The 55,734-nt window shown below is 66.6% G+C and carries 59 protein-coding genes and 1 other RNA gene (2 of these 60 cut by a window edge); 24 read left to right on the top strand and 36 right to left on the bottom strand.

What is annotated here, in order from left to right; translation table 11 throughout:
• From G3I17_RS05450 to G3I17_RS05440, 3 genes are all read left to right on the top strand, one after another.
• Nucleotides 1-100 carry the 3' portion of a helix-turn-helix domain-containing protein gene (locus G3I17_RS05450; RefSeq protein ID WP_164594693.1) on the top strand. It extends 503 nt beyond the left edge of the window, so 100 of the gene's 603 nt are visible here — the last part of the coding sequence; its start codon lies beyond the left edge, outside the window; its stop codon occupies nt 98-100.
• Nucleotides 97-819, top strand: coding sequence for an SRPBCC domain-containing protein (locus G3I17_RS05445; RefSeq protein ID WP_164594691.1), 723 nt, complete (start codon nt 97-99; stop codon nt 817-819). Before G3I17_RS05450 ends, G3I17_RS05445 begins: the two co-directional genes overlap by 4 nt.
• 145 nt (nt 820-964) lie before the next feature.
• Nucleotides 965-2,188 (top strand): hypothetical protein, encoded by a 1,224-nt coding sequence (locus tag G3I17_RS05440; RefSeq protein WP_203589773.1) that lies wholly within the window; start codon nt 965-967, stop codon nt 2,186-2,188.
• Nucleotides 2,189-2,702: 514 nt separating this feature from the next.
• Here G3I17_RS05440 and G3I17_RS05435 read toward each other — a convergent pair.
• Nucleotides 2,703-3,353, bottom strand: a complete 651-nt coding sequence (locus tag G3I17_RS05435) for a class I SAM-dependent methyltransferase (protein ID WP_164594689.1) — start codon at nt 3,351-3,353, stop codon at nt 2,703-2,705.
• 55 nt (nt 3,354-3,408) lie between these two features.
• On the opposite strand from G3I17_RS05435, the gene G3I17_RS05430 reads away from it, so the two are divergent.
• A complete protein-coding gene (locus G3I17_RS05430) occupies nt 3,409-4,008 on the top strand; it encodes a TetR/AcrR family transcriptional regulator (protein WP_164594687.1) in 600 nt (199 codons plus the stop codon).
• On the opposite strand, the gene G3I17_RS05425 is transcribed toward G3I17_RS05430, so the two are convergent.
• The 5 genes from G3I17_RS05425 to G3I17_RS05405 all read right to left on the bottom strand — a co-directional run bounded on the left by G3I17_RS05425 (nt 3,968) and on the right by G3I17_RS05405 (nt 11,276).
• Nucleotides 3,968-4,594 (bottom strand): response regulator transcription factor, encoded by a 627-nt coding sequence (locus G3I17_RS05425; RefSeq protein ID WP_164594685.1) that lies wholly within the window; start codon nt 4,592-4,594, stop codon nt 3,968-3,970. The genes G3I17_RS05430 and G3I17_RS05425 overlap by 41 nt on opposite strands.
• Nucleotides 4,591-5,751 (bottom strand): sensor histidine kinase, encoded by a 1,161-nt coding sequence (locus G3I17_RS05420; protein WP_164594683.1) that lies wholly within the window; start codon nt 5,749-5,751, stop codon nt 4,591-4,593. The genes G3I17_RS05425 and G3I17_RS05420 overlap by 4 nt, the downstream gene beginning before the upstream one ends.
• Nucleotides 5,752-5,817: 66 nt before the next feature.
• Nucleotides 5,818-6,927, bottom strand: coding sequence for an ABC transporter substrate-binding protein (locus tag G3I17_RS05415; RefSeq protein ID WP_164594680.1), 1,110 nt, complete (start codon nt 6,925-6,927; stop codon nt 5,818-5,820).
• A gap of 208 nt (nt 6,928-7,135) precedes the next feature.
• Nucleotides 7,136-9,439 carry a M4 family metallopeptidase gene (locus G3I17_RS05410; RefSeq protein WP_164594678.1) on the bottom strand — a complete coding sequence of 768 codons (2,304 nt, stop codon included), beginning with the start codon at nt 9,437-9,439 and terminating at the stop codon, nt 7,136-7,138.
• A 334-nt stretch (nt 9,440-9,773) separates the two neighbouring features.
• Complete coding sequence (locus tag G3I17_RS05405; RefSeq protein WP_164594676.1) at nt 9,774-11,276, bottom strand: FAD-dependent monooxygenase; 1,503 nt, start codon at nt 11,274-11,276, stop codon at nt 9,774-9,776.
• Between the two features lie 63 nt (nt 11,277-11,339).
• Between G3I17_RS05405 and G3I17_RS05400 the strand changes: the two genes are divergently transcribed.
• A complete protein-coding gene (locus G3I17_RS05400) occupies nt 11,340-11,993 on the top strand; it encodes a TetR/AcrR family transcriptional regulator (protein WP_164594674.1) in 654 nt (217 codons plus the stop codon).
• Here G3I17_RS05400 and G3I17_RS05395 read toward each other — a convergent pair.
• From G3I17_RS05395 to G3I17_RS05365, 7 genes are all read right to left on the bottom strand, one after another.
• On the bottom strand, nt 11,986-12,657 hold the full coding sequence (locus G3I17_RS05395; RefSeq protein WP_164594672.1) for a YoaK family protein: 672 nt from the start codon (nt 12,655-12,657) through the stop codon (nt 11,986-11,988). The genes G3I17_RS05400 and G3I17_RS05395 overlap by 8 nt on opposite strands.
• 10 nt (nt 12,658-12,667) lie before the next feature.
• Entirely contained in the window at nt 12,668-12,874 is a 207-nt protein-coding gene (locus G3I17_RS05390) for a hypothetical protein (RefSeq protein ID WP_164594670.1), read from the bottom strand.
• 29 nt (nt 12,875-12,903) lie between these two features.
• Complete coding sequence (locus G3I17_RS05385) at nt 12,904-13,338, bottom strand: MarR family winged helix-turn-helix transcriptional regulator (protein ID WP_164594668.1); 435 nt, start codon at nt 13,336-13,338, stop codon at nt 12,904-12,906.
• Between the two features lie 98 nt (nt 13,339-13,436).
• Nucleotides 13,437-14,027 carry a TetR/AcrR family transcriptional regulator gene (locus G3I17_RS05380; protein WP_164594666.1) on the bottom strand — a complete coding sequence of 197 codons (591 nt, stop codon included), beginning with the start codon at nt 14,025-14,027 and terminating at the stop codon, nt 13,437-13,439.
• Between the two features lie 124 nt (nt 14,028-14,151).
• A complete protein-coding gene (locus G3I17_RS05375; RefSeq protein WP_164594664.1) occupies nt 14,152-15,114 on the bottom strand; it encodes a hypothetical protein in 963 nt (320 codons plus the stop codon).
• Between the two features lie 14 nt (nt 15,115-15,128).
• A complete protein-coding gene (locus G3I17_RS05370; RefSeq protein ID WP_164594662.1) occupies nt 15,129-15,983 on the bottom strand; it encodes an alpha/beta hydrolase in 855 nt (284 codons plus the stop codon).
• Between the two features lie 76 nt (nt 15,984-16,059).
• Nucleotides 16,060-16,779: an SDR family oxidoreductase gene (locus tag G3I17_RS05365; RefSeq protein ID WP_164594660.1), complete on the bottom strand. Its 720-nt coding sequence runs from the start codon at nt 16,777-16,779 to the stop codon at nt 16,060-16,062.
• A 193-nt stretch (nt 16,780-16,972) separates the two neighbouring features.
• Here G3I17_RS05365 and G3I17_RS05360 point away from each other — a divergent pair, with 193 nt between their 5' ends.
• From G3I17_RS05360 to G3I17_RS05350, 3 genes are read left to right on the top strand one after another with little or no spacing between them, the layout of a single operon-like run.
• A complete protein-coding gene (locus tag G3I17_RS05360) occupies nt 16,973-17,326 on the top strand; it encodes a VOC family protein (protein ID WP_164594658.1) in 354 nt (117 codons plus the stop codon).
• Between the two features lie 57 nt (nt 17,327-17,383).
• Nucleotides 17,384-18,634 (top strand): MFS transporter, encoded by a 1,251-nt coding sequence (locus tag G3I17_RS05355; protein ID WP_343238211.1) that lies wholly within the window; start codon nt 17,384-17,386, stop codon nt 18,632-18,634.
• Nucleotides 18,635-18,682: 48 nt separating this feature from the next.
• Nucleotides 18,683-19,909 (top strand): MFS transporter, encoded by a 1,227-nt coding sequence (locus G3I17_RS05350; protein ID WP_164594656.1) that lies wholly within the window; start codon nt 18,683-18,685, stop codon nt 19,907-19,909.
• Between the two features lie 126 nt (nt 19,910-20,035).
• Here G3I17_RS05350 and ssrA read toward each other — a convergent pair.
• The 8 genes from ssrA to G3I17_RS05310 form a co-directional block, all read right to left on the bottom strand.
• Nucleotides 20,036-20,415, bottom strand: a transfer-messenger RNA (tmRNA) gene (gene ssrA / locus G3I17_RS05345).
• Between the two features lie 113 nt (nt 20,416-20,528).
• Nucleotides 20,529-21,086, bottom strand: a complete 558-nt coding sequence (locus G3I17_RS05340; protein WP_164594654.1) for a DUF1707 and DUF4870 domain-containing protein — start codon at nt 21,084-21,086, stop codon at nt 20,529-20,531.
• Between the two features lie 97 nt (nt 21,087-21,183).
• Complete coding sequence (gene smpB / locus G3I17_RS05335; RefSeq protein ID WP_164594652.1) at nt 21,184-21,654, bottom strand: SsrA-binding protein SmpB; 471 nt, start codon at nt 21,652-21,654, stop codon at nt 21,184-21,186.
• Between the two features lie 21 nt (nt 21,655-21,675).
• Nucleotides 21,676-23,121: a M23 family metallopeptidase gene (locus tag G3I17_RS41995; protein WP_164594650.1), complete on the bottom strand. Its 1,446-nt coding sequence runs from the start codon at nt 23,119-23,121 to the stop codon at nt 21,676-21,678.
• A 57-nt stretch (nt 23,122-23,178) separates the two neighbouring features.
• On the bottom strand, nt 23,179-24,090 hold the full coding sequence (gene ftsX / locus G3I17_RS05325; protein WP_164594648.1) for a permease-like cell division protein FtsX: 912 nt from the start codon (nt 24,088-24,090) through the stop codon (nt 23,179-23,181).
• A 55-nt stretch (nt 24,091-24,145) separates the two neighbouring features.
• Complete coding sequence (gene ftsE, locus G3I17_RS05320) at nt 24,146-24,835, bottom strand: cell division ATP-binding protein FtsE (RefSeq protein WP_164594646.1); 690 nt, start codon at nt 24,833-24,835, stop codon at nt 24,146-24,148.
• Between the two features lie 193 nt (nt 24,836-25,028).
• Nucleotides 25,029-25,190 (bottom strand): hypothetical protein, encoded by a 162-nt coding sequence (locus G3I17_RS05315; protein ID WP_164594644.1) that lies wholly within the window; start codon nt 25,188-25,190, stop codon nt 25,029-25,031.
• Nucleotides 25,183-25,563, bottom strand: a complete 381-nt coding sequence (locus G3I17_RS05310; RefSeq protein ID WP_203589771.1) for a hypothetical protein — start codon at nt 25,561-25,563, stop codon at nt 25,183-25,185. The genes G3I17_RS05315 and G3I17_RS05310 overlap by 8 nt, the downstream gene beginning before the upstream one ends.
• A gap of 132 nt (nt 25,564-25,695) precedes the next feature.
• Here G3I17_RS05310 and G3I17_RS05305 point away from each other — a divergent pair, with 132 nt between their 5' ends.
• Entirely contained in the window at nt 25,696-26,745 is a 1,050-nt protein-coding gene (locus G3I17_RS05305; protein ID WP_164594641.1) for a PfkB family carbohydrate kinase, read from the top strand.
• Nucleotides 26,746-26,758: 13 nt separating this feature from the next.
• Here the strand turns inward: G3I17_RS05305 and G3I17_RS05300 are convergent, their stop codons facing one another.
• The 3 genes from G3I17_RS05300 to G3I17_RS05290 form a co-directional block, all read right to left on the bottom strand.
• Entirely contained in the window at nt 26,759-27,187 is a 429-nt protein-coding gene (locus G3I17_RS05300) for a PIN domain-containing protein (RefSeq protein WP_164595114.1), read from the bottom strand.
• A gap of 5 nt (nt 27,188-27,192) precedes the next feature.
• On the bottom strand, nt 27,193-27,402 hold the full coding sequence (locus G3I17_RS05295) for a type II toxin-antitoxin system VapB family antitoxin (RefSeq protein WP_164594639.1): 210 nt from the start codon (nt 27,400-27,402) through the stop codon (nt 27,193-27,195).
• 258 nt (nt 27,403-27,660) lie between these two features.
• Nucleotides 27,661-28,329 carry an MFS transporter gene (locus tag G3I17_RS05290; RefSeq protein WP_203589769.1) on the bottom strand — a complete coding sequence of 223 codons (669 nt, stop codon included), beginning with the start codon at nt 28,327-28,329 and terminating at the stop codon, nt 27,661-27,663.
• A 240-nt stretch (nt 28,330-28,569) separates the two neighbouring features.
• On the opposite strand from G3I17_RS05290, the gene G3I17_RS05285 reads away from it, so the two are divergent.
• The 5 genes from G3I17_RS05285 to G3I17_RS05265 all read left to right on the top strand — a co-directional run bounded on the left by G3I17_RS05285 (nt 28,570) and on the right by G3I17_RS05265 (nt 34,536).
• A complete protein-coding gene (locus G3I17_RS05285; RefSeq protein ID WP_164594637.1) occupies nt 28,570-29,856 on the top strand; it encodes a sugar ABC transporter substrate-binding protein in 1,287 nt (428 codons plus the stop codon).
• A complete protein-coding gene (locus G3I17_RS05280; protein WP_164594634.1) occupies nt 29,856-30,776 on the top strand; it encodes a sugar ABC transporter permease in 921 nt (306 codons plus the stop codon). Before G3I17_RS05285 ends, G3I17_RS05280 begins: the two co-directional genes overlap by 1 nt.
• Nucleotide 30,777: 1 nt before the next feature.
• Nucleotides 30,778-31,626, top strand: coding sequence for a carbohydrate ABC transporter permease (locus tag G3I17_RS05275; protein WP_164594632.1), 849 nt, complete (start codon nt 30,778-30,780; stop codon nt 31,624-31,626).
• 19 nt (nt 31,627-31,645) lie between these two features.
• Nucleotides 31,646-32,998, top strand: a complete 1,353-nt coding sequence (locus tag G3I17_RS05270; protein WP_164594630.1) for an FAD-binding oxidoreductase — start codon at nt 31,646-31,648, stop codon at nt 32,996-32,998.
• Nucleotides 32,999-33,174: 176 nt separating this feature from the next.
• The gene (locus tag G3I17_RS05265; RefSeq protein WP_164594628.1) at nt 33,175-34,536 is read left to right on the top strand and encodes a polysaccharide deacetylase family protein; all 1,362 of its coding nucleotides are present in this window, start codon (nt 33,175-33,177) and stop codon (nt 34,534-34,536) included.
• Here G3I17_RS05265 and G3I17_RS05260 read toward each other — a convergent pair.
• From G3I17_RS05260 to G3I17_RS05245, 4 genes are all read right to left on the bottom strand, one after another.
• Nucleotides 34,526-35,524: a TIGR03842 family LLM class F420-dependent oxidoreductase gene (locus tag G3I17_RS05260; RefSeq protein ID WP_164594626.1), complete on the bottom strand. Its 999-nt coding sequence runs from the start codon at nt 35,522-35,524 to the stop codon at nt 34,526-34,528. The two genes, G3I17_RS05265 and G3I17_RS05260, sit on opposite strands and share 11 nt — an antisense overlap.
• 11 nt (nt 35,525-35,535) lie before the next feature.
• Nucleotides 35,536-36,939: a dihydropyrimidinase gene (gene hydA, locus G3I17_RS05255; protein ID WP_164594624.1), complete on the bottom strand. Its 1,404-nt coding sequence runs from the start codon at nt 36,937-36,939 to the stop codon at nt 35,536-35,538.
• Nucleotides 36,940-36,951: 12 nt separating this feature from the next.
• Nucleotides 36,952-37,794 carry a nitrilase-related carbon-nitrogen hydrolase gene (locus G3I17_RS05250; protein ID WP_164594622.1) on the bottom strand — a complete coding sequence of 281 codons (843 nt, stop codon included), beginning with the start codon at nt 37,792-37,794 and terminating at the stop codon, nt 36,952-36,954.
• A gap of 281 nt (nt 37,795-38,075) precedes the next feature.
• Nucleotides 38,076-38,456: a hypothetical protein gene (locus tag G3I17_RS05245; RefSeq protein WP_164594620.1), complete on the bottom strand. Its 381-nt coding sequence runs from the start codon at nt 38,454-38,456 to the stop codon at nt 38,076-38,078.
• A 427-nt stretch (nt 38,457-38,883) separates the two neighbouring features.
• Between G3I17_RS05245 and G3I17_RS05240 the strand changes: the two genes are divergently transcribed.
• Entirely contained in the window at nt 38,884-39,084 is a 201-nt protein-coding gene (locus G3I17_RS05240) for a hypothetical protein (RefSeq protein WP_164594619.1), read from the top strand.
• A gap of 513 nt (nt 39,085-39,597) precedes the next feature.
• On the opposite strand, the gene G3I17_RS05235 is transcribed toward G3I17_RS05240, so the two are convergent.
• The 3 genes from G3I17_RS05235 to G3I17_RS05225 form a co-directional block, all read right to left on the bottom strand.
• Nucleotides 39,598-41,604: an RHS repeat-associated core domain-containing protein gene (locus tag G3I17_RS05235; RefSeq protein ID WP_164594617.1), complete on the bottom strand. Its 2,007-nt coding sequence runs from the start codon at nt 41,602-41,604 to the stop codon at nt 39,598-39,600.
• Between the two features lie 500 nt (nt 41,605-42,104).
• Nucleotides 42,105-42,902, bottom strand: a complete 798-nt coding sequence (locus G3I17_RS41990; RefSeq protein WP_164594614.1) for a PhzF family phenazine biosynthesis protein — start codon at nt 42,900-42,902, stop codon at nt 42,105-42,107.
• Between the two features lie 15 nt (nt 42,903-42,917).
• Nucleotides 42,918-43,103, bottom strand: coding sequence for a hypothetical protein (locus tag G3I17_RS05225; protein WP_164594612.1), 186 nt, complete (start codon nt 43,101-43,103; stop codon nt 42,918-42,920).
• A 140-nt stretch (nt 43,104-43,243) separates the two neighbouring features.
• Between G3I17_RS05225 and G3I17_RS05220 the strand changes: the two genes are divergently transcribed.
• Both G3I17_RS05220 and G3I17_RS05215 read left to right on the top strand, forming a co-directional pair.
• Nucleotides 43,244-43,663 carry an SRPBCC family protein gene (locus G3I17_RS05220; RefSeq protein WP_164594610.1) on the top strand — a complete coding sequence of 140 codons (420 nt, stop codon included), beginning with the start codon at nt 43,244-43,246 and terminating at the stop codon, nt 43,661-43,663.
• Nucleotides 43,660-44,199 (top strand): TetR family transcriptional regulator, encoded by a 540-nt coding sequence (locus tag G3I17_RS05215; RefSeq protein WP_164594608.1) that lies wholly within the window; start codon nt 43,660-43,662, stop codon nt 44,197-44,199. Before G3I17_RS05220 ends, G3I17_RS05215 begins: the two co-directional genes overlap by 4 nt.
• On the opposite strand, the gene G3I17_RS05210 is transcribed toward G3I17_RS05215, so the two are convergent.
• Nucleotides 44,196-45,371: a serpin family protein gene (locus G3I17_RS05210; RefSeq protein ID WP_164594606.1), complete on the bottom strand. Its 1,176-nt coding sequence runs from the start codon at nt 45,369-45,371 to the stop codon at nt 44,196-44,198. The genes G3I17_RS05215 and G3I17_RS05210 overlap by 4 nt on opposite strands.
• Nucleotides 45,372-45,557: 186 nt before the next feature.
• On the opposite strand from G3I17_RS05210, the gene G3I17_RS05205 reads away from it, so the two are divergent.
• The 6 genes from G3I17_RS05205 (at nt 45,558) to G3I17_RS05180 (ending at nt 50,689) form a co-directional block, all read left to right on the top strand.
• Nucleotides 45,558-46,637 (top strand): permease, encoded by a 1,080-nt coding sequence (locus G3I17_RS05205; RefSeq protein ID WP_203589768.1) that lies wholly within the window; start codon nt 45,558-45,560, stop codon nt 46,635-46,637.
• Complete coding sequence (locus tag G3I17_RS05200; protein WP_164594604.1) at nt 46,634-47,350, top strand: TIGR03943 family protein; 717 nt, start codon at nt 46,634-46,636, stop codon at nt 47,348-47,350. Before G3I17_RS05205 ends, G3I17_RS05200 begins: the two co-directional genes overlap by 4 nt.
• A complete protein-coding gene (locus G3I17_RS05195; RefSeq protein WP_164594602.1) occupies nt 47,347-47,913 on the top strand; it encodes an NADAR family protein in 567 nt (188 codons plus the stop codon). Before G3I17_RS05200 ends, G3I17_RS05195 begins: the two co-directional genes overlap by 4 nt.
• 88 nt (nt 47,914-48,001) lie before the next feature.
• The gene (locus G3I17_RS05190; RefSeq protein WP_203589767.1) at nt 48,002-48,139 is read left to right on the top strand and encodes a hypothetical protein; all 138 of its coding nucleotides are present in this window, start codon (nt 48,002-48,004) and stop codon (nt 48,137-48,139) included.
• A gap of 163 nt (nt 48,140-48,302) precedes the next feature.
• Nucleotides 48,303-49,742: a cellulase family glycosylhydrolase gene (locus G3I17_RS05185; protein ID WP_164594600.1), complete on the top strand. Its 1,440-nt coding sequence runs from the start codon at nt 48,303-48,305 to the stop codon at nt 49,740-49,742.
• Nucleotides 49,739-50,689 (top strand): right-handed parallel beta-helix repeat-containing protein, encoded by a 951-nt coding sequence (locus G3I17_RS05180; RefSeq protein WP_164594598.1) that lies wholly within the window; start codon nt 49,739-49,741, stop codon nt 50,687-50,689. Before G3I17_RS05185 ends, G3I17_RS05180 begins: the two co-directional genes overlap by 4 nt.
• Nucleotides 50,690-50,732: 43 nt before the next feature.
• Here G3I17_RS05180 and G3I17_RS05175 read toward each other — a convergent pair whose 3' ends face one another.
• A complete protein-coding gene (locus G3I17_RS05175) occupies nt 50,733-51,662 on the bottom strand; it encodes a helix-turn-helix transcriptional regulator (protein WP_343238210.1) in 930 nt (309 codons plus the stop codon).
• A 113-nt stretch (nt 51,663-51,775) separates the two neighbouring features.
• Between G3I17_RS05175 and G3I17_RS05170 the strand changes: the two genes are divergently transcribed.
• The gene (locus G3I17_RS05170) at nt 51,776-53,203 is read left to right on the top strand and encodes an MFS transporter (protein WP_164594597.1); all 1,428 of its coding nucleotides are present in this window, start codon (nt 51,776-51,778) and stop codon (nt 53,201-53,203) included.
• Here G3I17_RS05170 and G3I17_RS05165 read toward each other — a convergent pair.
• The 3 genes from G3I17_RS05165 to G3I17_RS05155 form a co-directional block, all read right to left on the bottom strand.
• A complete protein-coding gene (locus G3I17_RS05165; protein ID WP_164594595.1) occupies nt 53,200-53,982 on the bottom strand; it encodes a pentapeptide repeat-containing protein in 783 nt (260 codons plus the stop codon). The two genes, G3I17_RS05170 and G3I17_RS05165, sit on opposite strands and share 4 nt — an antisense overlap.
• Nucleotides 53,983-53,997: 15 nt before the next feature.
• Nucleotides 53,998-55,119 (bottom strand): peptide chain release factor 2, encoded by a 1,122-nt coding sequence (prfB, locus tag G3I17_RS05160; protein ID WP_164594593.1) that lies wholly within the window; start codon nt 55,117-55,119, stop codon nt 53,998-54,000.
• Between the two features lie 63 nt (nt 55,120-55,182).
• On the bottom strand, nt 55,183-55,734 hold the 3' portion of the coding sequence (locus G3I17_RS05155) for a TetR/AcrR family transcriptional regulator (protein ID WP_203589765.1). Its footprint extends 105 nt past the window's final position; the window shows 552 of its 657 coding nt (coding positions 106-657); the start codon falls outside the window, past its right edge; its stop codon occupies nt 55,183-55,185.

Raw genomic sequence — 55,734 nt, 5'->3', positions numbered from 1 at the left:
CGGCCGGCCCTATCGGCTGATCGCCGGCGGCCACCCCGCGCCCCGTAGTACCGGATCCGGCAGTACAGAAGCCGCCAGCCCACGAGGAGAGAAGTCATGAGCGAGGAGACGCCGCGGATCGTGGTGACCGTGGCCGCGCCGGTCGAGGCGGTCTGGGACGCCCTGCGGGACAAGAAGAAGATCCAGCACTGGCACGGCTGGGAGTACGAGGGGCTGGACGCCGAGATCGACCTGATCTTCTTCACCGGGTTCACCGCGGACGGCGAGACGCACACGCTGGAGCTGCACGGCGGCGACCGGTTCGTGGTCGAACCGCAGGAGGGCGGCTCGAAGATCACCCTGACCCGGGCGCCGCATGGCGACGACCCGGCGTGGGACGCGTACTACGACGACATCACGGAAGGCTGGATCACGTTCGTCCAGCAACTCCGCTTCGCGCTCGAGCGACACCCGGGCGATGCGCGCAGGACGCTCTTCTACTCGGGCGCCGGCGATCGCAGTACGGGACCGGCCGATCAGTTGGGACTCGACGCAGCGGTCGGTGCGGTCTACGCCGCTGACCTGATCGGTGAGGCGGTGACCGGGCAGGTGTGGTTCCGGTCCGAGCATCAGGTCGGGCTGACGGTGGATCAGTGGGGTGACGGGCTGCTTGTGCTCAGCCATGTCGGCGCCTCCGACAAGAAGGCGAACGGCGCCGCGATGGCCGTACTGACCTTCTACGAGCTCAGCGACAACGAGCGTGCGGCGATCGGCAAGCGCTGGCAGGACTGGTGGCCGCAGCGCTACCCCGCCACCGAGGAGCTGCCTCCGTCCAGCTGACCCAGCGGTGACAGAGCAGTGACAGGGCGCAAACGTGCCAGCACTCTCGGTCTACCCTTGGCTGTTACCCGGGAGTACATTCTCGCTGCACGGTGACCACCACGGGGTCCAAGTGGTCGCCGACCTTTGGCGAGGAGGCCTTGCTGTGCTCAGTCCGCGCTCGGCAAAACTCAACTGGCGTCGTTTGTCCTTGACCATCACCGCTCTCACCCTGACGGCCGGCAGCCTGGTCGTCACCACTCCCGCAGCCCACGCGGACGGCCCCGGCTCCGGTACGCCGTATGTCGTGACCGTCGGCGACTCCTACATCTCCGGCGAAGCGGGTCGCTGGGCCGGCAGCTCCAACAACTCCGAGGCACCGGCCGACGCGCTCGGCAGCCACGCGTACCACGACAACGCCGCCGGGACCGCGGAGACGATCCCCAGGTGCCACCGCAGCAAGTCGGCCGAGGCGTACGTCGGCGGTGGTGTCGGCGGGCTCAACCTGGCCTGCTCCGGCGCTCGTACCGGCACGTCCACCGGCGACGACTTCAAACCCGGGCTCGACTTCTACGACGACGGCGCCGGCCACCTCGGCCAGGCGAAACTCCTGCAGCAGTTCGCGGCCGGCCACAACGTCAAGCAGGTGGTCGTCTCGATCGGCGGCAACGACTTCAACTTCGCCTCGGTCGTGCAGTCCTGCGTGACCGACTTCCTGCTGTCGCCGTCATGGAACCCCGACTATTGTCGCGACGACTCGTCGGTGGTCGCCAACTTCACCACCGCCAACGTCACCGCAGTACGAGGCCGGATCGCGACGGCCTTCCAGAACATCCGTACTGCGATGCGCAACGCCGGCTACGGCGACAACGCGTGGACGCTGCTCGTCCAGACGTACCCGTCGCCCATCCCGGCGGGGAGCGGCTTCCGCTACGGCCAGTCTGGTTTCACCCGGCAGAGCACCGGCGGCTGCGGCTTCTGGAACGCCGACGCAGACTGGGCCAACTCGAGCGCACTGCCGACTATCAACAGCACCGTCCGGGCTGCGATGGGTCAGTCCGGTCTGACGAACACCCGCCTGCTCGAGCTCCAATCCACCTTCAACGGCCGCCGCCTCTGCGAGAAGACAGTAGGCCTGTACGAGGAGGTCGGCCTCACCTCCTGGACCCAGCCCACCGCCGTCGACAAGACCGAATGGATCAACCAGATCCGCACGGTCACCACGGTCGGCTCGAACTACTACATCCAGGAATCCATCCACCCCAACTACTGGGGCCAGCTAGCCCTCCGCTCCTGCATCCGCCAGACCTACACCCAAAACCGAGGCGGTACCTGCACGATCGCCGGCACCGGCTTGCTCAACGGCGAACCACGGATGACGCTGAACTGATCCCTCACCCCAGGAAACTCCCACGCCCACTCCTAACGTCGCGGTCCAGGTTCACCAGCTCCCACCCACCCTTGAACGCGGGCTCATCCGTCGCCCGCTCAGTGAAAGCGATGGGTGGGAGCCCGGCACCGCGCGGTTGCAGTGGTTGGGCAAACCCGACGCCTACTCCGCCGGCCAGCCCTGCGTCGCGTCCGCGTTCGCTAGCTCCCGCCCACCCAGTACGCGGGCTCTCCGTCGCCCACTCGGCGACAGCGAGTCGCCGGCCCCGCCCCGCGTGGTTGGCGATCCAGCCACCGCGGCTGGCGCAGCTAGCGACTAATGGCCGGCCCGCCGCCGCAAGGCTGGGCAACCGGCATGTGACTCAGCAGTCAGAGCCCCCGAGGCGGTTGGCCCCCTGTGCGTCCCGAGCGACAGGACATAGTGCGGATTGCCGACGGTCAGGCCGTGTGCTCAGGCGGGAGGCGTGGGGCGGGGCGTCACTATGTCCTGTCGTTAGGGACAGAGGTGGGCCCGCTCACGCGCGGCAGCTGATCTCCATGCCGTCTTCGACGGGGAACTCGGTGGTGACGTAGCCGTTGGCTGGGTTGCGGACGTAGGTCAGGTAGTCCGACATGCTGGGGGATTTGATGTCGTCGGCAACGACCAGGGCGCCGGGGGCGAGACGATCCTCCAACAGGCGTAGCACCGGGAGGCAGAGGTCTTTCCAGCCGTCCAGGAGGAGCAATCCGATCGGGCCTGGGATGTCGGCGAGGGTGGTCAGCGCATCGCCGGCCAGGATCGTCACGGGGGCGGCTACGCCGGCTTCCTCGAGGTTGGATTGGGCTGCGGCGATCTTGGTTGTGCTCAGCTCGGTGGTGAGTACCTCGCCGATGCCGTTGTCGACGAGCGCGGCGGCCAGGTAGATGGTCGAGATCGCGTACGACGTACCGAACTCGACCACCGTCGCCGGGCGGGCAGCTCGCACCAATGAGTAGAGCAGTTGGCCGCCGGCGGCGGAGATCGGCATGTAGATGTCGGCCAGCGCATCGGCGCGCTCCTGCGTGGTAGCCGACTCATAGGAACGACCGCCGACCCAAGGTGACGGCGCAGCATCATCGCGCTCCGCTCCGGCGAAGAGGCGATCGAGGACCTTCTGGACAGCTGGACTATCGAGTGTGTTGGTCATGACGGCTAGACTAGACGCAACGTATAGTCTAGACAAGAACACGAGGAGGCCGGCGATGCATCACGGGAACAGGCATGGACGGAGCGAAGAGGCGCGCCAGGCCGTTCTCGAAGCGGCCGACGATCTCATGGTGGAGAAGGGGTTCGCCGGCCTGACGGTCGAAGGAATCGCGAACCGGGCCGGGGTCGCCAAGCAGACGATCTATCGCTGGTGGCCGTCCAAGACGGAGATTCTGATCGAGGCGTTCGTCGACGACGCCGCTGACTATCTGACGCCACCGGACACCGGTGATCTCGCCACGGACCTACGCCGCCACCTCGCCAAGGTCGCCGACTTCCTCACCCAGACAGACGCAGGCGCCGTTTTCCGCGCCCTCGCAGGCCAAGCCCAACACGACCCAGCGGTAGCCGAACGCCTCCGCGCCGACCACCTCACCCACCAACGCGAACGAGACAGCCAACCGCTCCTCCGAGCGATCGCCCGCGGCGACCACCCCGCCGACACCGACGTCGACTTCGCGGTCGAGCAACTGGTCAGCCCGATCTACTACCGCGTCCTCGTCACCGGCGAGCCGGTCCCCCGCAAGTACACCAACCGCCTCGTCACGCAGTACCTCAGCCTAGGTGGACCAGGCCGCGCCGAAGGGCTTCGGTGATGGCGCCTGCGCGGTTGGTCGCGCCGAGTTTGCGGTAGGTGCGGACCAGGTGGGTCTTCACCGTTGCCTCGCTGAGGTAGAGGGTTGCGGCGATCTCACGATTGCTGAGGCCGTCGGCGAGTAGGCGGATCACCTCCACCTCCCGATCGCTCAAAGCACCGCCGGGTGTGGTCACCTCCTCGACCAGCAACCCCACCGCTTCTTGCGCAAGGCCGGTACCACCGGCGTCAGCAGTCCTGAGCGCGCGGAACAATTCCTCGGGCTGCCCTGCCTTCAGCACATAGCCCCGAGCACCGGCAGCCAGTGCCAAGGCCACGTCGGTGCGCGTCCCGTGGCTGGTCAGCACGACCACCCGGATCCCCGGTGCCGCTCCGGCCAGCCGCCGAGTCGCCTCGATGCCGTCGATCGCGCCCTTCTCCAAGCGCAGGTCCATCAGGACGAGCTCGGGCTGCAACTCGAGAGCCAGCCGGATCGCCTCCTCGCCGTCACCGGTCTCCCCGACCACCTCGAACCCGGGCTCGCCTTCCAGTAACGCCCGCAGCCCGGCCCGGACCACCACGTGATCGTCGACCAGCAGCACCCTCATCCCGCGGCCGCCGCGGTCGGGATCGAGACCGTCAGCGCCGTGCCACGACCAGGCGCACTGTCCAGCGTCAAGGTGCCACCAAGGTTGCGGAGCCGCTCCCGCAGCGCGGGCAGGCCGAATCCCCTGTCCTGACTGGGCTTCCCCGGCACTACACCAGTGCCGTTGTCGCTGATCCTGAGATGCACGGCTTCGGCCTGCCAGTCGAGCACGACCTCGATCCGATCCGCCCCGGCATGATCCCTGACATTCGCCAAGGCCCCTTGCACAGTTCGCAACAGCGTCGTCTCCGCCTCCGGGCTCATCGACCTGGCCGACCCTGTCGTCGTCAGTACAACGGTCGGCCCGTACTGCTGCTCCCGCCGGCACAACTCCTCCAAGGCAACGGCAAGCCCACCCTCTTCGAGCTCCGCCGGAGTCAGATCAGCGATGATCCGCCTAGCCTGTACTACGTTCTGCCCCAATCCTTCGGTGACATCGCGGACCCGTTGTCGCGCCTTCTCCGGCGCGACATCCCAGTCCCGGTCGGCCGCTTGCAGGAGCATCCGGCTGCCCGCCAGGTCCTGAGTCAGCGTGTCGTGGATCTCGCGGGCGAGCCGGGCCCGTTCTGCCACGACACCCGCCTCATGCTGATGATGAGCCAGCTCGTCGCGAGTACTGCGGAGTTGCTCTAGCAGGTGCTGCCGGATCGCGGTGTCCCGCTGCTGTCCGGCGTACAGGGCGACGGTGGCCCAGATCGCGGCCGCGGGTGGCAACAGTAGGTCGAAGTCGCCCGGCTGCCGGTAGAGCGCCGCGACGAGGAAGATGGTGGTGATGCCCACGGCAACCAGAGCTGCTCGCGTCGGCAGAGCTCGCAACAGCAGACAGGCCAGGGGAATCGCCAGCCAGCTGTAGACCGTCGCGTACGGCGCCGGCACGGTGCTGACCAGCAGCATCCAGACGCCCGTCGCCGCCGCCACCAGCGGAATCTGCCAGCGGCCAAGGCGGCCTCCCGCCCAGACCGTCGTCGCATAGCCACCGCACAGCAGGATGCTCAAGCTCAGCACGTAGACGCAGAGCGCGGTGTTCAGCGAGAGGAACCGGGCGAACGAGCCGATCACGATGAGGAAGAACACCGCGTGCACGGCGAACTCGAGGCGGGACACGGTATTCCTGGACACTTCCGCTCCCTTCGCGAGCCTTGGCCATCGTCGAGTGTAGCCAGCTGTCACCAGACCATCCGGGCCTCAGCGTCCAGGATGTAGTCCCAGCCAGCCCGGAGTGGGCGCGCCCGCCACCTCACCGAAGTACAGGGCGAACGTCTGCCGCCAGCGCTCGACCTCGGCCCGGTCGCCCATGAAGGCGGGGAATCCGTCCAGGCCGGCGTTCGCGTAGGTCCAGATCGGCCGCAGCCCGGCGGGCGCCGCCATGTCGGTGCGCACAGACCACCCGTTGAACGAGGTCTCCTGGCGTGCCATCGTCAACTGCCAGTTGAGATAGAGCTTGGCAGCGGTCTGGTTCGGCGCGTCCGCGAGAATCGCGGCACGCTGCCCCCATGCCATGAAGGGATCCTTTGCCGGCACCACCCACCTGGTCGGCGACGTCGCGCGCGGATTGCCGGAGCCACCTAACCCGAGTGCCTTCTGCCCCGAGTTCAGGGCCAGGGCCGGAGTATGGCTGCCACGAGCGAACGAAACCTGCTGCTGGGCCAGCTCGGCGATCCACGACCACCCGTAGGCCTCCGCGTAGCGCTTGTAGAGGTAGAGCGTCGCATCGTCGTCATTCGGATAGGCCGACGCAATCTGCCCGCGCCACCGCGGATTCGTCAGGTCTCGTGGCGACGTGGGTACATTGCCGCCGACGCCGGCGACGTTGTAGCTGTAGCTGAAGGCGTACACGCCCACCGCGACCCACGCACCGTCGGCATCCTTGAATCGGTCGTAGACCTTGTCGAACCCGGCCGGCTTGTACCGGAGTAGGCGCCCCTGCTGCTTCCACCTGGGGAAGTTCTGCACGGTCTGAAACTGCACGACATCCGGCACCAAGGTCCCGGTCGCGAACTGGTTGTCCACCCGGACATCGTGAAACTTGCTGTAGTCCACTACCAGCGTCAACGCGATCTTCGGGAACCGCGCCCGGAACGCCGCCGCCATCGCATCCTGCTGGGTGGCCGTGTCTCCACCCGCGTAGATCACCAGTTTGCCGGACTCCCGAACCGCCGCCTCGTACAACTCATCCAGCGACCGCCCCTCCTCGCGAGCCGCAGTACGAGCCGACGCCGGCACCCCCACAGCCAGAGCGGCCCCAACCCCGGCCCCTGCTCCCAACAACCTCCGACGACTGATCCCACTGACCACGACGACTCCTTCGATCGATGCTCCGACCTGACGATCGTCGCGTCCGGGCGCCGGTCCGCGCGTCGTCCATCGGGATCGATCGGCAGCGATCCGGTGGAATCCGGATTCATCCTTTCGGTTGAACGCGACTTTCGGTTGAACGCGACTTACGGTTGAACGCGACGAGGCCCCCGGCAACCAGTTGGTTGCCGGGGGCCACTTAGTCAGGTCAGCTCAGGTTGAGACTCGTGTCGTCGACGACGAACGAGGTCTGCAGGGAGCTGTCTTCGGTACCGGTGAAGGTGATGGTGGACGTCGTGCCCGCGAGGGACGAGACGTCGAAGGACCGCAGCGTGTAGCCCGCGGCCTTGTTGAGGTTGGAGTAGGTGGCCAGCGTGGTCGCGCCGGCCTTGACGGTCAGCTTGTCGTACTGGATCGACGTGGTGGTCTCAGCCGTGTCGATGTGCAGCCAGAAGGACAGCGTCCCGTGGCAGCCGGCCGGGATGGTGACGGACTGGCTCAGCGAGTCGGTGTGAGTCGAGCCGTAGCCGTCGAGCCACGCCTTCTTCGCACCGCCGTGGCTTGGCTGACCGGATGAGCTGTCGATCACTCCGGCTGTGGCCGTCCAAGGCGCCGCAGTAGCGGATTCGAAGCCCGGGTTGCCGAGCACCTGGCCGGAGCAACCCCCGCCACCACCAGTGATGGTGAAGGTGAACGAGGTACTACCGGAGCCGCCCGCAGTCGCTGCGGCCGTTGCGGTGACGTTGAACGTGCCCGCCGCGGTCGGAGTACCGGAGATGGTGCCGGTGGAGGCGCCGATGGTGATGCCGCCCGGCAGGCCCGTGGCCGACCAGGTGTACGGCGCGGTGCCGCCGGTGGCGGTCAGCGTGAATGACGCGATCGCGGTACCGACTACGCCGCTCTTGTTGCCCGGGTTGCCGACGGTGACGCCGCCCGTCGCACAGGTCGGGTCAGCAGCCTGTGCCGGAACGCTTACCGCGTCCCACGCCGCCTTGACGGTGTTGAACTCGGCGCAGCTGCCCGGGTACAGGTTCTTGGCCGCGGTCAGCGTCCAGGTGCGGTACTTCAGGTACGAGCTGCTGCTCGTCTTCATCAGCATCGCGTTGTACATGATCTTCATGGCCTTCTGGATGCCCAGACCGGTCACCGTCGAGCTGTTGCAGGTCGGGCTCGCCGGCGAGCCGTTGCTGCCCTGCGACAGCAGGTAGAACCAGTGGTTGCCGGGTCCGGCCGCCGCGTGCACCTCGGTGCCCGGGATCGAGCTCGAGTAGCAGTTCGGGTCGCCGAGCGCCGACGGGTTGTACATGTTCCGGATCGGCCCGCTGCCGACCAGGTTGACCTCTTCGCCGACCAGGAAGTCCGGCGGGTCGTACGCCGCCGCCTGGTTGCTGTAGTACTCCGTCGCCGCACCGAAGGTGTCAGCGACGAACTCCTGCGTTCCCGCTCCCGAGATACCGCCCGGGGTGTGGTCGTCGATGCCGTGACCCATCTCGTGCGCCACGACGTCGACCGAACCGATCCAGCCACCGGCGGTGTTCTTGCCGATCTGGATCTGGGTGCCGTCGTAGTACGCGTTCTGGTCGTTCAGACCGACGCGGATCGGCCAGGCGCCACCGGAACCGTCCATGCCGTTGCGGCCGAGCCAGTCGGTGAGCATCTTCTTCTCGGTCTGCGCGGCGTAGAGCGCGTCGACGCAACCGGTTTCCTTGCTGGTACCGACCCCGTTGCCCCAGTTGTCGTCCGGACCGGAGAACGTCTGGTTGTTCGCCGAGTCCTGGCAGGACAGGTTGGTGGTACCGGGGTCCTTCATCGAGTAGGTGCTGCCGGTCAGCGTGGTGGCCAGGGTCAGCGGGCTGGGCCCACTGAAGGCGGCCGTACCGTTGCCGGCCAGCACGTGCTCCTTGGTACCGAGCACCTTGCCGCTCGCCGCGTCGACGTACACGGACAGGCTCGACGGCTCCTCGCCGTTACTACCGGTGACACGGGACTGCCAGGCCAGCCGCGGAATACTGCCAAGTGCGTACACAGCCAGCGTCGGCGTGGTGCTGGACGTAACGGTCTTGAGCTGCTTGGTCGCGGTCGCCTTGGCGGTCGCGGCGCTGATTCCGGACTTCGTCGCGAGCTCGGGAATCGCGGTGGTCTGCGCGACCGAGGTGGCCTTGACGGCGCCGCTCGCGTCGGTGACGACGACGAAGTCACCGCCGATGACGGGCAGGCCCTTGAACGTGCGCTCGTACGGGACGTACTGCAGCCCGGACGGTTCGGAGATGACTGGCTTGGCGATGAAGCTGTCGCCCTTGCCGGCATGCAGTCCGGCTGGACGGTCCGCCACCAACGACGACGCGGACTGGGCCGCGAACGCCTTCGACTGGGCCTGTGTCGGCCTCGGCGGTGGTGCCGCACTCGGCACGGCGCTGGAGGCCGTGGTACCCAGTCCGGCAGCGGTGGCTACCGTGAGACTGGCGATCGCGAGAACGGTGGCGGGCTTACGGGAACGCTGGAACAAGACCATCGGTGTGGTCCCTTCGCGAAAATAGTGCTGGGCGGGTCGCGCGCCGCCGGGCTGGCAGGCAGCCGCACCACTTCCGCCTGGAACGCTCCGGCTCCCCACCTGGCGCCCTGCGATCCCTCCCCTTCGTCCACCGCCGGTGGAGCGCGCGGACGGACACTATGCCCGCGCAATTTCCCCGGCAAGGCGCGGAAATGCCGCTGACACCAACACGCCAAGTGATCACGTTGTCACCGTCCGGACATCGCTTTCCGTGTCACTTCCGGGCCATTTCAAGGCCACTTGGACCTGACATAGGCCTGGGTCCGCCGCCAGCCTGGCTCCAACTCGAACCCGCCTAGGGCGCCAATCCTTTGGCTGTGGCAGCGAAGCCGGCCGACCAGTCCGACCCGATGATGTTTCCGATGTATCCGTCCGGCCGGATCAGGATCAGTACGTCGCCTGTTATCCCATAGATTCTGGCGACCTGGCCGGTGGTGTCAGCGAGGCTGCTCTGATCCCCATCACCCTCTGAGCGCACCGCATAGCAACGAAGTTCGGCGCCACCATCCGGCCAGGCCAGCTCCGGCAGCGTCCCGATGGCTGTGGGGCCGAAGGCCAGCAGGGTGAAATGCGGTCCCCGGTAGGCGTCGAACAACCTGCTGACGCCAGGCCCGGTACACGGCGCGTCCGGCGCGCGATCGCCTACCTGCAGGGTCTTGGTAGCCAGTCCGTCGGCGGGAGCGAGTGGACCACCTCGATAGGAGAGCCCGATCTGCCGTTCCTCGTCTCCGCGCTTGAGGCTCGCGAGCTTGCGCTGGTCGAGACCGGCGTAAAGCTCGGTGGACCGGCCGAGAACTCGCGCGGCGACCGGCCGCCGTTCGGCCTCGTAGCTGTCGAGCAGGGAGTCCGGTGCGCCGGCGATGACCTGGCCGAGTTTCCACCCCAGGTTGTAGGCATCCTGTACTCCGGTATTGAGCCCCTGCGCGCCGGCCGGAGTGTGCACGTGCGCGGCGTCGCCCGCCACGAACACCCGGCCGGCGCGGTAGTGCTCGACGATCCGGATGTTCGGCCGGAACACCGAGGTCCAGGTGACATCGCGAAGCCTGAGGCCGGTGAGCGAGTGGAACCGCGCCGCCAGCGCAGCCTCGTCGACCTCCGGCGCCTCCTCCGGCTTCAGACGGAACATCAACTGGAACTGCTCGGAGTGGGGCAGCGGGCATGCTCCGACGAACCGGCCGCCCGGACGCGGCCAGACGTGCCACCGCTTGCGAGACAGCCCGTCGATCGTGGCGTCCACGATCAGCGTCCGGTCGGACTGGTCGGTCTCCCCCGCGAACTGCAGGCCGGCGGACTTCCGTACTGCGCTCCCGCCGCCGTCGGCGCCGACCAGGTACTTGCTGCGCACCCGCTCCCCCGAGGACAGCGTCGCGGTCACACCGTCGCCGTCCTGCTCGAAGCCTTCCAGCGCAACGCCGAACTCGATCCGCAGGCCGAGCCGGTCGAGCAGCCGGTGCAGGATGGCGTCGGTGCGAGATTGCGGTAGCAGCAGGATGTTCGGGTGCGGCACCTCCGGCGTCGGCTCGTACCGGCGCTGCATCCGCCACGGCACGGTGATCGGTCCGAGATGGATACCCAGCAACGGGTATGTGCCGCCCTCCGCATGCGCCTCGGCCAGCACGCCGAGATCTTCGAAGACCTCCTGGGTCCGCGGCTGCACTCCCTTGGCGCGAGACCCTTCGAACGCGTGCGGCGCCTTGTCGATCAGGCGAACACGCAGGTCTCGCCGCAGCATGTCGGCCGCCAGCGCGGACCCGACCGGGCCGGCTCCGACCACCAGTACGTCGATGTCATGGGTCACGGCACTTCTCCCCGAATAGTGGCTACACCGTAGTCGATACGTTTCGGCTACAGTGTAGCCACAATGCCGCACAAAAGGTCCCGCCCGGGGCGCCCCTCGATCTCGGTCGACCGCGTCATCGACGCCGCCGTCGAACTCGTCGACGAACTGGGACCGGCCGACTTCAGCATGAGAGTGCTGGCGCAACGGCTGGAGTCGAGCACAGCCACCCTGTACCGCCACTTCGCCGGCAAGGACGCGATCCTCATCCACGTTGTGGATCGTGTACTCGGCGAGGCACCTCGGCATGTTGTCGACCTGCCGGACGACTCGACCTGGCAGGAGCGGCTCATCGCCGGCGCCGAGGCCTTGTTCCGGACCCTGCAGCAACATCCGAACGTAGTACCGCTCTTCGACAACCACGTTCCGCTCGGTCCGCACGGACTGGCCGGCCGAGAAGCCGCGATCGGCATCCTGCTCGCCAGTGGATTCCCTCCCGATATCGCCGCCAGGGCCTACACCGCCATCGGCCACTACGTCATCGGCTTCGCCGGCCAGCTACGCGGCGGTGACAGCACAGATACACATCAAGACCTCAGCGATTTCTATCGCTCCCTCGACCCCGCCCACTACCCCGCCACCGTGACCTCAGCGTCTTTCCTACCCAACTCCCTGGACGAGGAGTTCCGCTTCGGCCTCCAACTCCTGGTCGACGGCCTCGCCAGGCATCTTAGCTAGCTGCCGGCCCGAAGAGGAAGATCGACGCGGCGATGGCGACGGCCACGGCGGCGAGGCCGAGGACACCGGCCATGGTTGCCTGCAGCAACAAGGCGCCCACGCCGGCACCGGCGAACATCGCGGCGACCGAGCCGAGCCGGCGGTGTGGTTTGGCATCCTTGCCGCCTCCCAGGACACCGTCCGCAGCCAGCCCGGTCAGCGTCAGGGTGAGCACCGTGGTGGTCAGGTCCTTCGGCGCGGCATAACGCACGATCGCATTCTGCCAACCGAAACAGGTGGCCAGCATCAAGATCAACACGTGTGACGTACCGCCCGTCCGGTGCAGTACGTCCGTCCCCACCAGCAGCGCGGCAACGGCGATCACCGAAGCCTGCGCCACGAACACGAACCCGAGCCACCGATGCACCCTGTTCTCCAGAGCCCTCGCGGCCCGTGCCCCGATCAACGAGCCGAGCAGGAACCCGGCCAACGAGACCAGCGGCGCCACCACCGTGAACCCCGATTCCGGCGACAGCGCGAACCCCAGAAACACCACGTTGCCGGTCATGTTCGCCACAAAGGTATGCCCGAGCGCCAGATAACTGACCGCGTCGACCAAACCCGTCGCCACGGTCAGCGCCAAGAACGCGGCCACTTCCCATCGCCGCCCGACCGGCACCGCCATGTCCGTCAGCCTAGTCGCCGGCCAGCCGGGGATGGTCGCGCCAGGCCGGCATCGTCGCCATGTAGGCAAGGGTGTCGGCCTCGATCTTCTCCCGCGGGTCGGCCGGATTGCGGCGCGCCTGCCAGGACACCATCGACGCGAACCGGGTCTCGAAGTCCTGAAGCTTGCCGTCGGCATCGACACAGTGGGCGCAGTACCTGCCGCTCTCGATCGGCATGCTGCAACTCTCGCAGGTGGTGGTCATAGTCATTGCCGGGCTCCGTTCGAACGTACGAGGTCGGACAAGGTCGTGAGCAGTACGGCTCGCTCGCCGGGTGGCACAGCGGCGAACGCCTCGGTCAGCGCGGAAACGCTGAGCACGTCGCGATCAGCCCGCAGTACGGCGAAACCCTTCGGCGACAGCCACACCAGCGTGCGGCGCCGGTCCTCCGGATCGCGCTCACGCTCCAGCACGCCTTTGGACTCGAGCTGGGTCACGATGTCGCTGACGACCGACTGCGCGCGCTCCAGGTGCAGCCCGATGTCGCCGACGGTCATCGGTCCGGTTTGCGAAAGGCGCTGCAGGACAGCCCGGCTGGCGCCGGACAACTCGTTCCGCTTGCCGTCCCGGCGGTGAAACCGCAGGTACGCCTCGCGGTACAGATCAGCGAACGCCTGAGCGTTCTGTTCAGCCGTGCTCACACAGAGAATGTCCACCGCACCAGATCCATCGTCAACCCCGATGCATCCGCCACCAACCGGAGACGGCAGCCGTCCGGACAGACGAGCTCAGAGCAGCTTCAGGAGTTCGGCGCCTTGACCGCGGTGTCGAACAGCATGGCCGCGGCCTCTCGAGCGGTGGTCGCCGCCGAGGGGTCTCGGTCCATCCGTGCCGATACCCCGGCGCCGTCGTACAGGAGGTGCAGTTGCCTGGCCAGTCCTTCGGCGTCGGCGACGCCCGCTTCCCGCGCGAGGTCCGTGAACATCGTCCTGACCCAGGACCGGTAGCGGTCCGCGGCGCACTCGACGGGGCTTCCGGGCAGCGCCTCGGCGCTGGCCGTGATGTGGGCGCAGCCGTTGAAGTCGGGGTCGGTGAAGATCTGGCCCTGGGCGTCGAAGACTCCCAGGAGACGCTCGCGCGGGGTCCGGAACCGGGTCAGAGTGCGTTCGACGTGTTCGCGGGTGCTGGCGTGGCGGGCGTCGAGATAGGCCTTGACCAGTTCTTCTTTGCTGCCGAACAGGTTGTAGAGCGATGCCTTGGCGACACCGGCCTGTTGCACGATCCGGTCGATGCCGACGCTCTGCACACCGTCGCGGTAGAAGAGCTCATCGGCGGCGGCCAGCAGCCGTTCACGCGCGGACGGCTTCGAGGTCGTCACATTGCTCGGCATAGCTCTTCCTTCTACTGGACTGTCGGTACAGTCTACTGCTCCAATCGGCGGCCTATCCGAGCCCCACCTGATAGAACACGCCTAGACAGCTCCGTCTGCCCAGTGTGCCTACGCCGCGCCGAAGTCAGGGGGTCAGCGCTGCCAGAAGGAGGTTCGGGTCCTCGTTGAGAAGGAAGGACGCACTGGCTACATAGATCGACTTGCCCCGGATCGCGACGGTGGTCGGGCCACTGATGCCGTCACTGGCCTCGAGCACGGCGGAGTGCGAGCCATCCGCGCGGATGAGGTCGACGCGGTTGGGCAGGTTGACCGCGGCGATCACGGAATCGGAGTCGCCGACGAAGGCGAAGTCGTCGATCCCCTGGATGCCGCTCGACCTGGCCTGTACCGGCCCCGGGCGTCCGCCATGCCGGATGGGGATGCGCATCAATGTGCCCTGGTCCGTGTTCGTCGCCCACACGGCACCGTTGCGGATCTTCAGGCCGTTGACGCCCAGGACGTCGGTGCGAGTGAACTGCGGGGCGCGCAGCCACACCGTCGGCTTGCCGCCGGTCAGCGGGGCCCGCCAGATCAGTCCCAGCACCGAGTCGCTGAAGTAGAGCTGGCCGGTACGCTCGTCGACATCCATACCGTTGGGGAACCCGTTGCCGGGGGTGGCGACGATCCGTTGCGGCAACTTGCCCGGGCGGATCCGCCAGATGCCGTTGAGGTCGTCTCGGCCGGTGACGTAGCCGACGTACAGGGTGCCGTCGCTGGTCCGGACGAGGCCCGTGAGCAGTGAGTAGCCGAGGATCGGAACCCCGGCACCGCCATCGGGTGCGGCTGGGAGCGTCCCAAGGGTCTGCACCTCGCCGCTCGGACTCACCCGGACGACCTGGTTGCTGCCGGCCAGCCCGACGAGTGCGGCGCCGTCAGGCGCGATGATGATCGTCTCAGGCCGTTGATTCGCCTTGAGGTTGAAGTGAACCTGGATGCGTGGATCGGAGAGCGGAGCCGCTACCGATTGGGCAGGGGTGACCGAGGCGACCGCCGTGGCGGCCACGGCGATGACACCTGCGAGTGCTTTCGACAGGAATTTCTTGGACATGCTGGTTCTCTTCCTCAGCTGTCGAGGAACAGCTTGGCGTGGGTGACGAACCGCTGTGGGTACTGGAAGTGCGAGCCGTGGTTGGCGTCCGGGTAGAGGATCAGCTCGGCGTTCGGCAGGAACTGCTGAAGGATGTACGAGTTGATCGTCGCGATGATGATGTCGTCGGTGCCGTTGACCACGAGAACCGGAGCCTTGATGTTCTTCAAGATCGCGTACGCGGGATCCTTCGTCGTGCCGTAGGCGTGGATCGCAGCGCCCTGGCCGGCCCAGACCTGCCCACCGAACGGCGAGTCGTCGCGGTCCTCGCGGGCCACGATCCGCTCGACGTACTTGCGCCCCAGCTGCTGGCTGGTCTCGGTCGGGGAGAACAGGATCGGCAACCACATGTCTTCCTGCCGCGGGAGTTTGACGCCGAAGAGTGCGCCCGTCTCCGGCGGCGTTTCGCCGATGCCCACGCCGCCACGCGGGCCGGTGCCGACAAGAACCAGCTTGCGCACCAGGTCCGGCCGCTGGATGGCAACCTCCTGCACGACCAGTCCGCCCATGGAGTGGCCGACCAGGTCCACACTTGTCAGGCCCAGGGCGTCGATGAACGTCGCGGCGTCAGCGGCCATCTGCTCGATGGTGTCCGGTACGACGCCGCTGGTGGACGCGACTCCCGTGTTGTTGAACAGGATGACCTCGCGGTCGGTGGCGAACCCGTCGCTGATCGCCGGGTCGTGGTCGTCGAGGTTGCCGACGTAGTGCTGGAAGAACACGACCGGGCTCAGGCCGCCGGCCTGATTGCCGAACCGGCGGTAGGCGAAGCGAATGCCGCCGGCCTCGACGAACTGGGTCGGGGCGGTGTCGTGGGTGTAGTCGTTCATTACAGCGCTTCTCCTTGAATCAGCGTGTTGACTGCGGTGCTGGCCGGACGGCGGGCTCGCCTGCCGGCTGGACGGATCAGACGGCTGTACGTCCGCCGTCGACGGGGATGACGGCGCCGGTGATGTAGCTGGCAGCCGGTGACGCCAGGAACGCGATGACGTCCCCGATCTCCTCCGCCTCCGCCGTGCGGGACAGAAGCGTGGTCTTGCCCAGGGCGGTGAGCCTTTCCCTCGGTGAGCCACCGGTGTAGGCCGGTCCGGGGGTGATCGTGTTGACCCGTACACCGGCCGGGCTGTACTCCGCGGCCCACGAGCGGGTCAGCGCGGCGAGCGCGGCCTTGGTGGCGCTGTAGGCGGCGCCGCCGGCCAGGCCGATCTGCCCGGCCATGCTGCCCAGGTTGATGATGATGCCCCGCCCCCGGTCGGCCATCTGTGGCGCGATTGCGGCGGTCAGGAAGTACGCACTGCGCACGTTGGCGTCGAACAGTGCGTCGAAGGTGTCGGGCTCCAGGTCGGCGGTGGGACCGAACCAGGAGAACCCGGCGTTGTTGACCAGGACATCTATCTCCCCGGCGGCGGCCGCCAGTCGCTTGATGGCGGCGACGTCGGCCAGGTCCGCGGCGAGGAACTCCGCGCTTCCACCCGCGCTCTCGATCTCCTTGACCACCGCGGCTCCGCGCCCGGCGTCGCGGCCGTGAACCAGGACCTTGAATCCGTCCCCGGCGAGCTTCAGCGCGGCGGCCCGGCCGATACCGGAGGTCGCCCCCGTCACCAGAGCTACGCGTATCTCGGTCATGATCGCTTCCTTCCATTGAATAGACCGGTCTGTCTGTCGTGGTCAACAGTTGAGCAGACCGACTCGTTCTCGTCAAGTCGAGACGACCCGCCATCCACATTTAGCGCGATTTGCTGGACGCTATGGTCGCATCTGCGCTAGCGTCGCGCGTTAGACAGACTGGTCTAATCAAACATTCCGAAGGAGTACGACGATGAACATCACCTTCTTCGGCGCGTCGTTCGACGCCGCCGACGCCGCACACACTGCGCAGTTCTGGGCCGCGGCACTGAACCGCAGAGTCGCCGAAGGGGCCGACGAGCAGGACGCCGTCGTGGAGGCCGACGATCCCGGCAGCGGACCTCGGCTGGCCTTCCACCAGGTCCCCGAGACCAAGACCGCCAAGAACCGGTTCCACCCGGACCTGATCACCAGCGACTACGAAGGCGAGACCGAGCGCCTGCTCGCGCTCGGGGCGACAAAGCTCAACGTGGTCGAGGTCAATGGCGCCCGGTGGACCACCTTCGCCGATGTCGAAGGCAACGAATTCGACCTCATCGCCGGCTGAAGCCCCCCCCCCACCACGTGGACAGACGTCCACGGCTACTGATTCCAGGAGTTGACCGTGACACGGCGTACGAAGACGAATCCCGCCACAGCGCCGGCGTCCGGCGCCGAGGCAGCTCCGCGAGCCGGCGGGCGCCGACTGTCTGGGACACCGCAGCTTTACCTGCTGGCCTCGCTCATCGTCTCCATGCTGGCGGGCGCCAGCGCGCCGACGGCCCTGTACGCCTTCTACCAGGCGCGGTGGGGCTTCTCATCGATCACTACGACCGTCGTGTTCGGCGTCTACGGCCTGAGTGTTCTCGCCGGGCTGCTGATCCTCGGCAAGCTGTCTGATCACGTCGGCCGTCGGCCGGTCCTGCTCGCCTCGCTCGCCGCTCAGGTCGCCGCGATGGTGGTGTTCACGGCAGCCGGTGGAGTCCCCGCCCTGATGGTGGGACGCGTCCTGCAGGGGCTATCCACCGGTGCCGCGCTTGGCGCCATCGGTGCGGGCATGCTCGACGTCGACCCGAAACGCGGAACCCTGGCCAACGCCGTCTCCCCGGGCACCGGCACCGCCGTCGGCGCACTCCTGTCGGCACTGCTGGCGCGCTACCTGCCGGCGCCGACCCACCTGATCTACCTGTTCATGCTCGGCGTCTTCGTGCTCCAGGCAATCGGGGTCGCCTTCATGCGCGAGACCGTCACCCGCAATCCCGGGGCGCTGGCCACGCTGCGTCCCGATGTCAGATTGCCGCGCTCGGTACGGACCTCGGTGATCGCAGCCGCTCCGGTCCTCTTCGCCGTCTGGGCACTGGCAGGCTTCTACGGAGCGCTCGGCCCCGCGCTGGTCTCCACGTTGAGCGGCACCCGCTCGATCGTGCTGGGCAGCCTGAGTCTGTCGGTACTCGCCGGAGTGGCCGCGGTTGCCGGAGTCATCCTGCGAAGTACGAGGGCGCGGACGGTGATGCTGACCAGCATCCTCGCGCTCGTCGTCGGCGTATCGGTCACACTCGGCGCACTCAGCGCCAAGTCCATGGTGCTGTTCTTCCTCGGCACCGTGATCTCCGGTATCGGCTTCGGCGGTGGTTTCCAGGGCAGCGTCCGCACCGTAGTACCGCTAGCCGAGGCGCACGAACGTTCAGGGGTGCTCTCGCTGCTCTATGTCACCTCCTACGTGGGGCTCGCTGTACCAGCGGTCGCCGCCGGATTCCTGGCTGTCCACGGGCAGGGCCTGATCGGCGCGGCGCGCGAGTACGGCGCCGCCCTCATCCTCCTGGCCGCCCTCGCTCTGGCCAGCCTGTTCCGCCCGCTACGGACACCGCACGCATAGGACCGGCGGCCCACACCAACCCATCCAGTGAGACGAGCAGAGACCACCATGAGTATCGAAGAGTCCACGCCACCGATAGCCACAGCCTCAAGGAGGGCCTGGCTTGCCGTGCTGTCCGTAGCGGTAGGCAGCTTCACCCTCGTCACCAACGAATTCCTGCCCGTCGGCCTGCTCAGCGACGTCGCGGCCGACCTGCACGTGTCCGAAGCCACGGCAGGAACGATGATCACCGCCCCGGGGATCATCGCCGCGGTGTCAGCGCTCGCGCTGCCAGTACTTTTTCAGCGGATCGATCGGCGGGCAGCGCTTCTGGGCCTGAGCCTCACGTTCGTGCTCGCCGACGTCCTGGCCGGCCTGGCACCCAACTTTCCCGTCCTGCTGGCCGCCCGCGCCCTGCTGGGCATCGGCATCGGCGGATTCTGGGCCATCGCCGTAGGCGTCGGAACCCGTCTGGTGCCCCAGCAACTCGGGCAGCAGGCCACCTCCCTAATCTTCGGTGGCATCTCCATCGGGACCGTGGTGGGCGTACCTGCCGGGCCGCTTCTTGGTAACCAGTTCGGCTGGCGCGCAGCGTTTCTCATCGTGGCGGCTCTCGGCCTGCTGCCTGTCATCCTGCAGGCGATCTTCCTCCCCAGGCTGGCAGTGGCAAAGGCAGTCACGCTGCGCTCGTTCGGCGCATTGCTCAGCAGCAGCCGAGCGCGCGTCGCTCTCCTGATGACCTTGCTGACGATCACGGCCCAGTTCGCCGCCTACACCTTCGTGGCGCCTTTCCTTCAGCAGCGCACAGGAGCCAGTCCGACCTTGATCAGCGCGCTGCTTCTGGTATTCGCCGCCGCCGGAATCCTTGGCAACTTCGCCGCCGCGCCGGCTCTCGCCAGGGCCCTACGTCCGACGGTGCTGTGTGTGCTGGCGGTGCTCGCCCTCTCGCAGTTGCTCATGCCGGTCTTCGGAACGTGGACAGCCGGAGCATTCATTGTGATTGCGGTCTGGGGGCTGGCCTACGGCGCTGTCCCGGTCGCACTGCAGACCTGGCTGTTCCACGCCGACCCTCGAGCAGCCAACGAGAACGGGTCAGGGATGTTCGTGGCCATCTTCCAGAGCTCCATCGCCATCGGATCGCTGATCGGAGCGGTGATGGTCGACGCCTCTGGCACCCGCGCCGCGATGTATGCCGGCGCGGTGTTGGCAACAGCCGCACTTGCCTTGACCGCCTTCGTCGCCAACAACGCCGGCGCCCAGACGCCGGTGCGGCAGCATCAAAGCGACCAGCTCTAGGGCCGACGTCTCTGCTGAGGCGAGGCGGCGGACGGCGCGTGTTGGAGGCGGCACAAAGTGGTTCTCAAGTGGTCGTGGAACGACAAAGTGCCTGGCCACAACTGCTCTGGCCAGGCACTTCAACAGGGGTGGAGGTGGCGGGAATCGAACCCGCGTCCTTCAGTGCCGACTCGAGACTTCTCCGGGCGCAGTCTGTTAGTCGCTTTTCTTAGCTCCAGCACTCCCACAGACAAGGTTGCTGACGAGCTCAGTCACTGTAAATGTCCCGCGTCAACCCCGTGACCGGGTTAACGAAGCTAGCTTCCTAGCTGAGGCCAGGAACCGGGTCGGAAGCAACCCCGGGCTGACCACTTCTTTTAGCTCAGGCCGTCAGGCGGCGAGAGAGAAGTTACTGCGCACGTTAGTGTTGGCAGTTATTGTTTTCCAGAGATCGTTTACGAGATAACCCTGGATCCTCGGCCCGCTTCGCTCGAAACGTACAGCCAAAGTCGAAACCGTTCACCCCCTGTTGAGTTGTCAAACCTCTGCGGTCCGGTAGCACTCTGACTGACCGCAGAAGATCCATACTACCAACCACAACCAGCCACCCGCATCTCGGATTCCCTCAACGGCTCTGCCCTCAGCGGATCATCCGGAGGGTGAACGGGTACTTGAAGTCGGAGCCGAGCAGGGCCGCGATGCCGCCGATGCCGGTCAGTACCACCCAGACCAGGCCGACCAGCGGGAACAGGAAGCCGGTGAAGCCCTGAGTCACCCCGGTCACGATGCCGAGCAGACAGAAGATGCCGAAGGCGCTCAGCTGGAAGTTCAGCGCCTCGACGGCATGTTTGCGGACCACCGGGTTCTGCTTGCCGGCGCTCGCCGCGACCAGCGCCGGGCCGATGAACAGCGTCGGGAACCCGAGCCAATGTGTGACCAGCCCGAGCCCGCGCCCCTCGGACTGCCTGGCCGGTAGGGGCGGCCTGGTGAAGGCGGCCGGTGCGAACGTCGGGACCGGGCGCGCGACCAGGCCGTTGAAGGTGCCGTTGAGTTCGGCCCTGGTCCGGGCCTTGAGCGCCAACTCCAGCCTGGTGTCGAACTCGAAACGGTCCAGGCGGCCGTCGGCGAACATCTCTTGCAGGATCTCGACTGCGCGGTCCCGTTGGGCCGGCGTCACCAGCAGGTCTGAAGTGGACATGCCTTCAGCCTGCCTCCCGCCGGAGCCCCACCCCATCGGGTGAGGCCCGGACCCGCCCCTGGGCAGACCCCTATGCGACACCAGCGCCGCGGGACGACTACCCCTTGCGGCGGTCGCTCAGTGCTCGCTGCGCTTCGCGGTCGGCCTGGCGCTCGGCCAGTGCGTTCCGCTTGTCGTAATCCTTCTTGCCGCGCCCGGTGGCCAGCTCGACCTTCGCGTAGCCGTCCTTGAAGTACAGCGACAGCGGGATCAGCGAGACGCCCTGCTGCTCGACCGCCTTGACCAGCTTCTGCATCTCGTCCTTGTGCAGCAGCAGCTTCCGGGTCCGCCGCGGCTCGTGGTTGGTCCACGTGCCGTGCGTGTACTCCGGGATGTGCATGTTCTGCAGCCACAGCTCGCTGCCGCGCACGGACGCGAAGGCGTCGACGAGGGAGGCCCGACCCTGCCGCAGGGACTTCACCTCTGTCCCGGTCAGCACGAGCCCGGCCTCCACCACGTCGTCGATGTGGTAGTCGTGTCGCGCCTTACGATTCTGCGCGATCGGTTTGTGGCCGGTCTGTTTCACCATCCGACCAGTATCTCAGACCGCCTACAGCCACTTCATCGGATTAACGACGTCGCCGTCCTGGTAGACCATGAAGTGCAGATGGCAGCCGGTCGAGTAGCCCGTCGTACCGACGTACCCGATCACCTGGCCCTTCGTCACCCGCTGGCCGTTGCGCACGTTGTACTTCGACAGGTGGTTGTAGACCGTCGTGATGGACGCGCCGTCGATCACGCCGTGTGACACGAACAACCGGTTGCCGTAGCCACCGTTGTAGTACTTGTCCGTGACCACCCCGTTCGCCGCCGCGTGGATCGGCGTACCGCAGCCGGCCCCGAAGTCGGTACCGTCGTGCAGTTTCCAGATGTGCAGGATCGGATGGAAACGCATCCCGTACGGCGAGGTGATGTAGGTCTTGATCGGATAGCTCAGCCCCGACGAGTTGTCCGGAGGATCATCCGGTACTTCCCGCGGCGGCCGGTGCTCCTTGCGCGCCTTCTCCCGCTCAGCCCGCTCCCGCGCCGCCTTGGCCTTGGCTGCCGCGAGCTTCTCCGCCTTCGCCCGGGCGACCAGGATCTGCTGCACCCGGTTCCGCTCCGCGACCAGCGCGTGGTACTGGTTCAGCTCGGCGTTCTTGTCCCGCTCCGCCGCCTGGTACGCCGTCAGCCGGGCTTGGGCCAGCGTCGCAGCCTGGGCCTTGTCGGCGGCGACCTGCAGCGTCAGCGTGGTGACGGCCTTCACCGTGCGCGCAGCCTCGGCCCGCTGGGCGGACACGATCTTCTCGGCCGCGACCAGTTTGGCGCGCTTGTTGGCCAGCTGCGCCTGGGCGTTGTTCAGCTTGGTGATCGTGTTGCCCTGGATCTTGAACACGTTCCGCTGCACCTGGATGCCGCTGGCAACATCTGCCGGCGAGGCACCCTGCAGCACGATGGACAGCCCGACCAGGCTGTTCTGCTGCTGGTACGCCGACTGCGCGGCGCGGCCGGCCACCTGCTTCTGCTTGACGATCACCGCTTCGCCGTCGCCGATGTCCGAGATCGCTGTCCGCAAAGCCTGCTCGGCCTCGCGGAGCTTGCCCGCGGCAACCTGATCGGCCGCCTTCGCGGCGGCAAGCTTGCCCTGCGCAACGGCGTACCGGACCTGCACCGCCTTGTACTGCGTCTCCGCCTGGTTGTAGGCGGTGACGGACTTGGCAACCTGGTCGTAGGACTGTTTCACGTCTGCGCGGGACTCGTCGATCTGCGAGTCGAGCTGTTTCTTCTTGGCGGCTGGATCCGGTGGGTCCGCCTGGGCAGACGGGACCACCGCCAGTGCTCCGGCGGACATTGACAGGACGACGCAGCAAGCGGCGATGACCGTCTGCCGATGCGGCGAACCGCGCAGGCGTTGCCTGACGGACCGCCCGTTCGGTACGGCGGCGGCGCCGATGCTGTCGTCTCGCTTGATGCTCCCCCGCTTACGCGGGTTCGCACCGGGGAAGTGCGGGACCACAGTCGACCCCTTGCTATGGGTGATAGTGACGTGCTACTGCACGATAGGTCACCCAGGTCAGACTTTGAGGTATTTCCGCGTTGTCAGGAATGTCGGGATGATCGCCAGCACCAGACCGGCCACCACCATGATGAGGGTGGCCCGGAAGGTTTCGGCCGCGCCGATCCACTGCCAGACCCGGAACGTCTCCGCTGCCTGCTTCTGGACCAGGAAGTAGACGCCGAGCCACAAGGTGCCGCAGGCAAAGGCTGCCCCGATCAGCGCCGCCAGCATCGCCTCCAGCAGGAACGGCAGCTGGATATAGAAGTTCGAGGCGCCCACCAGGCGCATGATGCCTATCTCTCGTCTTCGCGCGTACGCCGCCAGCCGGATCGTGTTGGAGATCTGCATCAACGCGGCCACCAGCAGCAGCACGGCGGCCGCCAGCGCCCCGACTTGCAACTTGTTCAGGGCGTTGAAGAGTGGATCGAGATACTGTCTGAGGTCCTGCACGGTGTCGACGCCGGGCAGACCCGACACGGCACTGATCAGGTTCTGGTAGCGCTGTGGATCCTTCAGCTTGACCCGGAAGGACTCCTGCATCTGGTCCTCGGTCACCGTGGAGACGATCGGTGAGTCCTTGTAGAGCTTCTTGAACTGCTCGAACGCTTCCTTCTTCGACTCCCCGAAGACGCCTTCCGCCGCGGTGTCCGGGTTCGACTCGATCGCCTGCTTGATCCGGTTCTTCTGCTCCGTGGTCACCTCGGCGCCGGTACAGCCGCGGCCACCGGAGTCCTTGGTGCAGAGGAAGATCGAGATCTGGATCTTGTCGTACCAGTTGCCCTTCATCAGGTCGACCTGCTCGCGGGCGAGCAGCGCGCTGCCGAACAGCGACAGCGAGACCCAGATGGTGACGACGACGGCGATCGTCATCGAGAGGTTCCGGCGCAGGCCGATCCCCAGGTCGGAGAGGATGTAGTTCAAGCGCATCAGTCAGTCAGTCCCTGTATCAGCCTAAGTGTCAGGCAGTGGTCAGACGCAGTGGTCAGTGCTGGTAGCCGTAGACGCCGCGCGACTCGTCGCGGACGACATGGCCGTTCTCCAGCTCGATCACGCGCTTGCGCATCTGGTCGACGATCGAGACGTCGTGGGTGGCCATCACCACGGTCGTCCCGGTCCGGTTGATCCGGTCCAGCAGCTTCATGATGCCGACCGACGTCCCCGGGTCGAGGTTTCCGGTCGGCTCGTCGGCGATCAGGATCATCGGCCGGTTGACGAACGCCCGGGCGATCGCGACGCGCTGCTGCTCACCGCCGGACAGCTCGTCGGGCATCCGGTCCTCCTTGCCGTCCAGACCGACCAGCTCGAGCACCTCGGGCACCGTCTTGCGGATGTGCGAGCGCGGCTTGCCGATCACCTGGAGGGCGAACGCGACGTTCTCGGAGACGGTCTTGTTCGGCAGCAGGCGGAAGTCCTGGAAGACGGTTCCGATCTGCCGGCGCATCTGCGGGATCCGCCAGCTGGCCAGCCGGTTCAGGTCCTTGCCCGCCACCATGATGTGACCCTTGGTGGTCCGGTGCTCGCGCAGGACGAGGCGCAGGAACGTCGACTTGCCGGACCCCGAGGTACCGACCAGGAAGACGAACTCGCCTTTTTCGATCTCGACGTCGACGTTCAGCAGGGCAGCCTTGGACTGTCCCTCGTACGTCTTGGAAACATTCTCGAAGCGGATCACGTGAGATTCCGGCCGTGGTCGGGAACAGGGAGTGCCGCACAGGTAACCACGGAGGCACCGTACGCCACTGGAGCGGCCGCCGATCAGTCTAGGTGCTCCGAACCGCCGGTCCGACCAGGCGTGCCCCGACGCGCCCCAGCGTCCGCTAACCGGTGTACCTGGCGGCGACAGGCCCGCGGACGTCGTACCGGGGTCAGGCGGTGGCTGGTGTGCCGGAACTGTGTTCGGGCCGGGCGCCGGCGATTCGGGCCACGCCTGCGTCGGGCTTGCGGCCGGCCTTCAGGGCCGCCTCCACGTGCAGGCGCGCCAACTCGACTGCCTGGCGGGAGACCATGACGGTCTTCTTCTCACCCATTGGCACTGTCTCCCTCGACGACATCGGCGTCTTCTTCCGCGATATCAGCGTACGCGGCCGAGCCGATCCGGTCGATCGCCACAGCCGCCGTCAGCGCGGCGACCAGGTCGTAGTCCTCGGGTTGTAACAGTTCCGATCTCATCAGTGAGCGCAGCGTCACGACTCCGGCGTCCGTACCGGCCTCGTCGCCGTCCAGGATCTGCTCGACCGCCCAGCGGACCATCCGCATCGTCTCCTCGCGGTGCCGCCAGGTGTCCAGCTCGCGATCGGACTTGCGGGTCAGGTAGGCCCCCAGCGCGACCCCGCCGAGCGCGATGAACGGGCTCAGCACGGTGGCGATCACCCCGATCACGCCGATCCAGGTCGGAATCACGAACACACCCCAGAACTCATCGCGTTCCTCCCAAATCCATGGTGATGGCCGGTCGATGATGCTACGAAGGAAACAGCTCAGCAAGCATCCACCCAGCCACCGACAAGTCACCGACGAAGGAGCAGTGTCACCTTGAAGGACGAGCCGGACTGCTACGACGTGTTCGTGCAGGGGACCGTGTTCCTCGACATCGTGCTGACCGGCCTGGAGAGCGCCCCGACCACCGGTACCGAGATCTTCGCCGAGGGGATGGGGTCCTGCCCCGGCGGCGTCGCCAACTTCGCCATCGCCGCCAGCCGGCTCGGCCTGAACAGCGGGCTGGCGGCCGTCTTCGGCGACGACGTGTACGCCGACTTCTGCTGGCGCACGCTCGCCGACCAGGAGGGCGTCGACCTGTCCCACTCGCGCCGGATCGGCCACTGGCACTCCCCCGTCACGGTCTCGATGTCGATCGACCGGGACCGCGCGATGGTCACCCACGCGCACGAGGCGCCGGGCGACCCGAGCAAGCTGGTCGGCCCGGGCCTGCGGACCCGCTCGGCGATCGTGCCCGTCGCCGAGGAGCTGCCGGGCTGGACCGCCGAGGCCCGCGAGTCCGGCGCGCTGCTGTTCGGCGACGTCGGCTGGGACCCGACCGATGTCTGGTCACCCGCGGTCCTCGAGGTACTGGACGGCTTCCACGCCTTCACCCCGAACGCCGACGAGGCGATGGCCTACACCCGTACCGACACCCCGAAGGCCGCCCTGCACAAGCTGGCCGAGCGGGTCCCCCTGGCCGTCGTCACCAACGGATCGGACGGCGTACTGGCCATCGACTCCCTGACCGGCGAGGAGGAGCACATCCCGGCCCTCCCGGTCCGCTCCTACGACCCCACCGGCGCAGGCGATGTCTTCCTGGCCTCCCTGGTCCTAGGCACCCTGCGCGGCTGGCCCCTCGCCCACCGCCTGGCCTTCGGCAACCTCTGCGCCGGCCTCTCCGTCCAGCACTTCGGCGGCTCGCTCGCGGCCCCCGGCTGGGGCGACATCATCGACTGGGTCCGCGACCACAGCCGCTCCCGCCCCGGCGACGTAGACCCCGAAATCCTCCGCCACTACACCTTCATCGGCGACGTCCTCCCCGCCGGCCCGGTCCCGATAGTCCGCCGGGCCAGCGCCACCATCGCCCGCCTATCCGACGCCTGACGCCAGGCACTAGTCAGTTCAGCGTCCCGCGCGGCGCCACCCAGAGATGAGGTTGGCCTGTAGTCGCAGCGATGTGCTCGAAGTCTGCGTCGTAATGCAGGATCACGGCGTTGTACTGTTCCGCGACAGCGGCGGTCAGCAGATCGGCCACCCCGGTGGCACGGTGATGCCCCCGCGCCGCCATCCGCACCTGCACCTCGCGGGCTCGTTCCGCGATGGCTTCGGTCATGGGCAGAACCGTGTACAGCGACTTCCGGCGCGCTGCAATGGTCTGGACGTCCTCCAGGTCACGCCCCGAGTAGCCGGCCTCGAGATCAACCGTCACACACGTGGCGGCCGCGCGATCGACGATCAGACCTGCGATCACGGTCCGTACCGCAGGATGGCCACTGCGCGCCTGCGCTGACGTGTCGACCAGATAGAGCTTGCCAACACCGGACACCGTGCTCAACGATCGGCTCCTCGCATGATCTCGGCATCTGTGATGTCCGGTCCGACACCCAACGCATACGGGTCGTCGAGCAGCGCCTCGATGCGTTCGCGCCGCCGGGCGACGAACTGCAATGCAGCGTTCACTGTGTCCTTCTTCGTCACGGTCCCCAGCTCCTTCGCCGCGAGTGTCAGCGCCTCGTCATCCAGATCGATCATCGTCTTCATGTAGACGAGGATATGTCGACGTATATATACCCGGATATACCTCGTGATCAAATCGGCACCTGTCAGCCCGCTCTCCCGCGGCGAACCGACGTGAGAGCGGCGGTTGCCGCAAGCAAAACCGAGCTGACCAGGAAGCCGTAGGTAGGGGTCGTGCGGTCTACAGCCAGGCCTGCCAGTGAGGAGCCCGCCGCGCTGCCCAGGTTGTTGATGGTGTTGATCCAGGTACTTGCCTCTGTTCGCTGGTGGGGTGGGGTCAGGTCATCGGCCGTGAGGTAGGTGACGACGAAGAGCGGGGCCACCGCCAGGCCGCCGACGGCCATCACCACTCCGAGCACGACCAGGTTGCCTGCCAGCGATGCCGCCGAGGGTGCCGCCGACCATGAGTACGGCCGCGCAGTTCAACGCGACGGGGGCGGACCAGAAGCTGATCAGGAGTCCCGCGATCAGCGGACCACCCAGGTACAGCGACTCCTCGCAGATCGCGTCGAGGGCGTACGCGCGTTGCTTGAGGTCTGAGCCTTCGGTCAGGAGTCGCCAGGTAGCTCGCATAGGTGGGCCGAGCGGCGGGGCGAAGAGGCCGGTGATTCCGACGAGAAGTACCAGGAGCGTGGCGTTCGTAGTACGGGCTGAGGCCGTTAGCGCTAAGCCGAGTGCGCAGAGCAGGGCCAGTGGCGGCAGTACTCGGCGTTGGCTGAAGCGGTCGACGAGGCGAGCCTTCAGTGGCATCGAGAGTGAGGCCAGGCCGAATGCCGCGACGGCCGCGCCGGCGGTGGCGAACGAGTTGGTTGATTGGTGAACGGTGAACAGGGCAGACAGCGGGAGCAGACCGTACGACAGCCGGCCGACCAACGCGGGCACGAAAGTGCGTAGCGCGTGCGGCAGCAGCAGGACGTCACGGTAGCTCCCGGCACGGGTTGTGCCAGGCATGCGAGGACGCTCCTAGAGAGCCCGGCTCCGTCAGCGGAGCGGGTGCGGTGAATTGGCTCGGATTCGAGCGCTCTCTAGGCACGGGGATCGAACACGGCGCGGAGCTTACCCGACAAAGTCGACTTCGGCAGTTGGTTTTTCACGGTGTGGAAAGGCACGACGTCAACCCCGACCGGTCGTAGGGTCGAGGGACGGTGCGCGGCTCGTGGGACCGCGCCGGAATCGCGGAGGTACGTCCAGATGTCGGGTGGCAGCGGATTCGGTCGGCGGAAGTTTCTCGCGGTGGGTGGCGGGGTGGCCGCGATGGCGGTCGCGGGCTGCGGCTCCAACACCGGCCGGGCGTCGGACGGCGGCTCGGGCTCTTCCGGCAGTAAGCCGGCGCTGTCGCAGTGGTACCACCAGTACGGCGAAGCGGGCACGCAGCAGGCCGTGGAGAAGTACGCCAAGGAGTACACCGACGCCACCGTGACCGTGCAGTGGTCGCCCGGTGACTACGACCAGAAGACCGCCTCGGCGCTGCTCACCGACGGCGGGCCGGACGTCTTCGAGTACGGCAACGGCCCGAGCATCGACATGATCAAGGGCGGCCAGGTGGTCGACCTGACCGACCTGCTCGGCGATGCCAAGTCCGACTTCACTCCGGCGCTGATCGCCCGGAACACGTACCAGGGCAAGCTGTACGCGATCCCGCAGGTGACGGACATGCAGGTGCTCGTCTACCGCAAGAGCCTGCTGTCGGCCGCCGGCATCCAGCCGCCGACGACGGTCGACGAGCTGATCGCCGCGGCCAAGAAGCTGACCACCGACAAGGTGAAGGGCCTGTTCGTCGGCAACGACGGCGGCGTCGGCATCCTCGGCGGCCCGGCGCTGTGGTCGGCCGGGCTCGACTACCTCAAGGAGGACAACACCTTCGGCTTCGATGACCCGGCGGCGTTCGAGTCGCTGCGCAAGCTGCGCGAGTTGTTCACCAGCAAGGCTTTGTTGCTCGGGGCACCGACCGACTGGTCCGATCCGTCGGCCTTCACCCAGGGCCTGACCGCGATGCAGTTCACCGGGCTGTGGACGTTCCCGCTGATCCAGAAGGCGTTCCCGGACGACTTCGGCGCCCTGCCCTGGCCGAAGCTGAACAGCACCACCGGCGCGCCGAGCGTCACGGTCGGCGCGTACGGTTCCGCGGTCAGCGCCAAGTCGAAGAACGTCGACGCCGCCAAGAAGTTCGTCAAGTGGCTGTGGGTGGACCAGACCGACAAGCAGCTCGACTTCGCCCAGTCGTACGGCTTCCACATCCCGGCCCGCAAGAGCCTGGCGGCGAAGGCGGAGAAGCTCAAGTCCGGCCCGGCCGCCGACGCGGTGCGGTTCGTCAACGAGAACGGGCACGCCCAGACACCGTTGCTCTGGACCCCCAAATCCGGGACGGCGTACTCCGACGCGCTCAACCGGATCATCAAGAACGGCACCGACCCGGCGACCGAGATCAAGGCGGTCAAGGCGATCGTGGAGGCGGAACTCAAGCGCGTCGCGGGCTGATGTCAACCGTAGCAACGAGGCTGCGGGGAAGGTACGACCGCAATCTCTGGTTCCTCGTCTTCGTCGGCCCGTTCGTGCTCGGCCTGGTCGTCTTCGTCTACGTCCCGATCCTGTGGTCGATCTGGCTGAGCTTCTTCGACGCCCACAACACCGTGACGCCCACGAACTTCGTTGGCCTGGGCAACTACGTGGACATGCTGAAGGACTCGGCCTTCCGCTCCAGCCTGCTCACCTTCGTCGTCTTCGCGCTCTTCATCGTGCCGACCACCTTCGTCGCGTCGCTCGGCCTGGCGCTGCTGATCAACCGGGCCCGGTTCGCGAAGACCTTCTTCCGCTCGGTCTTCTTCCTGCCGACCGCCTGCTCGTACGTCGTGGCAGCGCTGGTCTGGAAGCTCTCGATCTTCTCCGGCGTCCGCTTCGGCCTGATGAACACCGTGCTCGACTGGTTCGGCATCGAGCCGATCGCCTGGCTCTCGGTGACGCAGCCACCGTGGTACTGGCTGGTGATCGTGACCGCACGCATGTGGTTGCAGGCCGGCTTCTACATGATCCTGTTCCTGGCCGGGCTGCAGCGGATCGCGCCGTCGCTGTACGAGGCCGCCGCGATCGACGGCGCGAAGGGCTGGAAGGTGCTGCGCTTCATCACCCTCCCGCAACTGCGCGCCACCTCGACCGCAGTACTGCTGCTCCTTCTGATCAACGCGTTCCAGGCCTTCGACGAGTTCTACAACCTGCTCTCCAGCTCCGGTCAGTACCCGCCGTACGCCCGGCCACCCCTGGTCTACCTGTACTACGCGGCGCTCGGTCAGGGTCAGGACTTCGGCCACGGCAGCGCGGGCGCCGTCATCCTGACGCTGCTCATCGCGCTGGTCGCCCTCGGCCAGGGGCGCTTTCTCGGCCTCGGCCGGAGGGAGGACTGAGATGGCGGTGATCCATCGGTCCCGCGCCGACAAGACCGGCAGCGTCCTGCGGTACGTCGTCCTCGGCGTCGGCGCGCTCTTCTTCCTGCTGCCCTTCTATCTCCTGATCCGCAACGGGTTGTCGACCGAGCAGGACATCACGTCGCCGTCGTGGAAGCTGTTCCCGTCGTCGCTGCAGTGGGGCAACATCGCGGATCTGTTCAACGATCCAGCGGTTCCGATGCTCAGATCGTTGCTCAACTCACTCGTGATCGCGGTCGTCCAGACGATCGGCGTCCTGGTCATCTCCGGCCTGGCGGGCTACGGCCTGGCCCGGATCCCGTTCCGCTACGGCAACGCGGTGTTCTACTTCATCGTGGCCACGCTGCTCATCCCGGCGGCGGTGACGTTCGTACCGAGCTTCGTGCTCGTCTCGTCGCTGGGCTGGGTCAGCACTCTGCGCGGGCTGATCATCCCCGGTCTGTTCCAGGCGTTCGCGACCTTCCTGTTCCGGCAGTACTTCCTCAACTTCCCGCGCGAGCTCGAAGAGGCCGCGGCGCTCGACGGTACGGCGTACTGGGGCACCTTCTGGCGGATCGTCGTACCGAACTCGAAGGGCTTCATCGCCGCCATCGCCACGATCACCTTCATCGGCTCGTGGAACGCGTTCCTCTGGCCGCTGGTGATCGCGCCGGACAAGTCCGCCTGGACCGTGCAGATCGCGCTGTCCACCTTCCTCACCGCCCAGACCATCAATCTCCCCCAGCTGTTCATCGCGGCCACCATCGCGATCCTGCCGCTGGTGGTGATGTTCGTGTTCCTGCAACGCTGGATCGTCGAAGGCGTCGAGCGTTCGGGGATCAGCGAATGACCTTCCAAAGAGAGGCATCATGACCCTGATCGACCAGCTCCGCAGCTCCGTCGCCGGACCCGTCCTGGGCCCGGCCGACGACGACTTCGCCACCGAGGTCGCAGCCTGGAACACCGCCACCCTGCACACTCCCGAGATTGCCGTCGGCCTCACCTCCGAGGAAGACGCCGCTGCAGTCGTCCGCGCGGCAGCAGCCGGTACGCCGGTACGCGTGCTCGCCACCGGCCACGGCTCGGCCGTACCCGTCACAGACGGCATCCTCGCCACCACCTCACGACTCACCGGCGTGACCATCGACGCCGAGCGGCGGATCGCGCACGTCAACGCGGGCAGTCGCTGGGCCGAAGTGATCGAGGCTGCCGGCGAGCACGGTCTCGCCCCGATCACCGGCGCCTCAGCCAACGTCGGCGTAATCGGCTACACGCTGGGCGGCGGCCTCGGCCCGCTCGCCCGGACGTACGGATTTTCCTCCGACTGGGCCCGCGGCTTCCGCGTCGCCACCGCCTCGGGCGAGGTGGTCACAGCCAGCGCGACCGAGAACCCGGACCTGTTCTGGGCGCTGCGCGGCGGCAAGGGCGGCTTCGGCATCGTCACCTCGATGGACTTCGAGCTCGTCGAGCTGTCCAGCATCTACGGCGGCTCGGTGTTCTTCGACGCCCCACAGATCGCGAGCGCGGTCCCGGCCTGGATCGACTGGACCAAGACGTTGCCCGAGACAGCGACCTCGTCGTTCGTCATTCTGCGGCTGCCGCCGCTGGAGTTCATCCCCGAGCCGTTGCGCGGCAAGACGGTGATCAGCGTGCGCTTCGCCTTTGTCGGCGACGCTGCCGAGGGCGAGCGCCTCTTCCAGCCGATCCGCGACCTCGGCCCCACCATCATCGACGCGGTCGCCGAGATGCCGACAACGGCGATCGCGACGATCCACAACGACCCGACCGATCCGAGCCCGTCGTGGGATCGCGGCCTGCTGCTGAACGAGCTCGACGCGGACTTCGCCAAGACCTTCCTCGACGTGGCGGGACCGGACCAGCAGGTTCCGTTTATCGCCATCGAGATCCGCCACCTCGGCGGAGCGGCCCAGCGCGACGTACCGGAAGGCAGCGCGGTCGGCGGCCGGGGCGGCGCCTACACGTTCTTCATGGCCGGAGCCCCGGATCCCAGCCTGTTCGCAACGGTCCTGCCCCCGGCGGCCGACGCGATCCTCTCCGCGCTCAGCCCCTGGACGGCCGACGAAACCACCATCAACTACGCGGGCGGCCTGACCACTCCAGGCTCCTACGAAGCGTCCTGGCCGGCCGACACCTTCGCCCGCCTGGCCGAGGTACGCACCACCTACGACCCGAACACCCTGTTCCCCTACGGCCCTGCGTAAATCTGCGGCTTGCGCACCCAGTAGTACTGCGTGCTACTTGGTGCTCACGGGAAGCCCCGCGAATACGCAGGGGAAACCGCCGCTGGGACTGGTCGGCGTCGGCGGGCGGCCGTACTCTGACGCGTGGGGGTCCCCTGGGGGCAGAATGGGGACCGGGGAGCAATGGGGGATTTACCATGCGACATCGCTTTGCCGTGCAACTCGGGGCGCTCGCTCTGTTGACCGGATCGCTGTTCGCGATCGGGCAGCCGGCCGCGGCCGCCACCAACACTGTGGTCACGATGACCTTCGACGACGGCCTGGCCTCACACGTCACGACCGTGCCGATGCTGCAGTCCCGCGGGATGCGCGGCACTTTCTACATCAACTCCGCCATGGTCGGCACCTCGTCCTACTACATGACTTGGCCGCAGATCCACACCATCGCCGACGCCGGCAGCGAGATCGGCGGTCACACGCTGCATCACATCAATCTCACCAACGTCAGCCAGGCCACTGCGACAACCGAGGTCTGCAACGACCGGTCGAACCTGATCGCCCAGGGCTTCCCGGCGCCGGCCTCGTTCGCCTATCCCGAGGCCGACTACAACAACACGGCCAAGCAGGTCGTCCAGAATTGCGGATACTCCAGCGCCCGCACCGTCGGCGACATCAGAGGTCCGGACTGCGACGACTGCGACTACGCCGAGACGATCCCGCCGGACGCCGCCTATGCGCTGCGCGGGCCCGACTCCGCCGAGTCCAGCACAACGCTGGCGACCATGCAGAAGTACGTCACGCAGGCCGAGACGCACGGCGGTGGCTGGGTGGTTCTGAGCTTCCACGGCATCTGTTCGGACAGTTGCACCGGTGACAGCTCGTTCAGCCCGACGACCTTCAACGCCTTCCTCGACTGGCTCAAGGCGCGCGAGGCGTCCGGCACGGTCGTCAAGACAGTCGGTGAAGTGATGGGCGGCGGTGGACCCGCGCCGGCCAGTCCGCCGGTCACCACCATCAAGTGCAACGGCGCTGCTTGTACCACCGCCTGGAACCTGTCCAGCCCGGTGAACGTCGACCTGACCGCCACCGACGCGGACGGCTCGGCGATCGCAAGCACCCGGTACACCACCGACGGCAGCAACCCGGTGACCAGCGCGACGGCCGTCACGTACACCGGACCGTTCGGGCTCACCGCCACCAAGACGGTGAAGTACTACTCGACCGACGTCGACGGGCATGTCGAAGCAACCAAATCGCAGCAGATTCGCGTGGACGCGGTCGCACCGGCGGTCGCCCTGACCAGCCCGGCGAACAACTCGACGTACCGGCGTACTGCGAGCGTCCCGCTCGCGGCCACCGCTACCGACACCGGCGGATCGGGAGTGGCGAAGGTCGTCTTCCGGGACGGGACGACGACGCTCAAGACCGACACGTCATCGCCGTACAACTACAGCTGGAGCGCGACCAAGTCGGTCGGCGCGCACACGGTGACCGCGGTCGCCACCGATGTCGCGGGCAACGTCACCTCGACGGCGGTGACGGTCAACATCATCCGTTGACGACTGGGATGATGTTCTTGCCGTAGGCATTGAGGGTTTCCACTTTGGCGTCGTGCTGGAGGTACAGGGCGAACTGGTCGACACCGATCGCCTTCAGTTCCTCCAGCCGGGCCAGGTGATTCTCGACCGGACCGAGGATGCAGAAGCGATCGACGACCTCGTCGGGCACGAAGTCGGTGTGGGTGTTACCCGCCCGGCCGTGCTCGGCGTAGTCGTAACTCTTGCGCCCGGCGATGTAGTCGGTGAGCGCCTTCGGCACGCCACCGTCATCGCCGTAGCGCGCGACGATGTCGGCGACGTGGTTGCCGACCATTCCACCGAACCAGCGGGTCTGCTCGCGTTGGTGGGCCAGGTCGTCTCCGACGTAGGCCGGGGCCGCCACGCAGAAGGTGATCTTCTCGGGATCGCGACCGGCCTGCTCGGCGGAGCGGCGTACGGCTGAAATCATCCAGGCCGCGATGTCGGGATCGGCGAGCTGCAGGATGTAGCCGTCGCCGACCTCGCCCGTCACCTGCAGGGCCTTGGGCCCGTACGCAGCGACCCAGACCTCGAGCTTGCCGTCCTCGACCCAGTTGAACTTGAGCTGCTGCCCGCGGTACTCGACCGTCCGCCCGGCCGCCAGCTCACGCACCACCTCGACGCACTGCTTCAGCTCGGCAAGCGTGCCCGGCTTGGCGCCGAGCGTGCGCAGGGCCGAGTCCCCCCGGCCGATCCCGCAGACCGTGCGATTGCCGAACATCTCGTTCAGGGTCGCGAACTGCGAGGCGATCACGGTCCAGTCGCGGGTGCCCGGGTTCGTCACCATCGGCCCGACGATCACTCGCTCGGTCGCGGCCAGGATCTGGCTGTAGATGACGAACGGCTCCTGCCAGAGCAGGTGCGAGTCGAAGGTCCAGACGTAGTCGAACCCGGCCTCCTCTGCCTTGCGCGCGAGCTCCACCACCGCGGACGCCGGCGGATCACACTGGAACACCACTCCGAAGTCCACGGTTCTCCCTTTTAGATCAAGTAGGACGAGAGCCCGCGCTTCAGGTACTTCCCACGTCCCTTGCGGCCATGGTAGTTGCCGTCAGCCACGATCACCTCGCCGCGCGAGATGACCGTGCCCACCCGGCCCGCGATCTCTACCCCTTCGTACGCCGAGTAGTCCATGTTCATGTGATGCGTCTCGACGCCGATCCGGGTGGTCGCCTTGGGGTCGTAGATCACGATGTCCGCGTCCGAGCCCGGCGCGATGATGCCCTTCTGCGGGTACAGCCCGAACATCCGGGCCGGCGTCGTCGCGATCGTCTCGACCCAGCGCTCCAGGCTCAGCTGACCGTCCACGACCCCTTGGTACACGAGGTCAACGCGGTGCTCGACGCCGCCGATACCGTTCGGGATCTTGGAGAAGTCGCCGATGCCCATCTCCTTCTGGTCCTTGAAACAGAACGGGCAGTGGTCAGTCGAGACGACGGCGAGATCGTTGCTCCGGAGCCCCTTCCACAGGTCCCTGGCGTGGTGCTCGTGCTTACTCCTGAGTGGCGTCGAGCAGACCCATTTGGCGCCCTCGAAACCGGGTGCGCCCAATTGGTCTTCCAAGGTCAGGTACAGGTACTGCGGGCAGGTCTCCGCGAACACGTTGCGACCGTCGTTGCGCGCCGCGGCGACCGCCTCGAGCGCCTTGCTGGCCGAGAGGTGCACGATGTAGAGCGGGCAGTCCTTGGCCACGGAGGCGAGCGCGATCGCCCGGCTGGTCGCCTCTGCTTCCAGCGCCTCCGGCCGGGTGATGCCGTGGTAGATCGGGTCGGTCTCACCGCGCTGGAGCGCCTGCTGGACGAGTACGTCGATCGCGATGCCGTTCTCGGCGTGCATCATGATCAGCGCGCCGTTCTCGCGGGCTCGCTGCATCGCCCGGAGGATCTGGCCGTCGTCGGAGTAGAAGACGCCGGGGTAGGCCATGAACAGCTTGAAGCTCGTGATGCCCTCGCCGACGAGCGAGTCCATCGCCTTCAGCGACTCGTCGTCGACGCCGCCGAGGATCATGTGGAACGCGTAGTCGATGTGACAGTTGCCATCGGCCTTGGTGTGCCAGGCGTCCAGCCCGTCCTGCACCACCTCACCGGTCTTCTGGATCGCGAAGTCGACGATGGTGGTCGTGCCACCGAACGCCGCGGCCCGGGTCCCCGTGTCGAAGGTGTCGCTGGCCGACGTACCGCCGAACGGCATCTCCATATGCGTGTGCGCGTCGATCCCGCCCGGGACCACATACTTGCCGGTGGCATCGATCACCTCGTCGGCCTGCACACTCTGCCGATACTGCGGATCGAACAGCGCGACGATCTTCTCACCGTCGACGAGCACATCAGCCTTTTGAGCGCCCGTCGGCCCGATGACGGTCCCGCCTTTGACCAGCAACGACATCCTTTGTCCCCTCTACGGCTTCGTCAGGTCTCCATAGGCATCCGGCCGGCGATCCCGGTAGAACTGCCACCTGTCCCGCACCGTATCGAGCAACCCCAGATCCAGATCCCGGACGATCAGCTCGGGGTCATAGTCGTGCCCGACCTCCCCCACGAACTTCCCCTCCGGATCCACGAAGTACGACGACCCGTAGAAGTCGTTGTCCCCGAACTCGGACTCGATCCCGACCCGGTTGATCGCCCCGATGAAGTACTCGTTGGCCACCGCACTTGCCGGCTGCTCGAGCTTCCACAAGTAAGACGACAACCCACGACTGGTCGCAGACGGATTGAACACGATCTTCGCCCCAGCCAACCCCAACGCCCGCCACCCCTCAGGGAAGTGCCGGTCATAACAGATATAGACCCCGATCCTGCCCACCGCAGTATCGAACACGGGGTACCCAAGGTTGCCAGGCCGGAAGTAGAACTTCTCCCAGAACCCGTTCACCTGAGGAATATGGTTCTTCCGGTACTTCCCAAGATACTTGCCGTCAGCATCGATGACGGCCGCCGTGTTGTACAACACCCCCGGCTGCTCCAGCTCATACATCGGCAGCACCATCACCATGCCCAGCTCCTTGGCGAGCGCCTGGAACCTCTCGGTGGTGGGCCCCGGCACGCTCTCGGCGTACTCATAGAACTTGGGATCCTGCAGCTGGCAGAAGTAAGGCCCGTAGAACAGTTCCTGGAAGCAAATAACCTTGGCCCCCGCCGCAGCAGCCTGCCGCGCATACTCCTCATGCGCCTTAGTCATCGACTCCTGGTCCCCAGTCCAGTTCGTCTGTACCAACGCCGCCCTGACCACGTCCGCCATCTGACCTCCCTAGCCGAGCCCCCATGCTCCATCCGCCAACCATCCCCAGTCAACGATTCCGGGAAACCGGCTCGGCGGCATACCAGTGCTCAGACTGATACGCCGCCGGCATCACCGCACCCACCAAGCCTACGAGCTACATCACCGGAAGATTCAACACCTGAACCTCGTAGCTCTGGGAATTGGTCTCCTCCGACTTGAGACTGAGATCCGACCGCCCAGCATTCAGACCTCCACGGGCTGGCCACTGACAAGCAGCGGCACTGGAGTCGCTTGAAATGTCAAGATCCTCCTAGTACCACCTCGATAAAGGTTGCTTCGGACGGTTCGTCGGCGTGGATCGTCAATCGACTCAAGCCTGCGGCCAAAGAAACTTCGACTGCCTCGCTCCCTACCGCGTCAGAGACCCGGAGGAGACCAGAGGGCACTGAAAGTGAACCCTCGTAGATCCGCACGCCACGAGCTTCCTCTGAGCCGTTCAGTACTCGGACCGTCACCGGCCCTTCGTCTGCGTGACGGACACGGACAACCAAGGCTGTCAAGGCACTGGCAACCTGTTCCCGGGGCGATGACCACTCCGGAATCTGCTCAGACGACTCGGCATCGGTAACCAGCAGGACCCCCCACGGGAAGTCAGCAGTCAATTCGGCCAGCACGGTCATAGCAGCCCCTTCCGCATGAGGTTGATGATCCAGAGACCCTGGGAATTGCTACAGGATTGACAGTGGGGGTACAGCACCTGCGGTGCCCCATTGGCAATGCGCGAAGGATCCATATGATCACCAATCCAGTTGCCGCCTACCGCGCCTCCCACCGCACCCGTTGCTGCACTGGCGAGGCCGCCGGCAGCTCCACCGATCTCAGATGCCGCTCCGGTAGCAGCGCCTATCGGCTTTCGATACCCTCCACATCGGGCGACAACACAGGAGAGCGGAGGAGCATATCCCGCAGCAAGGTCATGCATTTCCTCCGGGACAGATTCGCCAACTGGCTATAATCTGCGATTTTCAGATCGAGCGGGAGTAGCCAACTCGATCCATCAGTCATGAGTATGTTCACGTGACAGCGGACCGACCCGTCAGGACCCAAATGTTCTGGAAACAGTACAACCCGCTCGATCTGGTCCACATTCGCAGCGACCCATGCGGGCCGCCCATCCGCTCCAACTCGCCGGCGGCCGTCGCTGACCATCAAACCGCCGAGCGCTTCTCGCGGTACCTCTTTGACCTGAATCCAGGTTCGGCGATTGAGCCGCCGTTGAAGCCGTTTGCCCAAACGAATGCCAGGTGAATGTGAGTTCCGCAAGATTTTCAGCCGTTCTACCATTAGTTAGCACTCTTGAATCCCAGGATAAATATCCTATCATCCAAGGTAATCGAACTGTTCGTACTCCTCGCAGCCTCCAATAGAGCGAGCCGTCGATGGTGGCCATTTGCGAGAGTATCGTTGGGGTAGGTGGCCATATATTCGCGTTTCTTTGACCCTTCTCGCAGACGGGGCTTGAAAACCGACTCCATCAACTCATGATCGTCAAGCGAACCGATGTCCGGCCGTTGAACAAGACCCGGCTCCGCCAGAGGCATGTCCTCCAGATCACGGACTACAGCATTCGGCTTCGGCCTGAAGGCTCGGTTGGCAATGCTTCCGGCGACTCTCGAAGAAGCCGCGCTCTTCACCGCCTTTGCCACCAGGACTTTCCCCACCTGGCCAGCAACACCACCGAGACCACCCCCAATGGCACCGAAGGCGCCACCTTCGAAGGTCTCCTTGGCCAAGCTCGCAGTACTGAACGTCTCTTGTTCATCAAGTCCGACTCGGGCGCCATACCCGAGGCCGGCGCCAGCTGCTCCCGATATCGCCCCCGCGACTATGAGGCAGCCAATCCCTGCGGTGACTCCACAGAACGCGGCTGTCGCTACAACACCGACGCCTATCGCAACTACAGTACCGATGGTCGAGGCATGGTCCTCCGCCCACTGGTGGGCCTCGTCGACCTTGTCCTTGACTTCGTTGACGCGCTTTTTGAACCACCCCGCCGATGCCGTGGCCCTTGTTGCTGTCGTCGCCCTTGTGGTCGTCGTCGTTGTTGTTGTTGGAGCCGCCGTCGTTCCCAGGGTTCTGACCGTTGCCGGTGGAGGTTTCCTTTTCGGGCTTGTCGGGGCCGGGCGGGGTGTAGTCGGGGCCGCCGGCCTTGCCGCCGCCGCAGGACAGGCATTCGCTGATCATGCCGGTGGGGTCGGAGCCGGTGACTGGGTTGTCGTTGGCGTAGGTGTAGCCGAGCATTTGTTGTGGGTCGTTGGCGTCGAGGAGCGGGTCGACGCTGATGAAGCGGCCGATGGTGGGGTCGTACTCACGGGCGCCGATGGAGGTGAGGCCCGTAGTTTTGTCTTCTGGTTTGCCCAGGAAGCCATGGTTGTCAGGCCAACTGGTCGGTGGAGTACCCCGGGCTTCACCGAAGGGTTTGGCGTATCGGATGCTGGCCGTCAAGGTGCCTTGCTCCACGGCCACGTGGGTCGTCTGGTGATAGTCGTTCACCAGCCAGGACAAGACCGACTCGGTACCGCCGTCGTTCGAGCGGACCGCGATCGGCTGGCCACCGAAGGAGTATTGGCGCTTGCCGAGGACCTTGTGAGTCGCCTTGTTCAAGGTCAGTTCGAGCTCACCGAGGAACAGGGTCGTCTCAGTCGGACTCCGCCGAACCAGCAAAGACCCCTCGGCGTCGTACACGTACTCGGTGTCCCCGACGGCACCAGACAGCTTGGTGAGCTTGCCCTGCGGACTCCAGGTCAACGTCTGCGCACCAGTCGAGGGGTCCGGCCGGCTCGTCGTGTTGCCCTTGGAGTCGTATGTGAGGTTCTTCACCGGGCCAGCCCCGGCGCCGGTCTGCGTCACCTTCGCCAGTGTGTGGGGCTGCGCCGTGTTGTAGGCGTAAGTGCTGGTGAGATTCCCCGCCACCGAGTGATCCACCTGGGTGTTGCGCAGACCCGTGGTCGTGTACGTCCACGACTGCCAGTACGGCGCGGCTCCACCAAGAGCGCCAACGCTCGGCGAGGGAGAACAGTCTGCGCTGGCCGGTGTCCAGGCCTCAGTCAGTCGCTGGTGACCGTCGTAGTCGAAGCACTGTGTATCCCCACCCCGGACCAGATCCTCGTCCTTGAGGATGTTTCCAGCAGAGTCGTAGCCGTACTTGTGATCCGCGAAAATCGTCGATCCCCCACCGCTGCTGCGGGCGAGGCGACGCGTGTCGCTTTCGTAGTCGTACGTCAGCGCCATACTCAGGTCAGGGCCGAGGTCGTACTCCGAAGGCTCGCCCAGTTGGGTGTACATCGCCTTGTTCACGTACGTGCCACGGCTGCTGTACATCCGGTACAGCAGCCCGGACGCGGTGTAGTCGTACATGACGTTGTCCGCGCCCAGACCACCTCCCGGCGAGAACGACGTACTGCTCAGCGTCTTCTCGTCCGGCTTGTAGTTGTACAGCGTGGAGTAGCTGCCATCGAGTTCGACGCCCTCGGCCTCAGGAATGTCCGTGACCACCTGCGTCGGCTTGTAGAGCACGTTCCGCGACACGATCAACTGCCGGTATGCCGGTCCGCTCTTACCGGCCGTATAACTGGCCGAGGAGTACGACTGGCCAAGCAAGCCGGGCTTGTCATAGGTCCAGTCGGACAACAGGTTGGCGTCGGCCACCGAACCCTTGTAGAGCCCGGTCTTCCGGTCCAGCGCGTCGTAGGTGTTGACCAGAGTGTTCTGTGCTGAATCGGTCGTCGAGACCAGTCGGTCCGCGATGTCGTAGGTAGAGGTCGTCACGCCAGTCCCCCAGATGGCGAACCAACAGTGACCGCTCCACCGCAGCGCGTCAACGAAACTGCAACAAGTGGCAATGTGGCAAACAATCGCTTGTAATCTCGCCACAGCTGTGCGAGGCCGGCGCTCGCAAGCCGGGACCAAGGACGGGGTAGTCCTCAACGGCTCCTCGCAGTTCGGCCGAGGGTTACCGGGACCTCGCACGTCGCAGGCCACAACTGTCACGCCAGCGGTCCGACTACACGCAGGAGCTCGGCATACCGCCTGTTGTCGCGATCCGGGAGTACGGGTGGGTCTGGAGCGAGGTTGCTAGCGGCAACAGGTTCGGTTAGGAGCACCGGCCGAGGTGCAGGCGCTTGAGGAAGGCGCTGTGGCTCATGGTGGCGCGGACCTGCGGCCAGTCGGCCGAGAGGGTGGTGAGCGAAGGCAGCCGACGCAGATCGATGGCCGGCAGGGGATCCGCAGTTACTCGGAGCGATTCGAATGACAGGGGATGGGTCGGTTCATGAAGGTGGCCTTAACACGTGGGCGCCGCTGGAGAGTTCGAGTTGTACTCCGCGGGCGGCGAGGAGCTCGCGGTTTTCGGTGAGCCATTGGGTCGCGGGGCCCAGCAGGTGGGTTGGCGGTAGGTCAACAACTCGGGATGGCTCGGCCACTACCCGGCCGCCGACTGTTGTCCAGCTGTCTGGCAGGAGGGTGGTGTGGAGGTGGGAGCCGGTGCCTTGGATTATGTGGAGGTTGCGGCCTAGGCGGGCGGTTAGTTGGGTGGCGGCTGAGCCGGTGGCTTCGTCTTCTGGGACACCCATGACAGGAGCGAACATCCGAGAGCGGATGGTGCCTGCGGGCTCGTCCAGCCAGGACCAGAGGTAGGTGTGGCCGGCTGTGTACGACGCGGGGTTGGCGGCCAGGACCTGAACTGCAGAGTCCAGTTGGTGCCAGGAGAAGGTGCTGCCCCAGGTGGAGTGGGCTTGGACCGACGTCAGGTCGCCATCGCGGGTCACCGGGATTTCGCCGGCCGGCACGCGGAGTACAGGGGTTTCGTAGCCCTGGGAGTGGAGCCACCAGGCCGCGCCGACGGTGGGGTGGCCGGCGAAGGGCATTTCGGCCAGTGGGGTGAAGATCTGCAGGACGCCCGCGGTGGGGTCGTCGATGAAGACGGTTTCGCTGTAGCCGAGGGACGCTGCCAGCGTTTGCCGGGATTCGGGCGGAACCTGGGTGCCGTCGACAATGGCTAGTGGGTTGCCGTAGGCGCCAGAGGGGTCGCTGAAGACCCGTACGACGTGGACGTCGACGGTGGTCACCTCAAAATCAAGGAGTCAGAGGACGAGGAACGCGGCGACGATCGCGAGCACCACGACGACGACGCCGGCGATTGCCAGCGTGCGGCCGTTCACCTTCGGGGCCTGGGCCGGCTCGGTCTCGGCCTCGTTGACGAAGGCGCGGAACATCTGAGTGCTCGCGCCCGGGTCCTGCTCGTTTTCCGTGGGGGTGTGGTCAGACATGGGCCAGACCCTACCCGGCGCCCGGACCGCCAGCACTCACCAACCAGGGTTCTGACCCCCTTCTTACGCTCAGCGGCCGACCCCGAGCACGCCCGGTAGCGGCGTTGGTGTGTGGCGCAGATCCATGTACCATTTGGTACATGCGCTTCGATCACTCCGTCACCGTCCAGGCCCCGGCCGACCGCGTCTGGGCGATCTTCAGCGACGTCGCCCACTGGCCCGAGTGGACGCCCACCATCTCGGAAGTCGAGCGGCTCGACGAGGGCCGGATCCACGTCGGCGCCCGGACCCGCGTCAGTCAGCCCAAGCTCCCGGTTGCCGTCTGGGAGGTGACCGAGCTGATCGAGGGCGAGTACTTCGAATGGGTCTCGAAGGCGCCGGGCATCAAGACCACCGGTGGCCACCGGGTCGCCACCACCCCAGAGGGCACCGTCGTGACCGCGACGATCATCCAGCAGGGACCGCTCGGCTGGGTGTTCGGCAAGTTGATGGCCAAGCTGACCAGGGAGTACATCGCGCTCGAGGGCGAGAGCCTGAAGAAGGTCAGCGAGCAGGCGTGAGCCGCGAGTCACTGCTCACCGACGCCGTCGAGCACTTCGCGAAGAACGGTATCGGCGACGCCAGCCTGCGCTCGATCGCGACCAGCATCGGTACCAGCCACCGGATGCTGATCTACCACTTCGGCTCCCGTGAGGGCCTGCTCGCCGAAGTCGTCCGCACGGTCGAGGCCCAGCAACGCGACCTGCTCGCCTCCCTCGGCGACGAAGACCTGCCGATCGCCGAACAATCCGAGCAGTTCTGGCGCCAAGTCACCGAGGCCGCGCTGATCTACGGTCCACTCTTCTTCGAGCTGTCCGCGCACGCCATGCAGGACCTGCCCCACACCGAGGCCCTCAAAGCTGACCTGATCAACGTCTGGCTGCCCCCGCTGATCGACCTCTGCATCCGCGCCGGCATCCCAGCAGACCAGGCACCGGCGTACGCCCGGCTCGGCCTCGCTGCTTCCCGTGGACTGCTGTTCGACCTCCTGCTGACCGGCGATCAAGCAGGAGTCGACGAAGCCTCAGCCCTACTCAACAAGCTCTTCGCGCTCTAAGCAGGCTCGGTGGGCTCAGCGATCCAGCCCGCCACCACCGGCAGCCGGCTGGCCCGATGGACGGCGACGAAGGCGAACGGCCGGTCCAAGGAGACCTCGAGCCGCCGCGTCTTCGGTACCACCATCGCCGCCCGCATCAACCCGACCGCGGTTACCGCAGCCGCCTCGAACCCGGTCGCGAAGAAACGCGCCAGCACGGTCTGCCGAGCCTGCCCGACCACCAAAGGTTCCGGGCTGATCGCGCTGAAATGCCCACCCCCACGAGGCGCCGAGGTCACCGTCGACAGCCCGAAGACCTCCCGCGAAGCCAGCAGATCATGCTCGACCTCGACGCTGAACGACGGCAGCGACAACTTCACCTCAGCCGCCGCCGACGCGGTCTTCCCGATCGTCACCCCCGGCGCCACCTCCTGCCCAGGCTCGCCCTGATCTACCAATTCCAGGCCGCCCAGACCACCCAGACCACCTGAAGCAACGGACGCGGCAAGCAATCCAGCCAGTACGTCGCCCTGCGCCGCCTCAGCGTCCCCGATCCCGAGCAGCACATCGACATCGGCATCGCCCTGAACGGTCACCACCGTCAGCCCGTCGTACACGCGAACAGCGTCAAGCTCGCGATCCGTCCGCTCCAGCCAATGCCACGACCCACCCGACCAAGGCCCGTCGTTCTGCCGCTTGACCTGCTCGGTGAACGGCTCGACCCAGGTCGTCCGCAGCGACAACGCAGACGCCAGTACTACGGCCAGGTCCGGCGTCACGTCGAGCGGCATCTCCCGGATCAACCCATCCGTGTGCTCAGTGGCCCACGCATCGAGTTTCGCCTTGTCACTCGCCGAATCACCCGTCAACGTCCCGCTCAAAGCAGCCGGTACTACGGAGTCGAACGACTCACTCAATTTCAGCTGCTCGTGGACCCAGACCCCAAGTGCCGCATGCAAGTCAGCCGCACTGTCCACGGCTGCCATCAACTCGACAGCCTTGGCAGCCCCGGCAACGGCGTCGACCCCGGCCGCCTCCGCGAGCTCACTACGCCCCGGCTCATCGGCCGCCGTCGACAAGAGAGCCAGCAACGGCCAGACCCCGAGGCCGGACACGACCGTAGTACCGGGCGGCAACTCCCGAACCCAGCGCGAAGTGAGGTGGTTGACGGCCAGTACGACGTCGGCATCCATGCCCTCCACCCTGCCACGCTCTGCACACTCGAGCCCTCCGAACAGCCCGTCGGCAAGTCCCCGAGCAGGTCGATGAAGTAGTCGGCCGGAACTATTGCGACTATTCGGCGGAATGACGCTGATTTTCATTTCGCCAGCGCGTTGAGTGCTCGTCCGAGCGCGTTCCGCTGTGTCAGGATGCCGCCCATGAGCACGCCAGAAGCCACGGAAGAGCGGGATTCCGCCGAAGCGACGGCAGATCCCGCCGCGCCGGTCGGCCCTCCCCCAGAGCCGACAGCTCCTCAGGAAGAACCTGAGGACAAGGACCCCGCCGGCCCGTCGATCGCGTTCACGCTGACCCTCGTCGTCCTGGTCGCGCTTGCGCTCTTCGGGCGGAAGGTCTTCGCCGGCCTGTTCACCGACGACGGCGTCCGGACCTGGGCGACCATGTTCGTCGGCGTCACCGTCCAGGCGATGCCCTTCCTCGTCCTCGGCGTACTGCTCTCCGCCGCCCTCACCGCGTTCGTCCCGGCCTCCTTCTTCGCGAAGGCGCTGCCCAAGCACCCGGCCCTCGCTGTACCGGTCGCCAGCATGTCCGGTGTGGTCCTGCCGGGCTGCGAGTGCGCCTCGGTCCCCGTGTCGGCGGCGCTGATGAACCGTGGCGTCACCCCGGCGGCAGCGATCGCGTTCCTGCTCTCCGCACCGGCGATCAACCCCGTAGTACTGGCGTCGACAGCCGTCGCGTTCCCCGGGCAGCCGAAGGTGGTGATCGCCCGGGCGATCACCTCGCTGGCCGTCTCGATGATTCTCGGCTGGTTGTGGTTGCTGACCGGCAAGGGCAGCGACTGGCTGAAGATGCCGAAGAACCGGCACGCTGACGGCACTCCCAAGCTCGAGGTCTTCCGCTCGTCGATGCTGCACGACTTCCTGCACGCGGGCGGCTTCCTGGTCGTCGGCGCGGCGGCTGCGGCCACGCTCAACGTCGTCGTACCGCGGCAGTGGCTCGACCACGTCGCGAGCAACCTGCTGGTGTCCGTCATAGTGCTCGGCCTGCTCGCCGTCCTGCTCGCCATCTGCTCCGAGGCCGACGCGTTCGTCGCCGCCAGCCTGACGCAGTTCTCGCTCACCGCGCGGCTCGCGTTCATGGTGGTCGGGCCGATCGTCGACGTGAAGCTGATCGCGCTGCAGACCGGAACCTTCGGGCCGAAGTTCGCGATCCGTTTCGCCCCGGCCACCTTCGTGGTCGCGATCCTGTCCAGTCTTCTCGTCGGGTGGTGGCTGCTGTGAGGCGTAATGTCGCGGGTCTGGTCGTCGTGTTCGTCGGCGCCGCGGTGGTCCAGTTGGCCACCTCCAACACCTATCTGCGCTTCGTGAAACCCGGTATGCGCTGGATGCTGCTCGCTGCCGGCGTCATCCTGATCGTGCTCGCCGTCGCCGACGTACTGGCGGACACCCGCAAGACGCCTGGGCATGAGCACGCTGACGACGGCCACGGACACGGCCATCTGCTTCCGCGTGCGGCCTGGCTGCTGGTGATACCGATCTTCGCGCTGCTAGTCGTCGACCCGCCCGCCCTCGGCGCGGACGCCGCCCAGCGCCAGTCGCCGGTCGCGGCCAAACCGATCGCACCGAAAGGCAACTCCTTCCTCTCGCAGAGCGCCGGCAGCACTGCACCGCTACCGTTGGCGGTACGGGACTACGCCGTCTGGGCCGTCTGGGAGAAGGAGAGCATGAAGGGCCGCAATTTCCAGCTCACCGGGTTCGTCACGCCAGGCAAGAACGGCACCTGGTACGTGTCCCGGATCGGGCTGACGTGCTGCGTCGCCGACGGGATGGCGTTCATGGTGGAGGCCCGCGGTCAGGCCTCGCCACCGAAGAACCAGTGGATCACCGTGACCGGCGAGTGGGCCGAGCCGACCAAGCGGGCCGACGGCGACGTCGCCGCGATGACCGTGACCGGGATCCGCACCGTGACGGCGCCGGCCAACCAGTACGAGTGACCGCCGCTACTCCGCTCTCGACCGCCGACCTGCTCGATGGTCTGGCGAAGAAGCAGCGCTACAAGTACGTCTTCTTCTGGGGCGATACGCCGAACCGCGACGGCAGCATCGGTGCGAGCTGCCTGAGCCAGTGGTACCACGCGCCGTTCATCGTCGACGGCGTCCGCTACTCGACCGCCGAGCACTGGATGATGGCCGGCAAGGCACGCCTGTTCGGTGACAACGAGTCCGCCGCGAAGGTGATCGCGGCCGGCCATCCCCAACGGGCGAAGGCGATCGGCCGGCAAGTCACCGGCTTCGACACCGAGACCTGGCAACGCCACCGCGCCGAGCTGGTCATCGAGGGCAACCTCCACAAGTTCCGCCAGAACAAGCCCCTACTCGACTACCTCCTCAACACCGGCAAACGAGTACTGGTCGAGGCCAGCCCAGTAGACCGCATCTGGGGCATCGGCCTGGCCGCCGACGACCCCCGAGCCGAACACCCCGACCAATGGCGAGGCCTCAACCTCCTGGGCTTCGCCCTGATGCGAGCCCGCGCCGAACTGTCCCAGTCCCCTTAGCCATCCCCGTCGATCAACCCCGTAAGACGGGCTCACCAAGGCAAGATCTGGTTGCTACAGGCAACGGCCGAAGGCCGGTCCACACCGCGTGATCGCCTTCCCGCTCCAACCGGCGCCGAGCCGCCGCCTGTACGCCGTCTGGCGCACCGCGACCGCCCGCCGGCCGGCGATCGCGGTCACTCTCAATGCGCTGAAAGCCGGCTGGTCCTCCCGCGACACGGCCTAGTCGGGCGGCCGCGTTCCGCCCCACGGGATTTATCCCGGTCGCCCTTCGCGATCGATTGACAGCGTGCTGCATCGGGGTTAACTTTCCCGGAAATCTATTAGGAAACTTTCCTAACAAGTATCCCTCTCTCGTCCCCGCCCCCGACGCAGCAGGAGGCTCCGCCATGAACCGCCCCCGATGGTTCGCCCTGGTTTCGAGTGTCGCGATCGCCGCGACAGCACTCGTGACGACCAGCGCGACCACCAGTTCCGCCGCCCCGGTCCGCTACGAATCCGAAGCGGCCGCCATCTCGCAAGGCGTCATCGAGTCGAACCACGCCGGCTTCACCGGTACCGGGTTCGTCAACTTCGACAACGTCGTCGGCAGCTCGGTGGAGTACACCGTGACCGCGCCGACGGCCGGCTCGTACTCACTCACCTTCCGCTATGCCAACGGTACGACGGTCAACCGCCCGGTCGACGTCACCGTCAACGGCACCCTCGCCGCCGACGATCTGGCCTTCCAGGGCACCGGCGCGTGGACGACGTACCAGACCGTCACCGCCACCGCCACACTCGTTGCCGGGACCAACAAGATCAAGACCACCGCGGTCACCGCGAACGGCGGCCCGAACGCCGACTCGCTGACCCTGGACACTGCCCAGGGTCCCGGCCCCGGCGCCACCCCGGTCTCGATCAACGGCCAGCTGCACGTCTGCGGCACCAAGCTCTGCAACCAGTACAACAAGCCGATCCAGCTCAGAGGCATGAGCACGCACGGCATCCAGTGGTACGCGAACTGCATCAAGACCGCGTCGCTGGACGCACTCGCGACCGACTGGAAGGCCGACATCCTGCGGATCTCGATGTACATCTCCGCCGGAGAGGACGGCTACGAGACCAATCCGCGCAAGTTCACCGACCTGGTGCACGGCTACATCGAGGAGGCCACCAAGCGCGGGATGTACGCCCTGGTCGACTGGCACCAGCTCAACCCCGGTGACCCCAACATCTACACGGCCCAGGCCAAGACGTTCTTCAGCGAGATCGCCGAGCGGCACAAGAACAAGAACAACATCATCTACGACATCGCCAACGAGCCGAACGGTGTCAGCTGGGCCGGTATCAAGTCGTACGCCGAGCAGGTGATCCCGGTGATCCGCGCCAAGGACCCCGACGGCGTCGTCTTCGTCGGCACCCACGGATGGGCCTCGCTGGGCGTCTCCGACAGCCGGACCGAGGCCGACGTGATCAACAACCCGGTCAACGCGACGAACTTCATGTACACGTTCCACTTCTACGCCGCGTCGCACCACGACGAGTACTTCAACGCCCTGTCGCGAGCCGCGGACAAGATCCCGCTGTTCGTCACCGAGTTCGGCACCCAGAACTACGAGGGTGAGGGCGCCAACGACTTCGCCTACTCGCAGAAGTACCTGGACTTCCTGGCCAGCAAGAAGATCGGCTGGACCAACTGGAACTTCTCCGATGACGAGCGCTCCGGTGCTGTGTTCAAGGTAGGCACCTGCGCCGGCAACACCTTCACCGGTACGTCGGTACTCAAGCCCGCCGGCGTCTGGATCCGCGATCGGATCCGCACCCCCGACGACTTCCCGACCTCATGAGGGCACTCGGCGCAGTCCTGGGCACCGCCCTGCTCGCAACCGGGCTGACGGCAACGATCCCCGCCCACGCCGCGACGATCAACGTCAGCACGGCCGCTCAACTCAAGACCGCGCTGACCAGCGCCAAAGCCGGTGACACGATCAAGCTTGCCGACGGCACCTACACCGGGAACTTCAAGACCACCGTCTCCGGTATGTCCTCGGCGCCGATCAAACTCGCCGGTACTGCGAAAGCGGTGCTCACCGCCGGCGGTGGCTACGGCCTGCACCTGAACGGCGCGAGCTACTGGCAGGTGTCGGGCATCACCGTCACCGGTGGCCAGAAGGGCATCATGATCGACTCCGCGACCCGCGTCGTGATCGACGGTGTCACCGTGCACGGCCTGGACATGGAGGGCGTGCACTTCCGCAACAGCAGCACCTACGGCACGCTCAAGAACTCGAAGATCTACGACACCGGCAACGACGGTCGCGGGATGGGTGAAGGCGTCTACGTCGGCAGCGCCGGCGGCCTCACGGACAAGTCGGACAACGTGCAGATCCTCGACAACACGATCGGGCCGGACGTCGGCGGGGAGGCGATCGACCTGAAGGAGGGCACCAAGGGCGGCCGGGTCGCAGGCAACCAGTTCGACGGCCGCGGGCTGACCGGCGCCAACTTCGACGACAGCTGGATCGATGTCAAGGGCAACAACTATCTGATCGAGAACAACACCGGCAAGAACACCACCAACAACGGGTTCGAGACGCACACCCAGCAGACCGGCTGGGGGTGCGGGACGGTCTTCCGCAACAACAAGTCGGACCTGACCGGAGCCGCCGGCGCCGGCCGGTACGCGTTCAACATCACCAACTACGACACGTCCGCCTGCAAGGTCACCATCGACCGCTCCAACACCGTCACCGGCGGCCGGGGCCTGACCAACCCGGGCATCCCCGTCAGCTGAACCAGACCGGTCGATGGACCACCACCTGGGTCCATCGGCCGGGTCAGCAGTTCACCAGGGTGTGGAGTTTGGATTCCGTCTCTTCGTCGACCGGGGTGTAGGTGATCATTCGCATCCGGGCGACCTGACTAACCCAGAGGCTTACGGACTCCATTCGCAGGATGCCGACCCGCTCGTTGCCCAGCACCTTGATCTTCGAGCTCGGCGCCGCCACGTCGTACCGCTGCCAGAGCTCGGCGAACAACGGTGAGCTCGCCAGCAGCCGCTCGGTCAGATCCTGCCAGCTCGGCTCGCTCAGGTGCTCGGCCGACGCCGCCCGATAGCCGGCGACCAGGTGCTGCTCGACCGCCTCGCCGTCGACGAAGGAGCACTGCCACTCGTCCGACACGAAGGTCAGCCAGAGCAGATTGCGCTCCTCGAGCGGGACCGCATCCAGGTCGAGGATCACCTTGCAATAGGAGTCGTTGAACGCCAGTACGTCGTACCGGGAGTTGAGCACGAGCGCCGGGTACGGCGAGAGCTGGCCGAGCATCTTCTGCACGGATCCCGGGAGTGCCGAGCAGTCGCTCTTGCCCGGGCCGAGTGCGATCCCCGCCAGCGTGTAGAGGTGATTGCGCTCCAGCCGGTCGAGCCGAAGCGTGCGGGAGATCGCTTCGAGCACCTGAGCCGACACGTTGATGTCGCGACCTTGCTCGAGCCACGTGTACCAAGTGACGCCGACACCCGCGAGCTGGGCGACCTCTTCGCGCCGCAGGCCCGGCGTACGGCGTCGCCCGCCGGGCGCGAAGCCGACCTCCTCGGGCTGGATCCGCTCCCGCCGGCTGCGCAGGAACGCCGACAACTCACGCCGCCGCTCGTCCTTGTCACTGACGACGCTGTCGCTGACGATGCCGTCGCTGACGATGCCGTCGCTGACGACGCTGCCGCCGGCAATCTTGTCGGTGGCGACTGGCATGCTGCTCAGGAGGCTCACCTCTCCATCGTGCGGGCTGGACGGGCGCTGCGAAAGGCTGGTGCCAGGTGCTGCCAATACCAGGATAACCAGGCTCTCACCACCAGGCTCCGAATGGCCGCAAGCTGGTGCACATGACAGACCAGCTCCAGTCCGCTCCGGTGGCAACCCCGCCATCAACCCCACCACTGCTCGGCCCCGTCGCCCTCACCACGCTGCTCTTCGGCGCCTTTCTGCCGATGCTCTCCTTCTTCATCATCAACGTCGCGCTGCCCGCGATCGGCTCCGACCTGCACGCGAACGCCGGCGAGCTCCAGCTCGTCGTCGGCAGCTACGGCATCGCCAACGCCACCCTGCTCGTGGTCGGCGGCCGCCTCGGCGACGGTTTCGGCCGCAAGCGGCTGTTCCTCGCTGGGCTGATCGGCTTCACGCTGATGTCGCTGATCTGCGCGATCGCGCCGACCATCGGGGTACTGCTCGCTGCCCGGGTTCTCCAGGGCGCGGCGGCCGCAGCAATGACGCCGCAGGTGCTCGCCTCCATCAGCAGCCTGCTCGCCGGCGAACACCGGGCACGCGCGATGGCGATGTTCGGCGTCGCGGGCGGCTCGGCTGCTGCGCTCGGTCAGATCCTCGGCGGCGCACTCGTTGAGGCCGACGTGTTCGGCCTCGGCTGGCGTGCGGTCTTCCTGGTCAACGTCCCGGTCGGACTCGTAGCGCTGGCCGCGGCCGTGAAGTTGCTGCCCGAGACTCGCGCCGTCAAGGCTCAGCGGGTCGACCTAGTCGGCGCCGGGCTGCTTGCGCTCGCGCTGGTACTACTGCTCCTGCCGCTGACGGAGGGCCGCCCCCTCGGCTGGCCCGCGTGGACCTGGGTTTCCCTGGCCGCCACGATCCCGGCCGTCGCGCTGCTCGGCGTACACCAGCATCGCTCCGAGAAGGCCGGTACCTCTCCACTGATCCCGCCGTCCGTACTACGGCTGCGCCCGATGCTGATCGGATTGCTGCTGGCCGTGGGGTTCTTCACCACGTTCGGCGGGTTCATGTTCGTCTTCGCGCTGGCCACCCAGGGCGAGGCCGGGATGTCTCCGCTGGAAGGCGGTCTGAGCCTGCTGCCGATGTCGGTCGGCTTCCTGATCACCTCGATCTACGGGCCACGCCTGCAGCAGCGGTACGGCGCCGGGCTGATCCTGCGCGGCTGGATCGTGCAGTCCGTCGGGTACGCCGCCCTGGCCGTGGTCGCGCTCACCGTGTGGCCTGACGTGACGCCCTGGACGCTGGCGGTCCCGATGCTGATCGCGGGCTTCGGTAGCGGCTTGGTCATGGTGCCGCTGATGGGAGTGGTCATCGGCCAGGTGCCGGCGACCCAGGCGGGTCTCGGTAGCGGAATTCTGCTCACCAGCCAGCAGACCTGCCTCGCACTTGGCGCGGCGACCGTCGGTACGGCGTACCTGTCGCTGGCCGGTACTTCGTGGGGACAGGGCGGCGCACTGGCTGCCGTAGCGCTCGCGATCACGGCCATCTCGCTGCTGATGACGCCGGTGACGCACCAGCTCAGGGCGCGTTAGGCCCAGTGGGGTGGGCGGTTGAGCGCGGCGGGGAGTTTGGTGGCGCCGTCGCCGCGGGCCGCGTTGACCTGGGACTGGGTGAGGAAGAGGGCGCCGGTCAGATCGGCGCCCTCCAGCCTCGTGTCGCGGAGGTCGGCGCCGATCAGGTCCGCTTGCCTGAGGTCGGCTTCGCGGAGGTCGGCGGCGATCAGGTAGGCGCCACGAAGATTGGCTTGCCGCAGATCCGCGCCGCGGAGTTTGGCCCCGAACAGGTCGGCTCCGCGGCGTTCCTTCTTCTTGCTCTGCTTGCCTCGGACGAGCGCGCTGGTCTGCAGCAGCAGCTCGTTGACCTGCTCGCGTTCCCCCGGCAGGTCCACGTTCGTGACATCCGGCTCCAGCGTCAGCTTCTCGATCCGATCGGTTGCCTCTAGCAACTGTGCATGGATCGGGCCGGCCTGTTCGAGCTCGAGGGCTTCGGCCAGGTACCAGAGCAGCTCGTGCAGCTGGCGCATGATCGGCAGCGCCTCGAACATCTTCTGGCCTGGCTGCTCATGCCAGCTGGTACCGGCCTGGCGCGAGATCTTCTGGCCCGCGCCGAAACAGTCATAGACCGTGCAGCCCTGGAACCCCTTGCCACGCAGCTTGCTGTGGATGCCGCAGCCGAAGTCTTCGCGCAGGTTCGGGCAGGGGTCGCCGGCGGCCTTGTCGATCGCGAAGTCGGCAGACTTCGCGAAGGTCAACGCGACGCAGCACAGGCCGAAGCAGTTGCCGCAGTCCGCGCGGAGGTCTGCTCGGGTCACGGCCGGCTGAGCGCCCTAGTTCTGCTCGGCGGCGGTCTGGCCGGTGCGGCGCCAGCGGATGCCGGCCTCGATGAACTCGTCGATCTCGCCGTCGAAGACACCGCTGGTGTTGCCCGACTCGTACAGCGTCCGCAGGTCCTTGACCATCTGGTACGGGTGCAGGACGTAGGAGCGCATCTGGTCGCCCCACGAACCCTGGACGTCGCCGCGCAGCGAGTCGATCTCGGCCCGCTCCTCGGCCTTCTTCAGCGCGAGCAGCTTCGCCTTCAGGATCACCATCGCGGAGGCCTTGTTCTGCAGCTGCGACTTCTCGTTCTGGCAGGAGACCACCGTGCCGGTCGGGATGTGGGTCAGCCGGACCGCCGAGTCGGTGGTGTTGACGCTCTGGCCACCCGGACCGGACGACCGGTACACGTCGATCCGCAGCTCTTCGTCGGGGATCTCGATCTCGTCGGTCTGCTCCAGCACCGGGACCACCTCGACCGCGGCGAAGGAGGTCTGCCGGCGGCCCTGGTTGTCGAACGGGGAGATCCGGACCAGCCGGTGGGTGCCCGTCTCGATGCTCAGCGTGCCATAGGCGTACGGCGCCTTGATGCCAAACGTGGTCGACTTGAGCCCGGCCTCTTCGGCGTACGACGTGTCGTAGACCTCGGTGCCGTAGCCGTGCCGCTCGGCCCAGCGCAGGTACATCCGCTGCAGCATCTCGGCGAAGTCGGCGGCATCGACGCCGCCCGCGCCGGAGCGGATCGTGACGAGCGCCTCGCGTTCGTCGTACTCGCCGGACAGCAGGGTGCGGACCTCGAGCGACTGGACCGATTTGGTCAGCGCCCGGATCTCCTTGTCCGCCTCGGCCAGGGTGTCCGCGTCGTTCTCCTCGCGGCCCATCTCGACCAGGATGCCCAGATCCTCGATCCGGCCACGCAGCTTGACCACCCGGTCGAGGTCGGCCTCCAGGCGCGACAACTTCGACGTCACCTTCTGCGCGTTGGCCTGGTCGTTCCACAGGTCGGGCGCGGCCACCTGCTCCCCGAGGTCGGCGATGTCTCGGCGCATCCCCTCCAGATCGAGAACTTTCTCGATGGAGGTCAGGGTCGCGTCGAGTTGCTTCAGGTCAGCGTCGAAATCAGGTCCAGCCACAACCAAGCAGCGTACCCGCTCGGCGTCGCAGGCCGGGAATCCATTGTCGCCGACCGCGGCCGGTCAGACCTGCAGGCCGTGTTTCAGGGCGCCGAACGCGACGGCGACGGCCTGCTCCAGAGCTTTTTCGGCATCGGCCACTTGACTGCTGTCAGGATGCTCGGGCAGGACCCGGGCGAGCTCTGCTTCCAGTACTTTCTGGGCCGCCGCGTACTGCGCTGCGATCAGCTGGGCGGGCAATCCGGTCAGCCGCGGATCCCGCTCCTGGAGCGCCTCGACCATCAGCGTCTCCATCTCCTCGGCGTTCTTGCGGCGCCGGGCGAGCAGCGCCGGGCTCTCCTCGATGGTCCGGGAGAAGGCCTTCCAGGTGGCCAGGTGACCGGACTGCAGTCGCAGCCGGATCCCGTTCAGGTAGTGCTGCTCGAGCGCCTCGAGCACGTCGGCCAGCCCACTCGCCCCACTCGCCCCGGTGCTGGGCGGCGCCTCCCGGATCGTCTGGGCCGGCCCGAGCCACCAGCCCTGCTCGTCGAAGAACAGATCCTCCTTCGCCGGGAAGTGGTTGAAGACCGTCTGGACGGCGACGTCGGCCGCCTTCGCGACCTCGGCGACGGTGAC

The sequence above is a fragment of the Streptomyces sp. SID13031 genome (assembly GCF_010548305.1).
Classification (GTDB): Bacteria; Actinomycetota; Actinomycetes; order Propionibacteriales; family Kribbellaceae; genus Kribbella.
Note: the sequence above shows the minus strand (reverse complement) of the source record. Positions and strands in the feature narration are given on the sequence as shown.

Coding starts and splice junctions, on each gene's coding strand:
- G3I17_RS05445 (WP_164594691.1), top strand. CDS start 97: ATGAGCGAGGAGACGCCGCGGATCGTGGTGACCGTGGCCGCGCCGGTC.
- G3I17_RS05435 (WP_164594689.1), bottom strand. CDS start 3,353: ATGACCAACACACTCGATAGTCCAGCTGTCCAGAAGGTCCTCGATCGC.
- G3I17_RS05430 (WP_164594687.1), top strand. CDS start 3,409: ATGCATCACGGGAACAGGCATGGACGGAGCGAAGAGGCGCGCCAGGCC.
- G3I17_RS05425 (WP_164594685.1), bottom strand. CDS start 4,594: ATGAGGGTGCTGCTGGTCGACGATCACGTGGTGGTCCGGGCCGGGCTG.
- G3I17_RS05410 (WP_164594678.1), bottom strand. CDS start 9,439: ATGGTCTTGTTCCAGCGTTCCCGTAAGCCCGCCACCGTTCTCGCGATC.
- G3I17_RS05400 (WP_164594674.1), top strand. CDS start 11,340: ATGCCGCACAAAAGGTCCCGCCCGGGGCGCCCCTCGATCTCGGTCGAC.
- G3I17_RS05395 (WP_164594672.1), bottom strand. CDS start 12,657: ATGGCGGTGCCGGTCGGGCGGCGATGGGAAGTGGCCGCGTTCTTGGCG.
- G3I17_RS05390 (WP_164594670.1), bottom strand. CDS start 12,874: ATGCCGATCGAGAGCGGCAGGTACTGCGCCCACTGTGTCGATGCCGAC.
- G3I17_RS05380 (WP_164594666.1), bottom strand. CDS start 14,027: ATGCCGAGCAATGTGACGACCTCGAAGCCGTCCGCGCGTGAACGGCTG.
- G3I17_RS05375 (WP_164594664.1), bottom strand. CDS start 15,114: ATGTCCAAGAAATTCCTGTCGAAAGCACTCGCAGGTGTCATCGCCGTG.
- G3I17_RS05370 (WP_164594662.1), bottom strand. CDS start 15,983: ATGAACGACTACACCCACGACACCGCCCCGACCCAGTTCGTCGAGGCC.
- G3I17_RS05365 (WP_164594660.1), bottom strand. CDS start 16,779: ATGACCGAGATACGCGTAGCTCTGGTGACGGGGGCGACCTCCGGTATC.
- G3I17_RS05360 (WP_164594658.1), top strand. CDS start 16,973: ATGAACATCACCTTCTTCGGCGCGTCGTTCGACGCCGCCGACGCCGCA.
- G3I17_RS05350 (WP_164594656.1), top strand. CDS start 18,683: ATGAGTATCGAAGAGTCCACGCCACCGATAGCCACAGCCTCAAGGAGG.
- G3I17_RS05340 (WP_164594654.1), bottom strand. CDS start 21,086: ATGTCCACTTCAGACCTGCTGGTGACGCCGGCCCAACGGGACCGCGCA.
- smpB (WP_164594652.1), bottom strand. CDS start 21,654: ATGGTGAAACAGACCGGCCACAAACCGATCGCGCAGAATCGTAAGGCG.
- ftsX (WP_164594648.1), bottom strand. CDS start 24,090: ATGCGCTTGAACTACATCCTCTCCGACCTGGGGATCGGCCTGCGCCGG.
- G3I17_RS05315 (WP_164594644.1), bottom strand. CDS start 25,190: ATGGGTGAGAAGAAGACCGTCATGGTCTCCCGCCAGGCAGTCGAGTTG.
- G3I17_RS05295 (WP_164594639.1), bottom strand. CDS start 27,402: ATGAAGACGATGATCGATCTGGATGACGAGGCGCTGACACTCGCGGCG.
- G3I17_RS05290 (WP_203589769.1), bottom strand. CDS start 28,329: ATGCCTGGCACAACCCGTGCCGGGAGCTACCGTGACGTCCTGCTGCTG.
- G3I17_RS05285 (WP_164594637.1), top strand. CDS start 28,570: ATGTCGGGTGGCAGCGGATTCGGTCGGCGGAAGTTTCTCGCGGTGGGT.
- G3I17_RS05280 (WP_164594634.1), top strand. CDS start 29,856: ATGTCAACCGTAGCAACGAGGCTGCGGGGAAGGTACGACCGCAATCTC.
- G3I17_RS05275 (WP_164594632.1), top strand. CDS start 30,778: ATGGCGGTGATCCATCGGTCCCGCGCCGACAAGACCGGCAGCGTCCTG.
- G3I17_RS05270 (WP_164594630.1), top strand. CDS start 31,646: ATGACCCTGATCGACCAGCTCCGCAGCTCCGTCGCCGGACCCGTCCTG.
- G3I17_RS05265 (WP_164594628.1), top strand. CDS start 33,175: ATGCGACATCGCTTTGCCGTGCAACTCGGGGCGCTCGCTCTGTTGACC.
- hydA (WP_164594624.1), bottom strand. CDS start 36,939: ATGTCGTTGCTGGTCAAAGGCGGGACCGTCATCGGGCCGACGGGCGCT.
- G3I17_RS05250 (WP_164594622.1), bottom strand. CDS start 37,794: ATGGCGGACGTGGTCAGGGCGGCGTTGGTACAGACGAACTGGACTGGG.
- G3I17_RS05245 (WP_164594620.1), bottom strand. CDS start 38,456: ATGACCGTGCTGGCCGAATTGACTGCTGACTTCCCGTGGGGGGTCCTG.
- G3I17_RS05240 (WP_164594619.1), top strand. CDS start 38,884: ATGTTCTGGAAACAGTACAACCCGCTCGATCTGGTCCACATTCGCAGC.
- G3I17_RS05225 (WP_164594612.1), bottom strand. CDS start 43,103: ATGTCTGACCACACCCCCACGGAAAACGAGCAGGACCCGGGCGCGAGC.
- G3I17_RS05220 (WP_164594610.1), top strand. CDS start 43,244: ATGCGCTTCGATCACTCCGTCACCGTCCAGGCCCCGGCCGACCGCGTC.
- G3I17_RS05210 (WP_164594606.1), bottom strand. CDS start 45,371: ATGGATGCCGACGTCGTACTGGCCGTCAACCACCTCACTTCGCGCTGG.
- G3I17_RS05205 (WP_203589768.1), top strand. CDS start 45,558: ATGAGCACGCCAGAAGCCACGGAAGAGCGGGATTCCGCCGAAGCGACG.
- G3I17_RS05185 (WP_164594600.1), top strand. CDS start 48,303: ATGAACCGCCCCCGATGGTTCGCCCTGGTTTCGAGTGTCGCGATCGCC.
- G3I17_RS05180 (WP_164594598.1), top strand. CDS start 49,739: ATGAGGGCACTCGGCGCAGTCCTGGGCACCGCCCTGCTCGCAACCGGG.
- G3I17_RS05170 (WP_164594597.1), top strand. CDS start 51,776: ATGACAGACCAGCTCCAGTCCGCTCCGGTGGCAACCCCGCCATCAACC.